This is a genomic window from Mycobacterium sp. 050272, assembly GCF_039023525.1.
Lineage (GTDB): Bacteria > Actinomycetota > Actinomycetes > Mycobacteriales > Mycobacteriaceae > Mycobacterium.
The window spans coordinates 1-55,463 of record NZ_JBCHKV010000016.1 but is presented as its reverse complement, the minus strand read 5'-3'; the positions used below and the strand labels follow the sequence as shown (position 1 = coordinate 55,463).

Annotated in this window: 58 protein-coding genes, 1 tRNA gene and 1 pseudogene (1 of these 60 running past the window's edge); 31 read left to right on the top strand and 29 right to left on the bottom strand. The window is 66.9% G+C overall.

Translation table 11 applies throughout. The features are described 5' to 3' along the window. Positions 1 to 705, bottom strand: the 5' portion of a protein-coding gene (gene cobC, locus AAHS21_RS24630; RefSeq protein ID WP_342930157.1) for an Rv2231c family pyridoxal phosphate-dependent protein CobC. The gene continues 363 nt to the left of window position 1, outside the view; only the first 705 of its 1,068 coding nucleotides appear in the window; its start codon is at positions 703 to 705; its stop codon lies beyond the left edge, outside the window. Between the two features lie 125 nt (positions 706 to 830). Between cobC and AAHS21_RS24625 the strand changes: the two genes are divergently transcribed. The 3 genes from AAHS21_RS24625 to AAHS21_RS24615 are packed head-to-tail and all read left to right on the top strand — an operon-like array spanning position 831 to position 2,768. Then, positions 831 to 1,460, top strand: coding sequence for an HAD-IA family hydrolase (locus AAHS21_RS24625; protein ID WP_342930252.1), 630 nt, complete (start codon positions 831 to 833; stop codon positions 1,458 to 1,460). Further along, on the top strand, positions 1,453 to 1,944 hold the full coding sequence (locus tag AAHS21_RS24620; RefSeq protein WP_342930156.1) for a low molecular weight protein-tyrosine-phosphatase: 492 nt from the start codon (positions 1,453 to 1,455) through the stop codon (positions 1,942 to 1,944). The genes AAHS21_RS24625 and AAHS21_RS24620 overlap by 8 nt, the downstream gene beginning before the upstream one ends. Further along, positions 1,944 to 2,768: an SURF1 family protein gene (locus AAHS21_RS24615; RefSeq protein ID WP_342930155.1), complete on the top strand. Its 825-nt coding sequence runs from the start codon at positions 1,944 to 1,946 to the stop codon at positions 2,766 to 2,768. The genes AAHS21_RS24620 and AAHS21_RS24615 overlap by 1 nt, the downstream gene beginning before the upstream one ends. Positions 2,769 to 2,842: 74 nt before the next feature. Here AAHS21_RS24615 and AAHS21_RS24610 read toward each other — a convergent pair whose 3' ends face one another. Then, positions 2,843 to 3,778, bottom strand: a complete 936-nt coding sequence (locus AAHS21_RS24610; protein ID WP_342930154.1) for a cobalamin biosynthesis protein — start codon at positions 3,776 to 3,778, stop codon at positions 2,843 to 2,845. 190 nt (positions 3,779 to 3,968) lie between these two features. Between AAHS21_RS24610 and AAHS21_RS24605 the strand changes: the two genes are divergently transcribed. Next, positions 3,969 to 4,781 carry an oxygenase MpaB family protein gene (locus AAHS21_RS24605; RefSeq protein WP_342930153.1) on the top strand — a complete coding sequence of 271 codons (813 nt, stop codon included), beginning with the start codon at positions 3,969 to 3,971 and terminating at the stop codon, positions 4,779 to 4,781. Between the two features lie 60 nt (positions 4,782 to 4,841). Continuing rightward, positions 4,842 to 5,237: a VOC family protein gene (locus tag AAHS21_RS24600; protein ID WP_342930152.1), complete on the top strand. Its 396-nt coding sequence runs from the start codon at positions 4,842 to 4,844 to the stop codon at positions 5,235 to 5,237. Positions 5,238 to 5,274: 37 nt separating this feature from the next. On the opposite strand, the gene AAHS21_RS24595 is transcribed toward AAHS21_RS24600, so the two are convergent. Beyond that, positions 5,275 to 6,387, bottom strand: a complete 1,113-nt coding sequence (locus AAHS21_RS24595; protein WP_342930151.1) for an epoxide hydrolase family protein — start codon at positions 6,385 to 6,387, stop codon at positions 5,275 to 5,277. Positions 6,388 to 6,492: 105 nt separating this feature from the next. On the opposite strand from AAHS21_RS24595, the gene AAHS21_RS24590 reads away from it, so the two are divergent. Next, a complete protein-coding gene (locus tag AAHS21_RS24590) occupies positions 6,493 to 7,233 on the top strand; it encodes a maleylpyruvate isomerase N-terminal domain-containing protein (protein ID WP_342930150.1) in 741 nt (246 codons plus the stop codon). Between the two features lie 7 nt (positions 7,234 to 7,240). Here AAHS21_RS24590 and AAHS21_RS24585 read toward each other — a convergent pair whose 3' ends face one another. The 4 genes from AAHS21_RS24585 to AAHS21_RS24570 all read right to left on the bottom strand — a co-directional run bounded on the left by AAHS21_RS24585 (position 7,241) and on the right by AAHS21_RS24570 (position 10,796). Further along, complete coding sequence (locus AAHS21_RS24585; RefSeq protein WP_342930149.1) at positions 7,241 to 8,113, bottom strand: DUF732 domain-containing protein; 873 nt, start codon at positions 8,111 to 8,113, stop codon at positions 7,241 to 7,243. Positions 8,114 to 8,571: 458 nt separating this feature from the next. Then, positions 8,572 to 8,817 carry a hypothetical protein gene (locus AAHS21_RS24580; RefSeq protein WP_342930148.1) on the bottom strand — a complete coding sequence of 82 codons (246 nt, stop codon included), beginning with the start codon at positions 8,815 to 8,817 and terminating at the stop codon, positions 8,572 to 8,574. Positions 8,818 to 8,907: 90 nt separating this feature from the next. Further along, positions 8,908 to 10,038, bottom strand: coding sequence for a glycosyltransferase (locus tag AAHS21_RS24575; protein ID WP_342930147.1), 1,131 nt, complete (start codon positions 10,036 to 10,038; stop codon positions 8,908 to 8,910). A gap of 53 nt (positions 10,039 to 10,091) precedes the next feature. After that, positions 10,092 to 10,796 (bottom strand): DUF2510 domain-containing protein, encoded by a 705-nt coding sequence (locus tag AAHS21_RS24570; RefSeq protein WP_342930146.1) that lies wholly within the window; start codon positions 10,794 to 10,796, stop codon positions 10,092 to 10,094. Between the two features lie 293 nt (positions 10,797 to 11,089). Here AAHS21_RS24570 and AAHS21_RS24565 point away from each other — a divergent pair, with 293 nt between their 5' ends. Continuing rightward, positions 11,090 to 11,485 carry a DUF6319 family protein gene (locus tag AAHS21_RS24565; RefSeq protein ID WP_342930251.1) on the top strand — a complete coding sequence of 132 codons (396 nt, stop codon included), beginning with the start codon at positions 11,090 to 11,092 and terminating at the stop codon, positions 11,483 to 11,485. Between the two features lie 84 nt (positions 11,486 to 11,569). Here the strand turns inward: AAHS21_RS24565 and AAHS21_RS24560 are convergent, their stop codons facing one another. From AAHS21_RS24560 to AAHS21_RS24535, 6 genes are all read right to left on the bottom strand, one after another. Next, positions 11,570 to 12,073 (bottom strand): CGNR zinc finger domain-containing protein, encoded by a 504-nt coding sequence (locus tag AAHS21_RS24560; RefSeq protein WP_342930250.1) that lies wholly within the window; start codon positions 12,071 to 12,073, stop codon positions 11,570 to 11,572. Between the two features lie 25 nt (positions 12,074 to 12,098). Continuing rightward, on the bottom strand, positions 12,099 to 13,160 hold the full coding sequence (locus AAHS21_RS24555; protein WP_342930145.1) for a 3-deoxy-7-phosphoheptulonate synthase: 1,062 nt from the start codon (positions 13,158 to 13,160) through the stop codon (positions 12,099 to 12,101). Between the two features lie 228 nt (positions 13,161 to 13,388). Beyond that, positions 13,389 to 13,463, bottom strand: a tRNA-Val gene (locus tag AAHS21_RS24550). 224 nt (positions 13,464 to 13,687) lie between these two features. After that, complete coding sequence (locus AAHS21_RS24545) at positions 13,688 to 14,149, bottom strand: peroxiredoxin (RefSeq protein ID WP_342930144.1); 462 nt, start codon at positions 14,147 to 14,149, stop codon at positions 13,688 to 13,690. After that, the gene (locus AAHS21_RS24540) at positions 14,149 to 14,571 is read right to left on the bottom strand and encodes a DUF3052 domain-containing protein (protein ID WP_096288759.1); all 423 of its coding nucleotides are present in this window, start codon (positions 14,569 to 14,571) and stop codon (positions 14,149 to 14,151) included. The genes AAHS21_RS24545 and AAHS21_RS24540 overlap by 1 nt, the downstream gene beginning before the upstream one ends. Positions 14,572 to 14,655: 84 nt before the next feature. After that, positions 14,656 to 15,246: a hypothetical protein gene (locus AAHS21_RS24535; RefSeq protein ID WP_342930143.1), complete on the bottom strand. Its 591-nt coding sequence runs from the start codon at positions 15,244 to 15,246 to the stop codon at positions 14,656 to 14,658. Positions 15,247 to 15,418: 172 nt separating this feature from the next. Here AAHS21_RS24535 and aceE point away from each other — a divergent pair, with 172 nt between their 5' ends. The 7 genes from aceE to AAHS21_RS24500 all read left to right on the top strand — a co-directional run bounded on the left by aceE (position 15,419) and on the right by AAHS21_RS24500 (position 25,268). Beyond that, positions 15,419 to 18,208, top strand: a complete 2,790-nt coding sequence (aceE, locus tag AAHS21_RS24530) for a pyruvate dehydrogenase (acetyl-transferring), homodimeric type (RefSeq protein ID WP_342930142.1) — start codon at positions 15,419 to 15,421, stop codon at positions 18,206 to 18,208. 247 nt (positions 18,209 to 18,455) lie between these two features. Further along, positions 18,456 to 19,781, top strand: coding sequence for a PucR family transcriptional regulator (locus AAHS21_RS24525; RefSeq protein WP_342930141.1), 1,326 nt, complete (start codon positions 18,456 to 18,458; stop codon positions 19,779 to 19,781). Positions 19,782 to 19,921: 140 nt separating this feature from the next. Continuing rightward, positions 19,922 to 20,842 (top strand): ACP S-malonyltransferase, encoded by a 921-nt coding sequence (locus tag AAHS21_RS24520; RefSeq protein ID WP_342930140.1) that lies wholly within the window; start codon positions 19,922 to 19,924, stop codon positions 20,840 to 20,842. An 81-nt stretch (positions 20,843 to 20,923) separates the two neighbouring features. Continuing rightward, positions 20,924 to 21,271, top strand: a complete 348-nt coding sequence (acpM, locus tag AAHS21_RS24515) for a meromycolate extension acyl carrier protein AcpM (RefSeq protein ID WP_096288769.1) — start codon at positions 20,924 to 20,926, stop codon at positions 21,269 to 21,271. Next, positions 21,268 to 22,518, top strand: coding sequence for a 3-oxoacyl-ACP synthase KasA (gene kasA, locus AAHS21_RS24510; protein WP_342930139.1), 1,251 nt, complete (start codon positions 21,268 to 21,270; stop codon positions 22,516 to 22,518). The genes acpM and kasA overlap by 4 nt, the downstream gene beginning before the upstream one ends. Before the next feature lie 26 nt (positions 22,519 to 22,544). Next, positions 22,545 to 23,798: a 3-oxoacyl-ACP synthase KasB gene (kasB, locus tag AAHS21_RS24505; RefSeq protein ID WP_342930138.1), complete on the top strand. Its 1,254-nt coding sequence runs from the start codon at positions 22,545 to 22,547 to the stop codon at positions 23,796 to 23,798. 48 nt (positions 23,799 to 23,846) lie between these two features. Next, positions 23,847 to 25,268 (top strand): acyl-CoA carboxylase subunit beta, encoded by a 1,422-nt coding sequence (locus AAHS21_RS24500; protein WP_342930137.1) that lies wholly within the window; start codon positions 23,847 to 23,849, stop codon positions 25,266 to 25,268. Positions 25,269 to 25,286: 18 nt separating this feature from the next. Here AAHS21_RS24500 and AAHS21_RS24495 read toward each other — a convergent pair whose 3' ends face one another. The 3 genes from AAHS21_RS24495 to AAHS21_RS24485 are packed head-to-tail and all read right to left on the bottom strand — an operon-like array spanning position 25,287 to position 29,001. Then, entirely contained in the window at positions 25,287 to 26,834 is a 1,548-nt protein-coding gene (locus AAHS21_RS24495) for an FAD-dependent monooxygenase (RefSeq protein ID WP_342930136.1), read from the bottom strand. A 35-nt stretch (positions 26,835 to 26,869) separates the two neighbouring features. Beyond that, positions 26,870 to 28,432 carry a glycerol-3-phosphate dehydrogenase/oxidase gene (locus AAHS21_RS24490; RefSeq protein WP_342930135.1) on the bottom strand — a complete coding sequence of 521 codons (1,563 nt, stop codon included), beginning with the start codon at positions 28,430 to 28,432 and terminating at the stop codon, positions 26,870 to 26,872. Beyond that, a complete protein-coding gene (locus AAHS21_RS24485; RefSeq protein WP_342930134.1) occupies positions 28,429 to 29,001 on the bottom strand; it encodes a TetR/AcrR family transcriptional regulator in 573 nt (190 codons plus the stop codon). Before AAHS21_RS24485 ends, AAHS21_RS24490 begins: the two co-directional genes overlap by 4 nt. A gap of 56 nt (positions 29,002 to 29,057) precedes the next feature. Between AAHS21_RS24485 and AAHS21_RS24480 the strand changes: the two genes are divergently transcribed. The 3 genes from AAHS21_RS24480 to AAHS21_RS24470 all read left to right on the top strand — a co-directional run bounded on the left by AAHS21_RS24480 (position 29,058) and on the right by AAHS21_RS24470 (position 32,144). Further along, the gene (locus AAHS21_RS24480) at positions 29,058 to 30,644 is read left to right on the top strand and encodes an FAD-binding oxidoreductase (protein WP_342930249.1); all 1,587 of its coding nucleotides are present in this window, start codon (positions 29,058 to 29,060) and stop codon (positions 30,642 to 30,644) included. Continuing rightward, positions 30,641 to 31,552, top strand: coding sequence for a diacylglycerol kinase (locus AAHS21_RS24475; protein ID WP_342930133.1), 912 nt, complete (start codon positions 30,641 to 30,643; stop codon positions 31,550 to 31,552). Before AAHS21_RS24480 ends, AAHS21_RS24475 begins: the two co-directional genes overlap by 4 nt. A gap of 67 nt (positions 31,553 to 31,619) precedes the next feature. Next, positions 31,620 to 32,144, top strand: a complete 525-nt coding sequence (locus tag AAHS21_RS24470; protein WP_342930132.1) for a hypothetical protein — start codon at positions 31,620 to 31,622, stop codon at positions 32,142 to 32,144. 48 nt (positions 32,145 to 32,192) lie between these two features. Here AAHS21_RS24470 and AAHS21_RS24465 read toward each other — a convergent pair whose 3' ends face one another. From AAHS21_RS24465 to AAHS21_RS24455, 3 genes are all read right to left on the bottom strand, one after another. Next, positions 32,193 to 32,705: a DUF3145 domain-containing protein gene (locus AAHS21_RS24465; protein ID WP_342930131.1), complete on the bottom strand. Its 513-nt coding sequence runs from the start codon at positions 32,703 to 32,705 to the stop codon at positions 32,193 to 32,195. A 127-nt stretch (positions 32,706 to 32,832) separates the two neighbouring features. Beyond that, complete coding sequence (locus AAHS21_RS24460; protein ID WP_342930130.1) at positions 32,833 to 33,654, bottom strand: serine hydrolase domain-containing protein; 822 nt, start codon at positions 33,652 to 33,654, stop codon at positions 32,833 to 32,835. Positions 33,655 to 33,667: 13 nt separating this feature from the next. Beyond that, positions 33,668 to 34,687 carry a class I SAM-dependent methyltransferase gene (locus AAHS21_RS24455; RefSeq protein ID WP_342930248.1) on the bottom strand — a complete coding sequence of 340 codons (1,020 nt, stop codon included), beginning with the start codon at positions 34,685 to 34,687 and terminating at the stop codon, positions 33,668 to 33,670. 178 nt (positions 34,688 to 34,865) lie between these two features. Between AAHS21_RS24455 and AAHS21_RS24450 the strand changes: the two genes are divergently transcribed. Both AAHS21_RS24450 and AAHS21_RS24445 read left to right on the top strand, forming a co-directional pair. Then, positions 34,866 to 35,951: an S-(hydroxymethyl)mycothiol dehydrogenase gene (locus tag AAHS21_RS24450; RefSeq protein WP_342930129.1), complete on the top strand. Its 1,086-nt coding sequence runs from the start codon at positions 34,866 to 34,868 to the stop codon at positions 35,949 to 35,951. Further along, positions 35,951 to 36,574, top strand: a complete 624-nt coding sequence (locus tag AAHS21_RS24445; protein ID WP_342930128.1) for an MBL fold metallo-hydrolase — start codon at positions 35,951 to 35,953, stop codon at positions 36,572 to 36,574. Before AAHS21_RS24450 ends, AAHS21_RS24445 begins: the two co-directional genes overlap by 1 nt. A 146-nt stretch (positions 36,575 to 36,720) precedes the next feature. Here AAHS21_RS24445 and AAHS21_RS24440 read toward each other — a convergent pair whose 3' ends face one another. Then, positions 36,721 to 37,464: an SHOCT domain-containing protein gene (locus AAHS21_RS24440; protein ID WP_342930127.1), complete on the bottom strand. Its 744-nt coding sequence runs from the start codon at positions 37,462 to 37,464 to the stop codon at positions 36,721 to 36,723. Between the two features lie 57 nt (positions 37,465 to 37,521). Between AAHS21_RS24440 and AAHS21_RS24435 the strand changes: the two genes are divergently transcribed. After that, positions 37,522 to 38,478 carry an SDR family oxidoreductase gene (locus AAHS21_RS24435; RefSeq protein WP_342930126.1) on the top strand — a complete coding sequence of 319 codons (957 nt, stop codon included), beginning with the start codon at positions 37,522 to 37,524 and terminating at the stop codon, positions 38,476 to 38,478. Between the two features lie 194 nt (positions 38,479 to 38,672). Continuing rightward, positions 38,673 to 39,098: a hypothetical protein gene (locus AAHS21_RS24430; RefSeq protein ID WP_342930125.1), complete on the top strand. Its 426-nt coding sequence runs from the start codon at positions 38,673 to 38,675 to the stop codon at positions 39,096 to 39,098. A gap of 8 nt (positions 39,099 to 39,106) precedes the next feature. On the opposite strand, the gene AAHS21_RS24425 is transcribed toward AAHS21_RS24430, so the two are convergent. Together AAHS21_RS24425 and AAHS21_RS24420 are read right to left on the bottom strand one after the other, a co-directional pair. Then, the gene (locus tag AAHS21_RS24425) at positions 39,107 to 40,942 is read right to left on the bottom strand and encodes an Hsp70 family protein (protein WP_342930124.1); all 1,836 of its coding nucleotides are present in this window, start codon (positions 40,940 to 40,942) and stop codon (positions 39,107 to 39,109) included. A gap of 134 nt (positions 40,943 to 41,076) precedes the next feature. Further along, positions 41,077 to 42,162 carry a dihydrodipicolinate reductase gene (locus AAHS21_RS24420; protein ID WP_342930123.1) on the bottom strand — a complete coding sequence of 362 codons (1,086 nt, stop codon included), beginning with the start codon at positions 42,160 to 42,162 and terminating at the stop codon, positions 41,077 to 41,079. A 92-nt stretch (positions 42,163 to 42,254) separates the two neighbouring features. Between AAHS21_RS24420 and AAHS21_RS24415 the strand changes: the two genes are divergently transcribed. The 4 genes from AAHS21_RS24415 (at position 42,255) to AAHS21_RS24400 (ending at position 45,852) form a co-directional block, all read left to right on the top strand. Then, entirely contained in the window at positions 42,255 to 43,457 is a 1,203-nt protein-coding gene (locus AAHS21_RS24415) for an MFS transporter (protein ID WP_342930122.1), read from the top strand. A 56-nt stretch (positions 43,458 to 43,513) separates the two neighbouring features. After that, positions 43,514 to 43,861, top strand: coding sequence for an MmpS family transport accessory protein (locus AAHS21_RS24410; protein WP_342930121.1), 348 nt, complete (start codon positions 43,514 to 43,516; stop codon positions 43,859 to 43,861). A gap of 63 nt (positions 43,862 to 43,924) precedes the next feature. Beyond that, on the top strand, positions 43,925 to 45,220 hold the full coding sequence (locus AAHS21_RS24405) for a cytochrome P450 (RefSeq protein ID WP_342930120.1): 1,296 nt from the start codon (positions 43,925 to 43,927) through the stop codon (positions 45,218 to 45,220). 71 nt (positions 45,221 to 45,291) lie between these two features. Beyond that, a complete protein-coding gene (locus tag AAHS21_RS24400; RefSeq protein ID WP_342930119.1) occupies positions 45,292 to 45,852 on the top strand; it encodes an ester cyclase in 561 nt (186 codons plus the stop codon). Here AAHS21_RS24400 and AAHS21_RS24395 read toward each other — a convergent pair. Then, entirely contained in the window at positions 45,849 to 46,574 is a 726-nt protein-coding gene (locus AAHS21_RS24395; protein WP_342930118.1) for a haloacid dehalogenase type II, read from the bottom strand. The genes AAHS21_RS24400 and AAHS21_RS24395 overlap by 4 nt on opposite strands. A gap of 161 nt (positions 46,575 to 46,735) precedes the next feature. Here AAHS21_RS24395 and AAHS21_RS24390 point away from each other — a divergent pair, with 161 nt between their 5' ends. From AAHS21_RS24390 to AAHS21_RS24380, 3 genes and pseudogenes are all read left to right on the top strand, one after another. Continuing rightward, entirely contained in the window at positions 46,736 to 47,047 is a 312-nt protein-coding gene (locus AAHS21_RS24390) for a DUF202 domain-containing protein (RefSeq protein WP_342930247.1), read from the top strand. Beyond that, a complete protein-coding gene (locus AAHS21_RS24385; RefSeq protein WP_342930117.1) occupies positions 47,044 to 47,370 on the top strand; it encodes a DUF202 domain-containing protein in 327 nt (108 codons plus the stop codon). The genes AAHS21_RS24390 and AAHS21_RS24385 overlap by 4 nt, the downstream gene beginning before the upstream one ends. Positions 47,371 to 47,552: 182 nt before the next feature. Then, positions 47,553 to 48,275 (top strand): annotated as a pseudogene (locus AAHS21_RS24380) (lysophospholipid acyltransferase family protein); the annotation flags it as partial. A gap of 30 nt (positions 48,276 to 48,305) precedes the next feature. Here AAHS21_RS24380 and AAHS21_RS24375 read toward each other — a convergent pair. Continuing rightward, positions 48,306 to 49,049 carry an Rv3717 family N-acetylmuramoyl-L-alanine amidase gene (locus tag AAHS21_RS24375; protein ID WP_342930246.1) on the bottom strand — a complete coding sequence of 248 codons (744 nt, stop codon included), beginning with the start codon at positions 49,047 to 49,049 and terminating at the stop codon, positions 48,306 to 48,308. A gap of 243 nt (positions 49,050 to 49,292) precedes the next feature. Between AAHS21_RS24375 and AAHS21_RS24370 the strand changes: the two genes are divergently transcribed. Together AAHS21_RS24370 and AAHS21_RS24365 are read left to right on the top strand one after the other, a co-directional pair. Continuing rightward, positions 49,293 to 50,057 carry a cutinase family protein gene (locus AAHS21_RS24370; protein WP_342930116.1) on the top strand — a complete coding sequence of 255 codons (765 nt, stop codon included), beginning with the start codon at positions 49,293 to 49,295 and terminating at the stop codon, positions 50,055 to 50,057. A 38-nt stretch (positions 50,058 to 50,095) separates the two neighbouring features. Further along, the gene (locus tag AAHS21_RS24365; RefSeq protein ID WP_342930115.1) at positions 50,096 to 51,265 is read left to right on the top strand and encodes an acyl-CoA dehydrogenase; all 1,170 of its coding nucleotides are present in this window, start codon (positions 50,096 to 50,098) and stop codon (positions 51,263 to 51,265) included. On the opposite strand, the gene AAHS21_RS24360 is transcribed toward AAHS21_RS24365, so the two are convergent. The 5 genes from AAHS21_RS24360 to AAHS21_RS24340 are packed head-to-tail and all read right to left on the bottom strand — an operon-like array spanning position 51,266 to position 54,795. Further along, positions 51,266 to 51,835 (bottom strand): TetR/AcrR family transcriptional regulator, encoded by a 570-nt coding sequence (locus AAHS21_RS24360; RefSeq protein ID WP_342930114.1) that lies wholly within the window; start codon positions 51,833 to 51,835, stop codon positions 51,266 to 51,268. A 51-nt stretch (positions 51,836 to 51,886) separates the two neighbouring features. After that, on the bottom strand, positions 51,887 to 52,435 hold the full coding sequence (locus AAHS21_RS24355; RefSeq protein WP_342930113.1) for a carboxymuconolactone decarboxylase family protein: 549 nt from the start codon (positions 52,433 to 52,435) through the stop codon (positions 51,887 to 51,889). Then, positions 52,432 to 52,941: a carboxymuconolactone decarboxylase family protein gene (locus AAHS21_RS24350; RefSeq protein WP_342930112.1), complete on the bottom strand. Its 510-nt coding sequence runs from the start codon at positions 52,939 to 52,941 to the stop codon at positions 52,432 to 52,434. Before AAHS21_RS24350 ends, AAHS21_RS24355 begins: the two co-directional genes overlap by 4 nt. A 4-nt stretch (positions 52,942 to 52,945) precedes the next feature. Next, positions 52,946 to 53,815 (bottom strand): dioxygenase, encoded by an 870-nt coding sequence (locus tag AAHS21_RS24345; protein ID WP_342930111.1) that lies wholly within the window; start codon positions 53,813 to 53,815, stop codon positions 52,946 to 52,948. Then, entirely contained in the window at positions 53,800 to 54,795 is a 996-nt protein-coding gene (locus AAHS21_RS24340) for a zinc-binding alcohol dehydrogenase family protein (RefSeq protein WP_342930110.1), read from the bottom strand. Before AAHS21_RS24340 ends, AAHS21_RS24345 begins: the two co-directional genes overlap by 16 nt. Before the next feature lie 422 nt (positions 54,796 to 55,217). Here AAHS21_RS24340 and AAHS21_RS24335 point away from each other — a divergent pair. Further along, positions 55,218 to 55,463 (top strand): LysR family transcriptional regulator (locus AAHS21_RS24335; RefSeq protein ID WP_342930109.1); only part of this gene is annotated, 246 nt, incomplete at its 3' end.

Genomic DNA, 55,463 nt, shown 5'->3' with positions numbered 1-55,463 from the left:
CGCACGCCGGGAGGTCAACCGCGCCAATACCTCTGGGGCGCCCAGCGCATAGCCCACCCGCAATCCGGCCAGCGCCCAGGTCTTGGTCAGACTGCGCAGCACCAGGACGTCGGCCAACGAGTCGGCGGCCAGCGACTCCGGCTCGCCGGGAATCGAATCCGCGAACGCCTCGTCGACCACCAGGATCCGCCCGGGCCGCCGCAGCGCCAGCAGCTGCTCGCGGCGGTGCAGCACGCCGGTCGGGTTGGTCGGATTGCCCACCACGACGAGATCGGCGTCCTCGGGCACGCCGTGAGCCTGAAAGGCTGCATCGAGGCCGAACGGCGGGTCCAGGACGACGTGGTGCACCGGCACACCGGCCGCGCTCAGCGCGACGGCCGGCTCGGTGAACGAGGGCGCGATCAGCGCCGCCCGGGCCGGCCGCAGGTTGGGCAACAGTGCGAACCCTTCGGCGGCCCCGGCCAGCGGCAGCACCTCGTCGCGGGCCCGGCCGTGCCGCCGCGCGACCGCGTCTTGTGCCCGGTGCAGGTCCTCGATGCCGGGGTAGCGTGCCAGGTGGGGCAGCCGCGCGGCCAGCCGCTCGATCAGCCAGTGCGGCGGCTGGGCATGCCTGACGTTGACGGCGAAATCGAGCATGCCCGGCGCGGCAGCCTGATCACCGTGATAGCGCGCCATCGCCAGCGGGCTCGGGTCCGGACTCGCCATCCGTGAAACACTAGTGCGCCGTCCTGGGAGCCCGGCAGCAACACCGTCACACCGCGACGCCGGCCATCGAGGACAATGGTGACGTGACACGCGCAGTTTCGGCCGATGGCCAGGTCCCGCAGTTGGTGATCTTCGATCTCGACGGCACCCTGACCGATTCCGCGGCGGGCATCGTCGCCAGCTTCACCCATGCCCTCGAGCACGTCGGCGCCCAGGTGCCCGAGGGTGACCTGGTGGCCCAGATCGTCGGGCCGCCGATGGACGAAACGTTCCAGCTGATGCTCGGCGAGGACGCCGACGCGGCGTTCACGGCGTTTCGGGCCGAGTACGGCGCCCGGGGCTGGTCGAACAACAGCCTGTTCGAGGGGATCGAGCCGCTGCTGGCCGATCTGCGCGCCGCCGGGGTGCGGTTGGCCGTTGCCACCTCGAAGCTGGAACCGACGGCACGCCGGGTCCTGGCCTACTTCGCGCTCGATCACCATTTCGAGGTCATCGCCGGCGCGTGCCCGGACGGTACCCGCCGCAGCAAGGAAGAGGTGCTGGCCCACGCGCTGGCCCAGCTGCAGCCGCTGCCCGAGCGCGTGCTGATGGTCGGTGATCGCAGCCACGACGTCGACGGGGCGGCCGCCCACGGCATCGACACGGTCGTCGTCGGCTGGGGCTATGGCAAGGCCGACTTCGCCGACGGCTACGCCGTGACCGGAGTTACCCACGCGGCGACGATCGCCGACCTGCGGAGGGCGCTGGGTGTCTGAGGCTTTGCACGTCACTTTCGTATGCAGCGGCAACATCTGCCGCTCGCCGATGGCCGAGAAGATGTTCGCCGATCAGCTGCGGCAGCGCGGTCTCGCCGATGCGGTGCGGGTGACCAGCGCGGGCACCGGAAACTGGCACGTCGGCAGTGGCGCCGACGTGCGGGCGGCCAAGGTGCTGCGGGCCCACGGCTACTCCACCGCTCACCGCGCCGCGCAGGTCGACGACGACCACCTGGGCGCTGACCTGGTGGTGGCGTTGGGCCGCAACCATCTTCGGATGCTGCAGCAACTCGGTGTCGACAACGACCGGATCAGGATGCTGCGCTCGTTCGACCCGCGATCGGGCGCCCATGCCCTCGACGTCGAGGATCCCTACTACGGCGACCATGCCGACTTCGAGGAGGTGTTGGCCGTCATCGAGGCCGCACTGCCCGGGCTGCACGACTGGGTCGACGAACAGCTAGCGCAAAACGGGCACGGTTGATGCGGCGTTTTCTCGCACGGTTGGCATTCCTGCTCCGGCCCGGCTGGATAGCGCTGATCCTGGTGGTCATCGCCTTCACCTACCTGTGCTTCATGGTGCTCGCGCCGTGGCAGCTGGGCAAGAACGCCCGCACGTCGCGCGAAAACCACCAGATCGAGAACTCGCTGAACACCGCACCGGTGCCCTTGAAAACCTTGTTGCCGCACCAGGATTCGTCGGCGCCGGCCGCACAATGGCGACGCGTGACCGCGACCGGGCATTACCTGCCCGACGTCGAGGTGCTGGCCCGGTTGCGGGCCGTCGAGGGGGATCAGGCCTTCGAGGTGCTGGTCCCGTTTGTCGTCGACGACGGGCCGACCGTGCTCGTCGACCGCGGTTACGTGCGTCCCGAGCCCGGCTCGCATGTCCCGCCGATCCCCCGCCCGCCGCAGGAGAAGGTGACCATCACGGCGCGACTGCGTGACTCCGAGCCCGCGGTTACCGACAAGGAGCCGTTCTCCAGAGACGGTGTGCAGCAGGTGTATTCGATCAACACCGACCAGGTCTCGGTGCTGACCAAGGTGCCGCTGGCCGGGTCGTATCTGCAACTGGTCGAAGACCAGCCGGGTGGTCTCGGCTTGATCGGCGTGCCGCACCTCGACGCCGGACCGTTCCTGTCCTACGGCATCCAGTGGATTTCGTTCGGCATTCTGGCCCCGATCGGGCTGGCCTATTTCGCCTACTCCGAAATCCGGATCCGGCGTCAGGAAAAACAGACAAAAGCGCCCGAAACCCCGATGAGCGTCGAGGAGAAACTCGCCGACCGCTATGGCCGCCGCCGGTAACAACACGTGCGATGACGGTTTCCACCGTGCACTGATGGTGGGAAATTGGCAATCTTCCCGCCCGCGGCGCACACTCAGCGCCGCCGATGCACACTCAAGGCCGCCACACCCGCTGCGGCCGCCAGCTGCACCGCTCGCGACAACGCGACCGCGCGGCGCAGATCGGCCGCGACGGGCTGACGCCCGTCGCCCAGGGTCGGGCGGATCTGCAACTCGTGGTGATACTGCGTGGGCCCGCCCAGCCGCACGCCCAGCGCGCCCGCGAAAGCCGCCTCGACCACGCCGGCGTTGGGACTGGGATGACGAACCGCGTCGCGGTGCCAGGCCGCGGCCGCGCCCAGCGGCGACCCGCCGACCAGCGGTGCGCACGCCACTACCAGCACCGCTGTTACCCGGGCGGCCACGTAGTTGGCTGCGTCGTCCAATCGTGCTGCGGCCCAACCGAATCGGATGTACCGGGGCGAGCGGTGGCCGATCATCGCGTCCAGGGTGTTGATCGCGCGGTACATCAGCACGCCGGGCACCCCGCCCACGCTCCCCCACAGCAGCGGCGCCACCTGCGCATCGGAGGTGTTCTCAGCGACGGACTCCAGCGCCGCGCGGGTCAGCCCCGAACCGTCCAGCCGGGACGGGTCACGCCCGCACAACGACGGCAGCAGGCGCCGCGCGGCCTCGACGTCGTTGCGATCGAGCAGCTGCGCCATGTCCAGGCCGGTGCGCGCCAACGACGTTCCGCCCAAGGCGACCCAGGTCGCGGTTGCGGTCGCGGCGACCGACCACAGCGGATTCCGATTTGCGGCGGTCCGCGCCACGGCCGTGCCGATCAGCCCCACCGCGCCGACCGCGAGGCCCACGTGCACTGCACCGGCGATCTTGGCGTCGCGATAGGTGAACCGCTCCAGCCTGGCGGCCGCGTCGCCGAATGCCGCGACGGGATGGCCCCTTTTCGGGTCGCTCAGCGCGAGGTCAACCAGGTAGCCGACCAGCACGCCGGCGATCCGGGTCCGCATCGCAACCACCTCGGCAGCGTCTCACATGCGCCGTGCGGGCGCGCCGCTAGGCGACCGACACGACGATCAGGACCGCGGCCACGACGGCGGTGCCGGCCAGCACCCACCACAGCAGTAACGACGTATCGAGGTCCATGAGTCCACAGATGCCCACTTCCGGCCGGAACTAACGTCTGGTCTACTCGGGTGCATGAAGCCCGTGACCCGGGTCGCCGACCTGCTCAACGCGGCCGCGCTGCTGCTGCCCGCCGCGAACGTGATCATGCAGTTGTCCTTGCCGGGTGTCGGCTACGGCGTGCTGGAAAGCCCGGTCGACAGCGGCAACGTCTACAAGCACCCGTTCAAGCGGGCCCGCACCACCGGCACCTATCTGGCGGTGGCGACCATCGGGACGGAGTCCGACCGAGCGCTGATCCGCGACGCCGTCGACGTCGTGCACCGCCAGGTCCGGTCCACGGCGGTCAGCCCGGTGTCCTACCACGCGTTCGACCCCAAGCTGCAGCTGTGGGTGGCCGCCTGCCTGTATCGCTACTTCGTCGATCAGCGCGAGTACCTCCATGGCCCACTGGACGAGGCCAGCGCCGAGGCGGTCTATCAGGACGCCAAGCGGTTGGGCACGACGTTGCAGGTGCCCGAGCGGATGTGGCCGCCGGACCTCGTCGCGTTCGACGAGTACTGGAAGCGTTCGCTCGACGAGCTGCGCATCGACCCGCCGGTGCGCGAGCACCTGCGCGGCGTGGCCGCCATGGCGTTTCTGCCGTGGCCGATGCGAATGCTGGCCGGTCCGCTCAACCTGTTCGCGACAACGGGGTTCCTGGCCCCGGAGTTCCGGGCGATGATGCAGCTGGACTGGTCGCAGCGTCAACAGCGCCGGTTCGAGTGGCTGCTGTCGGCCTTGCGGCTGGCCGATCGGTTCATCCCGCACCGCGCGTGGCTCTTCGGCTATCAGCTCTACCTGTGGGACATGCGATTTCGGGCGCGCCGCGGCTGGCGGATCGTCTAGCTGGCGACGCCGGCACGGCGACCAGATGGAAAGGTCGCGCTCGGCTCGTAAAGTCGAGTCATGACCTTCCCCGCCCTCAACCACGTCGCGGTCACGGTGCGTGACATCGGCGTCAGCGGCCCCTGGTATCGCGATCTACTCGGGACCGATCCCATGCTCGACGAGCACACCGACGCCGGATTCCGCCATCAGGTGTGGCTGCTGCCCAACGGCACGGTGTTCGGCATCCATCAACACGACCACGAGGCGCCCGAGGAGACGTTCAGCGAACATCGCGTCGGCCTGGACCATGTCGGGTTCGGCTGCGCCAACCGCGCCGAACTCGAAGAATGGGTCACCCGGCTCGACGAGCTCGGCATCGCCCACGGCGGCATCGTCGACGCGTCCTACGGCTCGGGCCTGAGTTTCCGCGACCCCGACGGCATCGCGCTGGAGTTCTTCGCCCTGCCTGGGTGACGCAGCGGGCCCGCGCCCGCCCTGGACGGTTGAGCGCCTAGCGGACCGTCGCGAAAAACGCGCGCACGTCCTCGACGAACAACTCGGGTTGCTCGAACGCCGCGAAGTGACCGCCGCGCGGCATGTCGGTCCAGTGCGTGATGTTGTAGTTCGGCTCGCACCAGCTGCGCTGCATCTTCAGCAACTCGCCCGGGAAAGCGGCGACGCCGGTGGGCAACTCGACTCGACTGCCCGCGCCGAAGTTGCGGAAGCTCTCCCAGTACATCCGCGCCGACGACGTGGCCGCGTTGTTGACCCAGTAGACCATCACGTTGTCGAGTAACTCGTCTCGGCTGATGACATTCTCCGGATGCCCGTCGCAATCGGCCCAGGCCCAGAACTTTTCGATGATCCAGGCCAACTGACCGACCGGTGAATCGGCCAGACCGTAGCCCAGCGTCTGGGGCCGGGTGGACTGCTGCTTGGAATAGCCGGTGCCCCACTCGCGGTGCTCAGCCATCGCGGCCAGCGCGGCCTTCTCCTGCTCGGTCGGGTTGTCCAGGTTGCCCGGACGGCCGATCGGCATGTTCAGGTGAATTGCGGTGCAGTGTCCCCGGTTTCGGCCGATCTGCGTGGTGACCGCCGCCCCCCAGTCGCCGCCCTGGGCGCCGTAGTTCTGATATCCCAGCCGGACCATCAGCTGTTCCCAGGCCTGTGCGGTCTTCTGCACGCCCCACCCGGTACGGGTGGGCTTACCGGAAAAGCCGTATCCGGGCAGCGACGGGCACACCACGTGGAAAGCGTCCTCGGCACGGCCGGACGCCGGATTCGTCAGCGGCTCAATCACCTTGTGGAACTCCACAATTGAGCCCGGCCAGCCGTGCGTGATCACCAGCGGGAAGGCGTCGGCGTGCGGGGATCGCTGGTGAATGAAATGAATGTCCAGCCCCTCGATATCGGTGACGAACTGATCGAAGCGGTTGAGCGCGGCCTCGCGCGACCGCCAGTCGTATTCGTTGGCCCAGTAGTCGGCAAGCTCGCGGGTGTAGGCCAGCGGAATGCCCTGACTCCAGTCGTCCACACACTCGGCTTCCGGCCATCGAGTGCGCGCCAGGCGCGACCGCAGATCCTCGAGTACGTCATCGGGAACGTCGATTCGAAACGGCTTCACGCACTCATAGTGCCGCCGGCGATGATCCCGGCGACAGCCGCCCCGCGGCCGTCGTCTCGCGCGAAGCCCTTACAGTTCTCTTAATATTTCTGTAGCGTGTCCGCCATGAGCGACGCGATCGCTACCGGCCCGCGGCGCCACCTGCGGTCCAGCACCGACGCCGCGGCGGCATACCGCACCGTGCAGGGCCGCGTCGATGCGTTGCTGCGGGGCCGCACCGACGTATGCGAGCGCGCCGTGCCGGCCTGTCCCGGGTGGTCCGTTCGCCAGACGGTGTGCCACCTGGCCGGTACCGCCCAGGACGTGGTCGCGGGCAACCTCGCCGGTGTGGGCACCGACGAATGGACCCAAGCCCAGCTCGACCGGCTGGCCGGCCACCGCCTCGACGAGGTGCTCGACCTGTGGGCGGCGGCCACCGAGACGGTCATCCAATTCGTGACCGGCAGCCCGAAACTCGTTGCTGCCCAAGCAGTTTTCGACGCCCTTACCCATGAACACGACATCCGGGGCGCGCTCGGCGAACCCGGTTCTCGGACAGCGGATCCGGCGTTCGCGGTGGCCGTCGGATTCCTGACGACGATGATCGACCGGACCATCCGGCGCAATGCGTATCCTTGCCTGCGGTTGACGACCCCGACCACGGGAACCACACAACTCGGCGACCCCGCCTCGGCGCCCGGCCAAATCGCGGTCGAACTCAGCGATTTCGAGGCGCTGCGCGTCTTCAGCGGCCGGCGCAGCCGCCGTCAGCTGGCGAATCTGCCCTGGGTTGGCGACCCCGCGGGGCTGCAGCCGATCTTCCACACGGTCGCGGTGCGGCCGCCCGCCGACGATCTCTGCGAGTGAGTCGGTCTCAAGGTGCGACCCTGATCAACCCCGGCTCCTTCGGTGGCGAAGTCGGCGGAGGCGGTGGCGCGGGCGGCGAGGGTGGCGGCAACTGTTGCGGAGCAGGCGGCGGCGGTTCCTGGGGCGGAGGCGGCGCCACTTGTTGCGGAGGAGGCGGCGGCTCCTGCGGCGCGGGCGGCAGCTGCTGCGGAGGCGCAGGCAACTGTTGCGGAGGCGGTGGCTCTTGTGGCGGAGGCGCAGGCAAACGTTGAGGTAACGGCTGCTGTGGTCGAGGCGGTGCCGCGATCGGCGGCGGTGGTGCCTGGAGGTGCGCCAAAGGCGGTGGTTCGGGAATCGTCGGCGGGTCCGGATCGGCGATCCCTGCGGGGCGAACAATTCCGATCAGCGAGACGGGCGCGCTGCCATGAATCTGAAAACCCGCCGGGCGAATGCCGTCGGCGGCCAGCCGGGTCGGCTCATTCCATCCCGCTTTGGGACGGGTGATGAGGACCGCGAGTTTGCTCTTGTCGTATGGGCAGTAGGCCCCGACTGCTGCAATGACGAAGCGCCCCTCGGTGCGTGTGAGGGGGCCGCGGGCGATCTGGCTCTGGGACGGATCATCGCTCACGGCATTGTCAACCAGAGTGTCCACCACGCGGTTCGCCGGCGTGCCGTTATCCAGTGCCTGACAAACCTTGTGAGCCGTCTCGACGAGGCTTGGCACGCCTGACACGGCGGGGACGCCTTCATCATCGAGAAGCGCCAGAAATTGGTCGTCGTTTGGGTCTGCCGCTGCTGCACCGCCGCGCACTATTGCAACGCCGCCGAGCAACGCGATGGCGGCAATCGGGATGCCGACATAGCTGGTGATGCCAGTGAATCTGGAGGTACCGGTCAACATGAGAGGGCTTCCATTCTGCAAGAGCCCGTCCCGACGGACTTCGGACAATCACCTAGGCCGCAGGTGCGATCGCCTACGGCTGTCGTCGTTGACGGGCGCCGGATCCGTCTCTCAGGAGACATCGGTAGTAGGCGTCGTCCGGCGAAGGCGCCGGTGCTCGGTACTCTGAGCGATGTGCCGCCAGGCAAACGGAGATGACGGGCGAAGTGAACTTCGTCCATCTCAATGCATCCCAGCAGCCGCAGGACGATGCGCCTGGCAATCGCACTGCCGCTGGCCAACGACATAGCAAGATCGTACCGCCGGCGCTCGGCGTTGGCTGACTGTAAGTACGAGCTGCGAACGATGTTTTGCGGATTATGAAACATCAACTGAACGAGCGTCTTTCGAGCGGCGGATCGGCTGGTTAGGGTGCAATAACACCGGCACAGCGCGACGATCCCGCCGACTGAGACCCATCACCACGCGTCGTCGAGAGCGTCGCGATCGTCGCCCGTCGCGCGCTCGGCGTCGGTCACCTGACGATCCGCTTCCTGAATCAGCTTGCGGACCTCGTTCATCAGCTCGCGCATGTCGGCGCGCAAGGCATCGACAGCGGCGTACAGATCGGCCTTGGTAGCCGGTTGATTCGCCGCCGAAAGCGGCCCGACGCCAGGTGCCGTGTGGGCCGCACTGGCGCTCTGAGAACCGGGTACCTCGCTCACGCTCCCAGACAATGCCATACCCAGGCAAGCAGCGACAACGGAACGCCGCGTTATCCGAACGGCTACCGCGCATTCACCCGTCGTCGCGGCCTAGCCGCCCCGTCCTGCATCGGCGGCGTCCTCAAGAAGATCGGCTGCCCTCGCAACGCTTTCGGCGGGTGCGGTCGTGGTGGCCGCTAGCTCGCGGGCCCGCGCAACGCAGTCCGGCGCGAGAACCGAGCGCAGCCCCGCGATCAGCAAATCCGACGTGGTGGAACGGAATTCGCGCCCGAAGCCGACGCCCAGCCTGGTGATTGCCGCAGCCCACACCGGTTGATCGTCGCTGGCTTGCCACAGGATCAACGCCGGAACGCCGGCGCGCATGGCGGTGGCCGTGGTTCCGGCGCCGCCATGGTGGACGACCGCTCTACAGGCCGGGAAAATCGCCGCGTGATTCACCACGTCCACGAACTTCACCTGGCCAGCAGGTGCACTGCCGGGCGGGCCGCCACCGATCAACGCCCGCTCCCCCAACTGCGCACAGGCCGCGGTGATCACGGCGACCGTCTCGGCGGGATCGGGCAGCGTGATGGCGCCGCCGAAGCCGAAGTAGATCGGCGGTGTTCCCGCGGCGATCCACGACAACACCTCGTCGTCGGCGCCCGTCGGCAACTGCAGCGTCAGTGCCCCGACGAAGGGCCGCCGCTTACCCTGTAGCGACCACTCGGCGGCCAGCCCGGGAAAGCAGAACTCCTCATATGCCTGGATTTCCAAGGGTTCTCGGGCGGCCGCGGCGACGTCCGGCAAGCCCAGATCGCGACGCTGGGCGTCGTGCGCCCGCTGCGTCAGCTCTCCCATCAGGCCGCCCGGGATCGCGGGGTCGCCCGGGAAGAAATGCAATGCCGCATGCGGGATTCCGTAGTATTCCGCGACGTTGGCGGCCACTCGTTGCTCGCCCTTGCCCGTCACCAGCAGGTCGGCCCCATTCGCCAGCGTCGCGAAGCCCGTGCTCCAGTCCGCCAGGATCTGCGTGACTCGCCGTACGACGTCGTCGACCCCGCCCAGCGGCGGCGGGTTGGTGCCGAACGTGACCGCGTCGAGGCCCGTCGACTCGACGAAGCCGAGCATCCAGGGCGGCACCGCCAGGCACACATCGTGACCCCGGCCGCGCAGCTCGCGAGCGAGCGCGGCGAACGGTTCGACATCGCCGCGAGTGCCGTAACCGGCCAGCACGAATTTCACGCACCCTCTCCCTCTGCACACCCTGCGCAACCCAGTTTTGCAGGGTGCGTCCGCTAGGGCTCGAATGCCGGAAGAACTGAACCGGAATCGCGAATCTCCCAGATGCTGATTTTGCTCACGCCATCAAAGTTGATCTTGTTCAACGTTGCTCGCGAATACGTGAGGTCGATAGCCACCTGAGTCGAGGTGTTGCCGTACGGGTCGGTCATGGGGAAGGTGCCCTGAACGTTCACCGCGGAGGCGTCGGGGTAGGTTGCCCGTGCGTATCTGAGAATGTCGATGGTGTCGCGGCGCGCACCGTCTTTGATCATCGTCTCGGTGTAATTGTCGCGAATCGCGAATCGGGCCTCGACGACGTCGCCATTCGGGCCGGGAGAAATGGTGTAGGTGACGCCGTCCGGCTTCTTGGGGCCGGTCGGGGTCGGTGGCATCGCCTCGGTCAGTGTCCCCGGTCCGACCGCGGCCGGACCACTCGGCGACGCCGACTGGCCGTCATTCCTATCGCCGAAGCTCCAACTTTTGCCGACGATGATCAGGACGACGAGCGCGGCCAGTGCCGCCAGCGCCAGGGCCGCCTTTCCGGACGTGTCTTTCTGCGGCGCCGTGGCAAGCGTCTTCGGCGGCTCGGTGGAAAACGCCCACTCGCTGGTCCAGTTGCGGCCGTCGAAGTAGCGCTGCAGCCCGTGGCCTACCCCGGCGGGATCCGGGTACCACCCCGGCGTGGATTTGGGCGGGGGCGGCGCATGTTCAGACGGCATCCTGGCACCTTCGTCGTGTGGGTGCCGTTGCGGCTGTCAACCGCACTGGCCGCTCAACACCGTGCTGGCCAGGTAAGCACCTGGAATAGGCAGCAGCGGTACGGGTTTGCATATTCCCCACACTGCCACCACCGGCCGCCGCGTGGGGCGGGCTGATCGGATGGTGCGTCGACATGCCACGCCGCTCGTGTTGGACTGTTCAGCGTCGAACGTGTGTTCTAATAGTCGCTCAGTCCAGCCCGTCCGACGCGGGCAACCTCAGAAGGGAGATCACAACGATGAGCGTCGACACCATGGCAGTCGAATCGTCTGTCGAGAACGCGTCGCCGTGGAGTACACCGGCACCCGAGACGGCAATCGCCGAAGCGCCCGCCGTCAACAAGCCCAACAAAGCGCCGACCAAGAGGGCGGCCGGGAAGAAGACGAAGACCCTCGAGCTGAGCCTGACTGTCACCGGCACTGCCGACGGTGAGTGGCACGCGGAGCTGAAGCAGGGCACCACTTACCTGGTCCGCAACCTCGCTGTTGCAGCGGCCGCCGTCTCGCGGGCGGCCAAGGAACTGCACGAGGACCTCGCAACTCCGATCGACGAGGTAATCGAGGAGGCACGGTCCCAGCAAGCCGCGAAGATCGCAGCCTTGGAGGCCGAACTGGAAGCCGCCCGCAAGGCCCTCGCCGAGCTGGCCTAACAGACCGCGTTCATTAAAGCGGAAGGCTGTACCAGTTACGATCGCCCGAGACTATATGCTGCACAAGGCATCTCGATCATTGGCTCAATTTCCGCTGCGGGTGCCCTGACTCGCCTTCTTGGGGACTGACGCTCGATAGCGGCGCACCTTTTCTCGGTTGCCGCATATCGCCATGGAGCACCATCGGCGACGGTGAGCTTTGGTGCGGTCGTAGAAGATGATTGTGCATCCCTCGCATTGGCGAACCAGTCGGCGGTCGGCGCGAGCGAATAGCCGAGCACATGCTTCAACGGGCGGAACGAGAAGCTGTGCGGGGTCCGTCCATCGGCGTTGGTCGCGCAGCGAGACGCCCTGGTCGTCGGCACACAGCCGGAAGTGGCGATCATCGGCCGCCAGTAGGACATTCAGTTCGTCGATCCACTCTTTGGGGATCGATGACGAGGCGTCAGTCATCCAAGCCTCAACGACCGCCCGCAGCCGGTCGCGGGTATCTCGGGCGGCAGCAGCCGCATCGCCGAGGTCGGCAGAGGCGAACAAGTCCCGGATCGTCGCGCAATCCTGATCGTCGATCAGTCCGGACCGCGCCAGCCAGTCGAGATCCCTTGTCTGCGAGCTAGGCCCGACGACCGGCCAGGCCTGCCAGCAGCGCCGCGGTGGTGGGAAAGTCCATGCACTGATCGGTCACGGATTTGCCGTAAACCAGTTCGCCGCGGTCGGATTGGGCACCAGCCACCAGAAAGCTCTCCAGCATCAGCCCCGCGATGCCGCGTTCGCCCGCGGCGATGCGCGCAGCCACCTCGGCCGCGAGTTCGGCCTGACGGATGTGGTCTTTGCCGGAGTTGGCGTGCGAACAATCGATCATGACCCGTTCGGATAGGCCCGCTTTGCGCAGTCGAGCAACCGTGGTGAACACCGAGGCGGCATCGCAATTCGGACCGCTTGAGCCGCCCCTGAGAATCACATGGCAGTCGGGATTGCCGGCGGTTTCGACAACGGCAACGCGGCCGAAGTCGTCGGCGCCGAAGAAACTATGCGATACCGCTGCCGCTTTCACCCCGTCGATCGCGGCTTGAATGTTGCCGTCGGTGCCGTTCTTGAATCCGACCGGCATCGACAAACCCGACGCCAACTGACGGTGGATCTGCGACTCCGTGGTTCGAGCGCCGATCGCGCCCCAGGCCACCGCGTCGGCGATGTACTGCGGGCTGGTGGGCTCCAAGAACTCACATCCCACCGGAAGGCCGAGCTCGACGATGTTCAGCAGCAACGACCGGGCAGTGCGTAACCCGCGTTCCACGTCGAAACTGCCGCCCATACCAGGATCGTTGATGAGGCCCTTCCATCCGACGGTGGTGCGCGGTTTCTCGAAGTACACACGCATCACGATTTTGAGCCGGTCGGAGTGCTCGGTGGCCAAAGGCGCGAGTCGCTGTGCGTAGTCGAGCGCGGCAACGGGGTCGTGCACCGAGCACGGCCCTACCACGACCAGCAATCGAACGTCGCGGCCGGCCAGAATGTCGGCGATTTCGTCGCGATCCTGTTGGACTGCCTCAGCTCGGGCAGGCTTCAACGGCAGTTCGGCGCGAATCACGTTGGGCGCCGGGAGTTCTCGAAGCGAGATGATTCGACGGTCCGAGGTACGGACGGTTGTCATGACAAGGTTGGTAATCGACATCGTGGGGTGCGCCTTCCTGTACGGCCCTCCGGACACGCCCCTGATTCCGATGCCCGGAGACGAAAAAAGCAGCGACCTTGTGGTCACTGCTGGGCTCCGGGTATCGGTCGTGTATTTACGTCAGCCAGACGCTCCATCCACGGCCCCACCCGGAGCCACGATAAAGCGCCAATACGCGCGTACGCCGATGTTCACGCCGCCGAACATACCACGGCGCTGGACTTTGACTGGTGGGCGCGGACGGTATCGAACCGCCGACCGCTGGTGTGTAAAACCAGAGCTCTACCACTGAGCTACGCGCCCTTGGAACCAAACGGACCCGCAGCAGGTTACCTGGCGCGGGCGCTGCCACCCAAACGTTGCGGCCGCGATGCAGTAGTCCCCCGGCGAAGCGGGCGAAATATGCAGTAGTCCCGTCCCGATGGGACCGTCGTCGTTTCGGCACACGATGGTTGGCAAACATGCTGGCCAGATGGTGTGACGAGAGCGCCGGCGGCGGCACCGGTGATCGGCGCGCCGGGAAACCGTCAGGCCCGCAACGCCTTCAGCGCATCGGTCCACAAACTTTGATCACGCGCCTCGCCGGGCTCTTTCATCTCGGCGAACCGGATGACCCCGGACCGGTCGACGACGAAGGTGCCGCGATTCGGGTAGCCGGCGTGGTCGTTGAACACCCCGTAGGCCTGGCTGACCTCGCCATGCGGCCAGAAGTCCGACAGCACCGGAAACGTAAACCCGCTTTGGGCGGCCCAAACCTTGTGCGTCGGAGGCGGCCCCACCGAGATGGCCAACACCACGCTGTCGTCGTTCTCGAATTCGGGCAGGCGATCACGCAGCAAGTCCAGCTCACCCTGACAGATCCCGGTGAACGCCAACGGGAAGAACACCAGCAGCACGTTCTTGTCGCCGCGATAGTCGCTCAGGGTGACGCGCTGCTGGTTCTGGTCGCGCAGCGTGAAATCGGGGGCTGTCGTCCCGACCGGCAGCATCAGCGCTTGTGCGCCCGCGACTTCGGCTGCACCAGCCGGCTGGCGCTCCAGTCCCCCAGGTTGACCGACGACGTCGGCATCAGGCCGGCGGTCGGAGCCGCTTCGGCGATCTCGGCGGGCAGCACGTGGCCGGGCTTGCCGGTCTTGGGCGTCAGCACCCAGATCACGCCGTCCTCGGCCAGCGGGCTGATGGCGTCCATCAGAGTGTCCACCAGGTCACCGTCGCCGTCTCGCCACCACAGCAGCACGACGTCGACCACCTCGTCGGTGTCCTCGTCGAGCAGCTCGGAACCGCAGGCCTCCTCGACCGCCGCGCGGATGTCGTCATCGGTGTCCTCGTCCCAACCGAACTCCTGGACAACCTGGTCTCGTTGGACGCCCAGCTTGCGAGCGTAGTTCGAGGCGTCATCCGCCGCGACCACCGTGGGACCTCCTAACAACACAACCTGCGCGCCATGCGATTGGGGATTATCGTCGCACAGCCAGAAGCTGGTTCACACTCCGCCTCAAAACGACGCCAGGCACAGTTTCAGCGCCTTGGTCTTGGTGTCGTTGAGTTGGTCGACTCGGCGGTTGAATTCACCGGTCCCCGCGTGGGTGCCGATCGCGTTGGCGACGCCGTGCGCGGCGTCGATATACGCGTTGAACGCGTCCTTCAGCTGGGCCGATAACGCATCGTTGAAATTGTTGCTCACCGTCGAAGCGCTGTTGTTGAGCGCGTCGATGGCCGGACCCTCGAACGGGCCGGTGCCGCGGCCCCCGTTGAACGCTCCGACGTAGGCGTTCACCTTGTCGATGGCTTCCTTGCTGGTGGTGGCCAACGAGTCGCACGAGCTGCGCACCGCCTTGGTGGTCAGCGATTGCTGCCGCTGGGACTCCCGGACGCTCGACGTCGCGATCGAGGCCGATACCGACGACGAGACCGACTGCCGGTAGGCCGGAGCGACCTTCGTGTCGGGTGTGGCCGTGCCGTTGGTGACGGTGGTACACCCCACGATGCCCATCAGCGCGGTGGCGATGCAGCCAAGCGCCAGCACGCCACGCTTGGGGAACTGTCCCCCGTGCATGCGAGGGACGACTTTCCATCCGGTGAGCACGGTTTCTGACGTTACCGGGTAGCGATTGCCGCTGCCGTCAACGCACCGCGGTTTCGTGTCGCCGGGTGATGTTCGCCGGCGATCCGATTGCGGCTACCCGCCCGAGGCGCCGGTACGGCACGATAGGGAGACGAACACCCGTGCAGGAAACCGCCGACAACAGGAGCGGAAGTTGACGACCGAGTTCGCGCGCCACGACCTGGCCAAAACCCCAAGCAACGGAAGCGAACCCGATCGCGTCCGGGTGATCCGAGACGGTGTCGCGTCGTATCTACCCGACATCGATCCGGAGGAAACGTCGGAGTGGCTGGAGTCCTTCGACGAGCTGCTGGAGCGCTCAGGTCCCGCGCGGGCCCGCTACCTGATGTTGCGATTGCTGGAACGTGCGGGCGAACAGCGGGTGTCGCTGCCGGCGCTGACGTCCACCGACTACGTCAACACCATCCCGACCGAACTGGAGCCGTGGTTCCCCGGCGACGAGGACGTCGAGCGCCGCTTCCGGGCCTGGATCCGCTGGAACGCCGCCATCATGGTGCACCGCGCCCAACGTCCGGGAATCGGCGTGGGCGGCCACATTTCCACCTACGCCTCGTCGGCGGCGCTGTACGAGGTCGGGTTCAACCACTTCTTCCGTGGCAAGCAGCATCCCGGCGGCGGCGACCAGGTGTTCATCCAGGGCCACGCGTCCCCGGGCATCTACGCCCGCGCGTTCCTGGAAGGCCGGCTGAGCGCCGACCGACTCGACGGATTCCGGCAGGAGCACAGCCATCCGGGCGGCGGGCTGCCGTCCTATCCACACCCGCGGCTGATGCCCGACTTCTGGGAGTTCCCGACGGTGTCGATGGGCCTGGGCCCGATGAACGCCATCTACCAGGCCCGCTTCAACCACTACCTGCACGACCGCGGCATCAAGGACACCTCGGATCAGCATGTGTGGGCGTTTCTCGGCGACGGCGAAATGGACGAACCAGAGAGCCGCGGCCTGATCCAGGTGGCCGCCAACGAGGCGCTGGACAACCTGACGTTCGTCATCAACTGCAACCTGCAGCGCCTCGACGGCCCGGTGCGCGGCAACGGCAAGATCATTCAGGAGCTGGAGTCGTTCTTCCGCGGCGCCGGCTGGAATGTCATCAAGGTGGTCTGGGGCCGCGAGTGGGACGCCTTGCTGCACGCCGACCGCGACGGCGCGCTGGTGAACCTGATGAACACCACTCCCGACGGCGACTACCAGACCTACAAGGCCAACGACGGCGCCTACGTTCGCGATCACTTCTTCGGCCGCGATCCGCGCACCAAGGCGCTCGTCGAATCGATGACCGATTCGGAGATCTGGAATCTCAAGCGCGGTGGCCACGACTACCGCAAGGTCTATGCGGCCTACCGCGCCGCCGTCGACCACAGGGGGCAGCCGACGGTGATCCTCGCCAAGACCATCAAGGGCTACTCACTGGGCGCGCACTTCCAGGGCCGTAACGCCACGCATCAGATGAAAAAGCTTGCGATAGAAGACCTTAAGTACTTCCGCGACGCCATTCGGATTCCGATCAGTGACGCGCAACTGGAAGAAGACCCCTACCTTCCGCCCTACTACCACCCCGGACCCGACGCCCCCGAGATCCGCTACATGCTGGACCGGCGTCGCCAGCTGGGCGGCTTCCTGCCCGAGCGCCCGACAAAAGCCAAGGCGCTCAAGCTACCGAGCCGCGACATCTACGCCCCGCTGAAAAAGGGCTCGGGTCACCAGGAAGTCGCCACCACGATGGCACTGGTGCGCACCTTCAAAGAAGTGATGCGGGACAAGGAAGTTGGCCCGCGCATCGTGCCGATCATTCCCGACGAGGCCCGCACGTTCGGGATGGACTCGTGGTTCCCATCACTGAAGATCTACAACCGCCTCGGCCAGCTTTACACGGCCGTGGACGCCGAATTGATGTTGGCGTACAAGGAAAGTGAAGTCGGCCAGATCCTGCACGAGGGCATCAACGAGGCCGGCTCGACGGCGTCGTTCACCGCGGCCGGCACGTCGTACGCGACGCACAACGAGCCGATGATCCCGCTGTACATCTTCTACTCGATGTTCGGGTTCCAGCGCACCGGCGACGGCCTGTGGGCCGCGGCCGACCAGATGGCACGCGGATTTGTGTTGGGGGCCACCGCCGGTCGCACCACTCTGACCGGTGAAGGTTTGCAGCACGCCGACGGTCACTCGCTGCTGTTGGCCGCCACCAACCCGGCGGTCGTCTCGTACGACCCAGCATTCGCCTACGAGATCGCCTACATCGTCGAGAGCGGGCTGGCCCGGATGTTCGGCCCCAACCCGGAGAACATCTACTTCTACATCACCATCTACAACGAGCCCTACGTCCAGCCGCCCGAGCCGCACAACTTCGATCCCGAGGGCGTGCTGCGCGGGATCTACCGCTACCAGGCGGCCGGCCAGCGGCGCACCAACACCGCGCAGATCCTGGCCTCCGGGGTCGCGATGCCGTCGGCGGTGAAGGCCGCCGAGATGCTGGCCGCCGAGTGGGACGTCGCCGCCGACGTGTGGTCGGTGACCAGTTGGGGTGAGCTCAACCGCGACGGGCTGGCGATCCAGCAGGCGCAGCTGCGTCATCCCGACAAGCCGGCCGGCGTCCCGTACATCACCAAAGCCCTCGAAGGCGCCACCGGGCCGGTGATCGCCGTCTCGGACTGGATGCGCGGGGTGCCCGAGCAGATTCGGCCGTGGGTGCCCGGCACCTACGTGACGCTGGGCACCGACGGGTTCGGCTTCTCCGACACCCGCCCGGCGGCGCGGCGCTACTTCAACACCGACGCCGAGTCGCAGGTGGTGGCGGTGCTCGAGGCGCTGGCCCGCGACGGCGAGATCGACCCGTCGGTGCCGCTCGCGGCGGCGCGCCAGTACAAGATCGACGACGTCCAGGCCGCGCCGAAGCAGACTTCCGACCCCGGCGTCGCCTGAGGGGCGTCGCCTAGCCCGGCACCCGCCTCCCCGCCCGCCGAGCGTCACGCTGGCGTGGCGTGCGGCGTCGACCACCACGCTGGCGTGACGCTGGACGACGCGGCCGCCGCCACTCCTGACCGCCGACTGTGCGCGCAGCCGCACACTCGGCACTCAATGTGCGCGCAGCCGCGCATTGAGCCAGTCAACCCAACCATCCGCCGCGCCTTTGGCGGAAAGTTCCATAAATTCGGCGTAGGTTTTAGGGGTGAATGACAACCCGTTCGCCGGCCCCTTCGCCAAGCATCCGAGGTCCCCTCTCGAGACCTTGGACTCCGTCCCGGACTCCGTGCTGCGACGGCTCAAGCAGTACTCCGGGCGGCTGGCCACCGAGGCGGTCACGGCCATGGGCGAGCGGTTGCCGTTCTTCGCCGAGCTGGAAGCGTCGCAGCGGGCCAGCGTGGCGCTGGTGGTGCAGACCGCCGTCGTGAACTTCGTCGAGTGGATGCAGGACCCACACAGCAACGTCAGCTACACCGCGCAGGCCTTCGAACTGGTGCCCCAGGAGCTCACCCGCCGGATCGCGTTGCGCCACAGCGTGGACATGGTGCGGGTGACCATGGAGTTCTTCGAGGAAGTCGTGCCGCTGCTGGCCCGCTCCGAGGAGCAACTGACCGCCCTCACGGTGGGCATTTTGAAGTACAGCCGCGACCTGGCGTTCAGCTTCGCCTCGGCCTATGCGGACGCGGCCGAGGCGCGGGGCAGCTGGGACAGCCGGATGGAGGCCAGCGTCGTCGACGCGGTGGTGCGCGGCGACACCGGCCCCGAGCTGCTGTCCCGCGCCGCCGCGCTGAACTGGGACACCACCGCGCCGGCGACGGTCGTGGTCGGCACCCCGGCCCCCAGCCGCGACAACACCAACGGCGAGTTCGCCAGCGAGCGGGCCAGCCAAATCGTCCGCGACACCGCCGCGAAGCACGGCCGCGCGGCCCTCACCGACGTGCACGGCACCTGGCTGGTGGCCATCGTGTCGGGCCAGTTGTCCCCGACGGACAAGTTTCTGGGCGATCTGTTGAGCGCATTCGCCGAGGGCCCGGTGGTCATCGGGCCCACCGCACCGATGCTGACCGCGGCCTATCACAGCGCCAGCGAGGCGATCTCCGGGATGAACGCCGCTCCCGGCTGGGCCGGTGCGCCACGGCCCGTGCACGCCCGCGAGCTGCTGCCGGAACGTGCCCTGATGGGAGACGCTTCGGCCATCGTCGCGTTGCACACCGACGTGATGGGACCCCTGGCCGACGCCGGGCCCACTCTTATCGAAACTCTTGACGCTTACTTAGATTGCGGCGGCGCGATTGAGGCCTGCGCACGCAAGTTGTTCGTTCATCCAAACACCGTGCGCTACCGGCTCAAGCGCATCACCGACTTCACCGGGCGTGATCCCACTCAGCCACGCGATGCGTACGTGTTGCGAGTGGCCGCGACGGTAGGCCAACTCAACTACCCCACCAACCCCTCTAGTGTTGGTAACAGCGGGATAACGGCGGTTCCGCTGCCGGTCAGGGGCGGTTCTGCGGCGCTATCCGTGCGATAGTGACCCAGGCAACAGATCGCGGCACGGTATCGAATATGTAGCTTGTCGAGCGGTTTTGTGGAGTATCTACAAAAACCTAAGACGAGGTTCATAATCTGTTACACCCGCCAAAACCGTTTCCACAGTGTTCTCTTAGACACGTGATTGCATTACTCGCGCCCGGACAGGGCTCGCAGACAGAGGGAATGCTCTCGCCATGGCTGGAATTGCCGGGGGCGACCGAGCAGATGACTCTGTGGTCGAAGGCCAGCGGCTTGGACCTGGTTCGACTGGGCACCACCGCATCCAACGAAGAGATCACCGACACGTCGGTGACTCAGCCACTGGTCGTCGCGGCCACCCTGCTCGCGCACCAGGAGCTGACCAAGCGCGGCGTGCTCGCCTCCCGAAGCGGCTCAGATGACTTCATCGTGGCCGGTCACTCGGTCGGCGAGATCGCGGCCTACGCGATCGCCGGTGTGATGGGCGCCGATGACGCCGTCGCCCTGGCCGCCACCCGTGGCGCCGAGATGGCCAAGGCGTGCGCCGCCGAGCCGACCGGCATGTCCGCGGTGCTGGGCGGGGACGAGACCGAGGTCCTGGCCCGCCTCGAGCAGCTGGACCTGTTCCCCGCGAACCGCAACGCCGCCGGCCAGATCGTCGCCGCCGGTCCGCTGACCGCGCTGGAAAAGCTGGCCGAAGACCCGCCGGCCAAGGCCCGGGTGCGCGCTCTCGGCGTGGCCGGAGCGTTCCACACCAAGTACATGGCGTCCGCTATGGAGGGCTACGCCGCCGCGGCGGCCGTCATCGCGACCGCCGAGCCCACTGCCACGCTGCTGTCCAACCGCGACGGAAAGCCGGTCACTTCGGCGGCGGTGGCGATGGAAACGCTGGTCGCTCAATTGATCCAGCCGGTGCGGTGGGACCTGTGCACCGCAACGCTGGCTGAGCACGATGTCAAAGCGATTGTGGAGTTCCCGCCCGCGGGCACCCTCGCCGGCATCGCCAAGCGTGAACTTCGGGGGGTAACGGTCCGTGCCGTCAAGTCGCCCGCAGACCTGGACGCGCTGGCTGACATCTGACAACAGCCGCGGCCAGGACAACCGCATAAAATCACATCAAACCGATTGCAACACAACACATTACGAAGGGAAGTAAAGGCTGTGGCCGTTTCGCAGGAAGAAATCATCGCCGGTATCGCCGAGATCATCGAAGAGGTCACCGGTATTGAGCCCTCTGAGGTCACCCCGGAGAAGTCTTTCGTCGACGACCTGGACATCGACTCGCTGTCGATGGTTGAGATCGCCGTGCAGACCGAGGACAAGTACGGCGTGAAGATCCCGGACGAGGACCTGGCCGGTCTGCGTACCGTCGGTGACGTCGTCTCCTACATCCAGAAGCTGGAAGAAGAGAACCCCGAGGCTGCCGAGGCGCTGCGCGCCAAGATCGTGTCGGAGAACCCCGAGGCGGCTGCCAACGTCCAGTCGAGGCTGGAAGCGGACAGCAAGTGACCAAGCCTTCCACTGCTAACGGCGGTTACCCCAATGTTGTGGTAACCGCTGTCGCGGCGACGACGTCGATCGCGCCGGACATCGAGAGCACGTGGAAGGGCTTGCTTGCAGGCGAAAGCGGCATCCGCGTCCTCGAAGACGAATTCGTCGACAAATGGGATCTGCCCGTCAAGATCGGTGGGCACCTCAAGGAGCCGATCGACAACCACATGGGACGGCTGGACATGCGCCGTATGTCGTATGTCCAGCGTCTGGCCAAATATCTCAGCGGCCAGCTGTGGGAGTCGGCCGGCAACCCGGAGCTCGATCCGGACCGGTTCAGCGTCGTGGTTGGCACCGGCCTGGGCGGCGCCGAGCGGATCGTCGAGAGCTATGACCTGATGAACGAGGGCGGCCCCCGCAAGGTGTCGCCGCTCGCCGTTCAGATGATCATGCCCAACGGCGCCGCTGCCGTCGTCGGTCTGGAGCTCGGCGCACGGGCCGGGGTGATCACCCCAGTGTCGGCGTGTTCCTCGGGCTCCGAGGCAATCGCGCACGCCTGGCGCCAGATCGTCATGGGTGACGCGGAAGTCGCCGTCTGCGGCGGTGTCGAGGGACCGATCGAGGCGCTGCCCATCGCGGCGTTCTCGATGATGCGGGCCATGTCGACTCGCAACGACGAGCCCGAGCGTGCGTCGCGGCCATTCGACAAGGACCGCGACGGCTTCGTGTTCGGTGAGGCCGGGGCCCTGATGCTCATCGAGACCGAAGAGCACGCCAAGGCCCGCGGCGCCAAGCCGCTGGCCCGGCTGATGGGTGCCGGTATCACCTCGGACGCTTTCCACATGGTGGCGCCCGCGGCGGACGGCGTGCGCGCCGGTCGCGCGATGACCCGGTCGCTGGAACTGGCGGGCGTGTCCCCTAAGGAAATCGACCACGTGAACGCACACGGGACGGCGACGCCGATCGGCGACACCGCAGAGGCCAATGCCATCCGGGTTGCCGGATGCGAGCAGGCCGCCGTGTATGCGCCGAAGTCGGCGCTGGGGCACTCTATCGGCGCAGTCGGGGCGCTCGAGTCGGTGCTGACAGTGCTGACCCTGCGGGATGGCGTCATCCCGCCGACCCTCAACTACGAAACCCCCGATCCCGAGATTTCGTTGGATGTCGTCGCGGGCGAACCTCGCACCGGCGATTTCCGTTACGCGATCAACAACTCATTCGGGTTCGGCGGCCACAACGTGGCCCTCGCCTTCGGGCGTTACTGAGCACGAGAGGAACGTTCGCCACTCCCATGACAGAGCTGGTTACGGGGAAAGCTTTCCCCAACGTGGTCGTCACCGGCATCGCCGCGACGACTGCCTTGGCGCCCGACGCGGCAGAAACCTGGAAGTTGTTGCTAGACGGCCAGAGTGGAATCCGCACCCTCACCGACCCGTTCGTTGAGGAGTACAACCTGCCCGTTCGCATCGGCGGGCATCTCGTGGAGGAGTTCGACAGCCAGCTCACGCGTATCGAGCTGCGTCGCACCGGCTATCTGCAGAGAATGTCGACGATCCTGGGCCGGCGGGTGTGGGAGAACGCCGGTTCGCCGGAAGTCGACACCAACCGGTTGGCGGTGTCGATCGGCACCGGCCTCGGCTCGTCCGAGGAATTGGTGTTCAGCTACGACGACATGCGCCAGCGTGGCATGAAAGCGGTCTCCCCGTTGGGCGTGCAGAAGTACATGCCCAACGGTGCGGCCGCGGCGGTCGGACTGGAACGGCAAGCCAAAGCCGGTGTGATGACGCCGGTTTCGGCGTGCGCATCCGGTAACGAGGGCATCGCCCGGGCCTGGCAGCAGATCGTGCTCGGCGAGGCCGACATCGCGATCTGCGGTGGCGTGGAGACCCAGATCGAGGCGGTGCCGATCGCGGCGTTCGCCGCGATGCGCGTCGTGATGTCGACCACCAACGACAACCCGGCCGGCGCGTGCCGCCCGTTCGACAAGGACCGCAACGGCTTCGTGTTCGGCGAGGCCGGCGCGCTGATGGTCATCGAGACCGAGGAGCACGCGAAGGCCCGCGGCGCCAACATCCTGGCCCGCATCATGGGAGCCAGCGTGACCTCGGACGGGTTCCACATGGTGGCACCGGATCCCAACGGGGAACGTGCCGCGCACGCGATGCAGCGGGCGATCCAGCTCGCGGGCATCACCCCTGCCGAAATCGACCACATCAACGCCCATGCCACCGGCACCCAGGTCGGAGACCTCGCCGAAAGCAAGGCCATCAACCGGGCCCTCGGCGGCAACCACCCCGCGATCTACGCGCCCAAGGCGGCGCTTGGTCACTCGGTGGGTGCGGTCGGTGCGTTGGAATCGATCTTGACGGTCCTCGCGTTGCGGGAGCAGGTAATCCCGCCGACACTGAATTTGGAAAACCTCGATCCAGAAATCGATTTGGACGTGGTGGCGGGTAAGCCGCGACCGGGCAACTACCGGTACGCGATCAACAACTCGTTCGGATTCGGCGGTCACAACGTGGCGATCACGTTTGGACGGTATTAGAACCCAGCGGTATTGGACCCCGAGCTCACCGGAAACAGGAGATCTGCGATGACACTCATGGCCCCCGAGGCGGTCGGCGAGTCGCTCGACCCCCGAGACCCGTTGCTGCGTCTGAGCAACTTCTTCGACGACGGCAGCGTCGAGCTGCTGCACGAGCGTGACCGCTCGGGTGTGCTCGCCGCGGCGGGCACCGTCAACGGCGTACGCACCATCGCGTTCTGCACCGACGGCACCGTGATGGGCGGGGCTATGGGCATCGAGGGATGCCAGCACATCGTCAACGCCTACGACACCGCCATCGAGGAGCAGAGCCCGATCGTCGGCATCTGGCACTCCGGCGGCGCCCGGCTGGCCGAGGGCGTCAAGGCGCTGCACGCGGTGGGCTTGGTGTTCGAGGCCATGATCCGGGCGTCGGGCTATATCCCGCAGATCTCGGTGGTCGTCGGCTTCGCCGCCGGCGGTGCCGCTTACGGGCCGGCACTGACCGATGTCATCGTGATGGCGCCGGAAAGTCGGGTGTTCGTCACCGGCCCCGACGTAGTCCGCAGTGTGACCGGCGAAAACGTGGACATGTGCTCGCTCGGAGGCCCCGAGACCCACCACAAGAAGTCCGGAGTGTGCCACATCGTCGCCGACGACGAGCTCGACGCCTACGCGCGCGGCCGTCGGCTGGTCGGATTGTTCTGCCAGCAAGGACATTTCGACCGCACCAAGGCTGAGGCCGGTGACACCGACATTCACGCACTGCTGCCCGAATCCGCGCGACGTGCCTACGACGTGCACCCGATCGTCACCGCGATCCTGGATGACGAGACGCCGTTCGACGAGTTCCAGGCCAACTGGGCGCCGTCGATGGTGGTCGGCCTAGGCCGGTTGTCGGGACGGACGGTCGGCGTGCTGGCCAACAACCCGCTGCGGCTGGGCGGTTGCCTGAATTCCGAAAGTGCCGAGAAGGCAGCGCGTTTCGTGCGCCTGTGCGACGCGTTCGGGATTCCGCTGATCGTGGTCGTCGACGTGCCCGGCTACCTGCCGGGCGTGGACCAGGAGTGGGGCGGCGTGGTGCGCCGCGGCGCGAAGCTGCTGCACGCGTTCGGCGAGGCCACCGTTCCCCGCGTCACGCTGGTCACCCGAAAGACGTACGGCGGGGCCTACATCGCGATGAACTCCCGCTCACTGAATGCCACTAAGGTGTTCGCGTGGCCGGATGCCGAGGTCGCGGTGATGGGTGCCAAGGCCGCGGTCGGGATTCTGCACAAGCGCAAGCTGGCCGCCGCGCCGGACCACGAGCGCGAAGCGCTGCACGACGAGCTGGCCGCCGAGCACGAGCGGATCGCCGGCGGCGTCGACAGCGCCATCGAGATCGGCGTGGTCGACGAGAAGATCGATCCGGCGCACACCCGCAGCAGGCTCTGCGAGGCGCTGGCCGAAGCGCCCGCACGCCGCGGTCGCCACAAGAACATCCCGCTGTAATTCCTCAGCGGTCGCGATTCACTCGCGACACAGTATCGCCGAAAGCGCTTGGCGTAGTTCGCCTTCCGGGTCGGCGGGCAGCTTCTCGGCGCGCCAGCCGACGAAGTCGTCCGGCCGAATGAGCAACGCGCCTTGCGGCGAGAGTCCGGTCGCCGCGGCCCACTCGTCGCCGTCGATGCGATGGCCGGCGATCGACGCCGAAGCCGCGGCGGCACACCATCGCTCGTCGCCGCTGAGCACGGCGAACTCGCCGCCGATCAGATCGAGCGTCGAGACCCCGTCGCGCACCCACACGTGTGGCACCCGGGTACCCGGCTGGCCGCGCAACTGCTCCACCAAGTGGTCATCAGAGGGATCGTCGGTAACGATCGCGCTCGAGCGGTAGCGGTAGCCCACCAGCAACGCGAACATCGAACACTCTTCGTCCGGCGGCAGCAGCGGCCGGTCATCCTCGAGCTGGAGCAAGGAAATCGTTGGGCCGGAAAGCGATTGGCGGGCGGCGAACAGCCCCACCGGATGCCGTTCGGTCTGGTAGGTGTCCAGCAGCGCCGGCCCGGCCGTCCCCCGCAGCGCCGCGGCCAGTTTCCAGGCCAGATTGTGTGCGCTCTGGATCGCGGTGTTGGCTCCCCCGGCTTTGAATGGCGGCATGGTGTGCGCCGCATCTCCGACGAGCAAGACTCGCCCACAAGCGAATTGGTTAGCCACCTGCTCGTACGGCTGCCACGCCACGATCTCGATGATGTCGATGTCCATCTGCTCGCCGATCGCTTGGGTGAGCATCTCGCGGCACCGCTGCGGCGTGAACTGACCTGCCGTTTCGCCCTTGTCGGGGAAATAGGTGGTGATGAACATCCCGAGGTCGTCGTCGGCGGCAATGAAGATGCCTTGTACCTCAGCATTTTTGACCTGCACGCCGCCGCCCTCGCCGATGTGTGCGACGAGCTTGCGCCAGGGTGCCCGGAAATACATGAAAACCACGAAGATCGGCAGCGCGCCGTAACCCGAGGTCGCGATGCCCAGCGCTGCGCGGACGGGGCTGTGCACTCCGTCTGCGCCGATGAGATAGTCGGCCCGCAGCGTTTGCGTCTCCTGCGAGTCCCGGTCGCGAATGACGGCGGTGACCCCGGTTTCGTCCGGTTCAAACGACAGCAGCTCGGTGCCGTAGCGAACCTCGCTGCCGCGGCGGCGTGTTGCCGCCAGCAGCATGGGCTCCGACCTGCTCTGCGGGCAGTACTGCACGGTCGGCTCGGGACTCAACGCGTCCAGGCCGGCGAACATCGCCCCGAAGTCGATCGCGGGCTCTTCCGTCGTGCTGTTGAGGGTCGGTTTGGTCACCACGACCGGTTGGTGTTCGCCGATCGCGTGCACCTCGTCGCTCAGGCCGAGGGAGCGAAGGATCTCCAGGCTGCGGAAGCTGAGATTGCGGGCTTTGGGATAGATGAACACCTCGCCGCGCTTTTCGACCAGCAGCGACCGCACACCGTGCTGGGCGAGCAGCGCGGACGTGGCCAGCCCGGCCGCACCGGCGCCGACGATCAATACCGGGACCCTTAATATGGCAGTCACTCCAAAATGGTAGCGCATGTCATATTCGAATCCAGCTAGCTTCCGGCGACCCCCGCGAGGAACTCCGCGGCCTCGGCCACTACCCGCTCGCGATCGCGGGGCACCAGGCCGATCCGGGTTCGGCGATCGAGGATGTCGTCGACGTCGAGCGCGCACTCGTGCGTGACGGCGTATTCGAGCTCCGCGCGGGTCACATCGATGCCCTCGACGACGGGCTCGATCGGGCGCGCGCAGGTGGCGGTCGCGACGACGGCCGGCGCCTCGGCGCCGTAGCGGGCGATCAGCGAGGCGGGCAGCCCGGCCGGCGAACCCGCGACCGGTCCGGGGTTGGATGGCGCCCCGATCAGCGGCAGACGGTGAGTCCGGCAGTTGGCCGCCGCCAGCTGCCGCAGGCTCACGGCGCGGTCCAGGACGTCCTGGGCCATGAAGCGGTACTCGGTCAGCTTGCCGCCGATCACGCTGATCACCCCGGCAGGCGACTCGACGACGGCGTGTTCGCGCGACACGTCGGCGGTGCGGCCTTCGAAACCTGCACTGCCCATGTCGATCAGCGGCCGCAGGCCGGCGTACGCCCCGATCACGTCGGCGGCCCGCAGCGCGGTACCCAAGGCCGTGTTGACCGTGTCCAGCAGGAATTCGACCTCGCCAGCAGACGGCTCGGGCACATCCGGAATCGGGCCCGGCGCGGCCTCGTCGGTGAGCCCGAGGTAGACGCGGCCCAATTGCTCGGGCATCGCGAACACGAAGCGGTTGAGCTCACCCGGAATCGGAATCGTCAGCGCCGCAGTCGGATTCCCGAAAGCGCTGGCGTCGAAGACCAGATGTGTGCCACGGCTGGGCCGCAGCCGCAGGGAGCCGTCGATGTCGGCCGCCCACACCCCGGCAGCGTTGATCACCGCGCGGGCGGACACGTCGAACGACTGGCCGGTGCGCTGGTCGGTCAGCCGCGCCGACGTACCGGTGGCCTGGGATGCCGCGACGTAGGTGAGGATCCGGGCGCCGTGCTGAGCCGCGGTCCGGGCTACCGCGGTGACCAGGCGCGCGTCGTCGATCAACTGCCCGTCATAGGCCAACAGTCCACCGTCCAGGCCGTCGCGACGCACCGTGGGCGCCATCTCCACCACCCGCCGGGCGGACACCCGGCGCGAGCGAGGCAGTGTCGACGACGGCGTTCCCGCCAGCGCACGCAACGCGTCGCCGGCCAGGAATCCCGCACGCACCAGCGCACGCTTCGGGCGGCTCATCGACGGCAGCAACGGAACCAATTGCGGCATCGCGTGCACAAGATGAGGGGCGTTGTGCGTCATCAGGATTCCGCGTTCGATGGCGCTGCGGCGAGCGATGCCCACATTGCCCGTCGCCAGGTAGCGCAGACCACCGTGGACCAGCTTCGAGCTCCAGCGGCTGGTACCGAATGCCAGATCGTGCTTCTCCACGAGCGCCACCCGCAGCCCGCGCGACGCCGCGTCCAGCGCGATCCCGGCGCCGGTGATCCCGCCGCCGATCACGAGCACGTCCAACGGCGCGCCGTCGGCCAGCGCGTTCAACTCGGCGGTACGACGGGCGGCAGTCAAACGCGCGCCGTTCGAATCGGTCATGAGGACAGGTATCCGTTCAGCGAGTGAGTGAGTTCGACGGTCAGCGCCTCGGCATCGAGAATCGGCCGCACGATCCGCTCGGACTGAATTGTCGACTGCGCGATCAGCAACACCATGGTGGCCATCTGCAGCGGATCGCCCGGGCGCACGCTGCCGTGGCGCTGGGCGACCCGCAACCGGTCGGCGAGCGCGCCGATCAGCATCTGCTGGCTTTCGCCGAGCCGTTCGGTGATATAGATCGGCGCCAGGTGCGAGTGCATCACCGACATGATCAGCTCGTCACGGCGCAGCAGATTGGCCACCGAAACAATCTGGCGCACAAGCGATTCGCGGTCCTCTCCCCGCAGCGGCGCCTCCTGCATCACGCCGGTGATCCGTTGGGTCAGCAGCGCGGCCACGATAGCGGGCGTGTCCGGCCAGCGTCGGTACACGGTCGGCCGGCTCACCCCCGCGCGCCGGGCGATCTCGGCGAGGGTCACCCGGTCCACCCCGAAATCGACCACACAGCTGGCGGCCGCCGCGAGGATCCGCTCGGCCACATCCAAACCTGCATTACTGATTGACAGCATGTGTAATACTGTAACGCATGACGCCTGATGCCGGGACCGAGCAGCTCCTTCCGCCGATGAAATGGAACGCGTGGGGAGATCCCGCCAGCGCCAAACCGCTCTCGGAAGGCATTCGGTCACTGCTGAAACAGGCTGTCGGCCTGGAAGATTCGACGGGCAACGAACTCACGCCCGACCAGGTGCAGCTGCGTCCGTCCGCGTTGGCGCAGGCCGACAAAGACGCGCTCGCCGGGATCGTCGGCGCCGAATACTGCCGCACCGGCGATCGCGACCGGCTGCTGCACGCCGGCGGCAAGTCCACCCTCGATCTGCTCAAGCGCGAAGCCGCGGCGCAAGACGCGCCCGACGCCATCCTGCTGCCCGGTGACCCCGACGGCGAAGACACCGTCCTGAAAATCCTGAACTACTGCTCCGAGCACGGCATCGCCGTGGTCCCGTTCGGCGGCGGCACCAGCGTGGTCGGCGGCCTCGACCCGATCCGGGGCGACTTCACCGCCGTGATCTCGCTCGACCTGCGTCGCTTCGACCAACTCCTCGAGCTCGACGAAGTGTCCGGCCAGGCCGTACTCGGCGCGGGCCTCACCGGTCCCGAGGCCGAGCGCCTGCTCCGGGCCCGCGGCTTCTCGCTGGGACACTTCCCGCAGAGCTTCCAATTCGCCACCATCGGCGGCTTCGCCGCGACCCGCTCCTCGGGTCAGGATTCGGCCGGCTACGGCCGCTTCAATGACATGGTGCGCGGGCTGCGGGTGATCACCCCGGCCGGAACGCTGGACCTGGGCCGCGGACCGGAGTCGGCGGCCGGCCCCGACCTGCGCCAGCTGCTGATCGGGTCGGAGGGCACCTTCGGCGTGATCACCCAGGTGCGGCTGCGGGTGCATCCGGTACCGGAAGCCGTCAGCTACGAGGCCTGGTCGTTCCCCGACTTCGCGACCGGAGCGGCCGCTTTGCGGGCGGTCACCCAAAACGCGACCGGCCCCACCGTGATTCGGCTTTCCGACGAGGCCGAGACCGGAGTCAACCTGGCCACCACCGAGTCGATCGGCGAGAACCAGGTCACCGGAGGCTGCCTGGGCATCACGGTCTTCGAGGGCACCACGGAACACGTCGAGAGCCGGCACGCCGAAACCCGCGAATTGCTCGCGGAAAAGGGCGGCACGTCGTTGGGTGAGGGTCCCGCGCAGGCCTGGGAGCGAGGCCGGTTCGGCGCGCCCTACCTGCGCGACTCGCTGCTCGCCGCGGGCGCACTGTGCGAGACGCTGGAGACCGCCACCGACTGGTCCAACATCCCAGTCCTCAAGGCCGCCGTCACCGAGGCACTGACCACCGCGTTGGCCGAAACCGGCACACCGGCGCTGGTGATGTGCCACATTTCGCACGTGTACCCCACCGGCGCATCGCTGTACTTCACCGTCGTGGCCGGGCAGCGAGGCAATCCGATCGAGCAGTGGCAGGCCGCGAAAAGGGCCGCGTCGGACGCGATCATCGCCGCCGGCGGCACCATCACCCATCACCATGCGGTCGGTGCCGATCACCGGCCCTGGATGCGCGACGAGGTGGGCGAGCTCGGCGTGCGGGTGTTGCGCGCGGTCAAGGCCACCCTGGATCCGGCGGGAATCCTCAATCCCGGCAAGCTGATTCCGTGATTCGCCGCGAGATCGCCAAGGTGACCGCGCTGACCAACCCCCTCTCGGGGCATGGCACCGCCGTGCACGTCGCCGAGGTCGCGATCGCGCGACTGCACGCCCGCGGTGTCGAGGTCAACGAGATCATCGGCGACGACGCCCAAGACGCCCGCCATTTGGCCGCCGCGGCGATCGAACGCGGCACCGACGCGCTGGTGGCCACCGGTGGCGACGGCGTCATCTCCAACGCGCTGCAAGTGTTGGCGGGCACCGACATTCCGCTGGGCATCATCCCGGCGGGCACCGGCAACGACCATGCGCGCGAATTCGGCATCCCCACAAGGGATCCCGAGGCCGCCGCGGACATCGTCGCGGACGGCTGGACCCAGACGATCGACCTGGGCCGCATCCGGGACGGCAACGGCCAAGACAAGTGGTTCGGCACGGTGGCGGCCGCCGGGTTCGATTCCCTGGTCACCGATCGCGCCAACCGGATGAGCTGGCCGCACGGGCGGCTGCGCTACTACGTCGCGATGCTCGCCGAGCTGACCCAACTGCGGATGTTGCCGTTCCGCCTGGTGCTCGACGGCACCGAGGAGATCGACACCCACATCACGCTGGCGGCGTTCGGCAATACCCGAAGCTACGGTGGCGGTCTGCTGATCTGCCCGGACGCGGACTACACCGACGGCCTGCTCGACATCACGATGGCGCACACCGCATCCCGCACGAAATTCGTCCGGCTCTTCCCCACCGTGTTGAAGGGAACCCACGTGCGACTCGACGAGGTCACCACGGCACGCGCCAAGACGATCCACGTCGAATGCCCCGGCATCAACGTCTACGCCGACGGCGACTACGCGTGCCCATTGCCCGCGGAACTGTCCGCGGTGCCCGGCGCGCTGCGGATCCTGCGCCCCAAGATGTAACAACTCGTGCGACAAACGCGACATCAGGGCATACCTGCGCCGCCGGAGCGCTGCCCTGGGAGGAACGATGTCGCGACATCGCACAACGGCGCTTGTCGCCCTGGCTCTGTCAGTGGGCGGCGCGCTGGCAACGGCCCCCACGACATTCGCGGCTGACCCGCTATGGAACGGGCAGTACATCCTGACGCTGTCCGCCAACGCGAAGGCCGGCACCAGCATCGCGGCCCGTCAACCCGAATACGCCCACCGGGCCAGCGTCTCGATCACCTCGAAATGCGCGGCGGGTGTCTGCACCGCTACGGTGAACGACCCGCCGCCGCCCAAGAACGAGTTCATGCCGCAGACAGTCGAATTCACCTGGAATGGATCGCAATGGGTACGCGAGATGACCTGGAAATGGGACTGCCTGTTGCCCGACGGCACTATCGAATACGACCCGGCGAAATCGATTACGGCCTACACCCCCGGGCCGAACGGAGTGCTCACCGGCGTCTTCCACACCGACATCACCAGCGGAGCGTGTCAGGGCAATGTCGATATGCCGGTGACCGCGGCGCCGGCGAACCCGCCGACCGTCCCGGCCACCGTGTGATGGTCGTGACCCGCGGCGCCCGGCTGCGCCGACCGTCCCGCCGGTTGTTTAGCCGACGCCCCGGTTGAGCCAGGTGACTTCGCCGGCATCGCCGCCGTCGCGGTAGACCTCGAGCGCGTCGTCCCACGCGGTGCCCAGCACCGAGTCCAGCTCGGCGGCCAGCGTGTCGGCGCCCTGCGCCATCATCGACCGCAGCCGCATCTCGCCGACCATGATGTCGCCGTTGGCGCTCATCGCCCCGCTCCACAAGCCCAGTTGCGGCGTGTGGCAGAAGCGGTGGCCGTCGACACCCGGGCTCGGGTCCTCGGTGACCTCGAACCGCAGCACTGACCAGGACCGCAGCGCGTTGGCCAACCGGGCACCGGTACCCACCGGACCGACCCAGTTGGTGACAGCACGCAGCTGTCCCGGCATCGCCGGCTGCGGTGTCCAGACCAGGTTGGCCTTGGACTGCAGGGTCGACGACAACGCCCACTCAACATGCGGGCATACCGCCGCGGGCGAGGCATGGATGTACACCACACCTGCCGTCACGTCGGCGAATTGATTCGACGCACGCATTTACCTGCTCCTTCGGTTCCACGAGGGACGTCTTCCCCAACGACCTGGCGGACCCGACAAGCAGATGTTTTGTTTCGTGCGTGTCTATTGTGCCCTGTGATACCCGTGTTGCGCTAGTGCTCGATGCCTATTTGATGTATTGCACGAGCACCGCGTCGGCGAGGGCCGGCCACAAGTCCAGCGCCCAGTCGCCGAAATCGCGGTTCGTGCATGCCACCAGGGCCAGCTCCGCGTCGGGATCTGCCCAGATGAAACCGCCTGCTTGGCCGAAATGGCCGTAGGTTCGCGCCGAATTGCGCGCCCCCGTCCAGTGCGGCGACTTGCCGTCCCGGATCTCGAAACCCAGGCCCCAGTCGTTGGGCCGCTGCACGCCGTAGCCGGGCAACACCCCGTCCAGGCCCGGGAACTGCACGGTCGTCGCCTCGGCGTGCATCTCGGCCGACACGGTCGACGGGCGCAACAGGTCGACGGCGAACGCCGCGAGGTCCGCGACCGTCGAGGTCGCCCCGTAGCCGGCTTCCGCCGCGCCGCCGTCCAGCCGGGTGGCGCGCATGTTCAGCGGCTCGCACACCGCCTCGATGAGGTAGCGGCCGAACTCGATGCCCGACTCGCGTTCCACGGTCTCGGCCAGCACGGCGAAGCCGTAGTTGGAGTACATGCGCCGAGTGCCCGGCTTGGCCAGCACCCGACCGTCCAGCATCGCCAGCCCCGACGCGTGCGCCAGCAGGTGCCGGACCGTCGACCCGGGCGGGCCCGCCGGCGTGTCCAGCTCGACGACGCCCTCCTCGATCGCGACCTGCACGGCGCGGGCCACCAGCGGCTTGGTGACCGACGCCAGCGTGAACACCCGCTCGGTGTCACCGTGCGTGGCCAGCACCCCGCCGGGTCCGATCACCGCGGCGGCGGCAGCCGACACCGGCCAGTCATCGAGCGCGTCGAGAGCAGCCATCAGATCGGGCGGGTCACTTCGTCGCGATGTAGTAGTTGTTGATCGGGTCGGAGTCGACCTCGAGCACCCGGACGTCGTCGAACCCGGCGTCGACGAGCATCGAGGTGGCCAGCTGCGCGCCCCAGGCCGTCCCGAGTCCGGCGCCGCCCAGCGCCAGCGACACCGTCATGCAGTGCATCAGCGAGACGGTATAGAGGTAGGTGCTCATTGGGACGTCGACGTTCTCCTCGAGTCGGCTGGATGCCTTGATGTCGGCCATCAAGAACACACCGCCGGGCCGCAGCGCGCGTTGAATGTTCTCCAGCACCCGGGCCGGCTGCGCCTGATCGTGGATCGCGTCGAAGACGGTGATCACGTCGTAGGCCTCCGTCTTGTCCAGATCGGCCAGGTTGTGGGCCTCGAAGCTCGCATTGGTCAGGCCGAGGCCGGCCGCCTCGGCGGTGCCCGTCGCGATGGCCTGCTCGGAGAAATCGATACCGGTGAACCGGCTCGCCGGAAACGCCTTCGCCATCACGTTGATCGCGTGACCGCTGCCGCACCCGAAATCGGCGACGTCGGCGCCGGAGCGCAGCCGGTCCGGCAGGCCGTCGACCAACGGCAGCACCACATCGACCAGCGCGTGGTCGAACACCGCCGCGCTCTGCTCGGCCATCAGCGCGTGGAACCGTGGAAACTCGCTATACGGCAGCCCCCCGCCGGCGTGGAAGCAGCCGATAATTTTCTGCTCGACTTCGCCGAGTTGCGGAAGAAACATGGCCACCACAGCCAAATTGTCCGGCCCGGCGGCACGGGTCAGCACCGCCGCGCGATGGGCCGGCAGCGTGTAAGTGGCGTCATCCGGGTCGTAGTCGACGACATGCCCGGTCGTCATGCCGCCCAACCACTCCCGCACGTAACGCTCGTTGAGGCCCGCGGCGTCCGCGATCTGCGTGCAGGTGGCCGGACCGAGTCCGGCCATCGTGTCCAGCAGCCCGGTCTGGTGTCCGATACTCAGCAGGATCGCAAGGCTCGCGCTGTCGATGGTCGAGACCATTCGTCCCGCGAAATCTTCGACAGTCTCCTGACTTTGGCGCTGGACGCCGTCCGAACTCTTGTCGAGTGTCGTCACGCTCTGCAGACGCTACACCCGGTTGTCGGTCCCTGGAACGGCGCTTGTCGATGGGTGGACACCGGGCTGCCGAGTGTATGGCCCTCACAGTAGGTTGTAGCCCATGAGTCAGACAGTGCGCGGAGTGATTTCACGCAAAAAGGGCCAACCCGTCGAATTGGTGGACATCGTCGTGCCGGACCCCGGCCCGGGCGAGGCCCTGGTCGACGTGATCGCCTGCGGGGTCTGCCATACCGACCTGACTTACCGGGAGGGCGGCATCAACGACGAGTACCCGTTCCTGCTCGGTCACGAGGCAGCGGGCACGGTCGAAGCCGTCGGGCCGGGGGTGACGTCGGTGGCGCCGGGCGACTTCGTGATCCTGAACTGGCGCGCGGTCTGCGGCCAGTGCCGCGCCTGCAAGCGCGGCAAGCCGCACCTGTGCTTCGACACGTTCAACGCCACCCAGAAGATGACGCTGACCGACGGCACCGAGCTGACGCCCGCGCTGGGCATTGGGGCGTTCGCCGACAAGACGCTGGTGGCCGCCGGCCAATGCACCAAGGTCAATCCCGAGGCCGACCCGGCAGTCGCCGGGCTGCTGGGTTGCGGCGTGATGGCCGGGATCGGCGCAGCGATCAACACCGGCGCAGTCAGCCGCGACGACACCGTGGCGGTGATCGGCTGCGGCGGTGTGGGCGACGCGGCGGTGGCCGGCGCGGCACTGGTCGGCGCGAAGAAGATCATCGCGGTCGACACCGATAACACGAAGCTGGACTGGGCCCGCACGTTCGGCGCCACCCACACCGTCAATGCCCGCGAATTCGACGTCGTCGACACCATCGCGGACCTCACCGACGGCTTCGGCGTCGACGTCATCATCGACGCGGTCGGTCGGCCCGAGACCTGGAAGCAGGCCTTCTACGCCCGCGACCTGGCCGGAACCGTGGTGTTGGTCGGCGTGCCGACGCCGGACATGAAGCTGGAGATGCCGCTGGTCGACTTCTTCTCCCGCGGCGGATCGTTGAAGTCCTCGTGGTACGGCGACTGCCTGCCCGAACGCGACTTCCCCACCCTGATCGACCTGTATCTGCAGGGCCGGCTCCCCCTCGAGAAGTTTGTCTCCGAACGAATTGGGCTAGACGGCATCGAGGAGGCGTTCGAGAAGATGCACGACGGCAAGGTATTGCGTTCGGTGGTGATGCTCTGATGGTTCAAATCGACCGCGTGGTGACCCACGGTACCTTCGAACTCGACGGTGGCAGTTGGGAAGTCGACAACAACATCTGGGTCATCGGCGACAACTCCAATGTCGTGGTGTTCGACGCGGCCCACGACGCGGCGCCCATCGTCGAAGCCGTCGGCGGACGTCACGTGGTGGCGGTCGTGTGCACCCACGGCCACAACGACCACGTCACGGTGGCGCCCGAACTCGGCAAGACACTGGACGCCCCGGTGCTGCTGCACCCCGCCGACGAAGTGCTGTGGCGAATGACCCACCCGGACAGCGACTTTCGCGCCGTGTCCGACGGGGAGAAGTTGAAGATCGACGGCACCGAACTGACTGCGATACACACGCCCGGACACTCCCCCGGATCGGTCTGCTGGTACGTGCACGACCTCGGTGTGGTGTTCAGCGGCGACACCCTGTTCTCCGGTGGCCCCGGCGCGACGGGCCGCTCGTACTCCGACTTCCCGACCATCCTGAAGTCGATCTCCGAGCGTTTGGGGACGTTGCCGGGCGAGACCGTCGTGCACACCGGCCACGGCGACAGCACCATCATCGGCGACGAGATCGTGCACTACGAGGAGTGGGTGGCCCGGGGTCATTAGGCCCAGTCACACCCACAGCCCGGGAGTTGGCGAGGCACGTTGTGCCCGCCTCTGAGCGACAACGTTCGTCTTGATACTCAGCCGCGACCGGCGCGTTCCCACCTCCCCCAGTTTGTCGCTCAGAGGCGGGCAAAAGGCCGCATACCTCAGTGCCCTTCGAGGATCCGCCGCTTCTCGGCCTGGAACTCCTCTTCGGTCAACGCCCCGGAATCCCGCAGCGCCGCAAGCGTTTTGAGGCGCTCAACACGGACACCCTCGTCGGTGGGTTCGTATGCCGTGGTGGGTGACTGGTGGGGGGTCGCCACTGAGACCCCCGGCAGGGGCTGCCCCGCCACGACGGCCGCCGCCGCCTTGCGTCGGGTGCTGCGCAGCCAACGGCCCGCCACAATCGAAGCGGTCAGGCCCACCACGAACATGCCGACGAACAGCCAGATCAAAAATCCGTAGGAGCTTGAGTGGCCGAAGGCGAGTCGCGGTGCGATGAATCCGTTGACCTGGCCGTCCGTCGTGATGTTGTAGGTGCCGTCGGCCGGAATCTGCGCCACCCACACCCGCACGTGCGCGTCGTTGTTGACTGAGGTTGTGCTGCCGATGTTTTCCGTCATCGTCGGCTGCGCGACGCCGTCGGGCGGCGATATCGTGATGCCCAGCGGCGGCACCGGCAGCCCGCTGTCAGGGCTGCCGATCACGATGGTGTGCAGGCTAACGGTGACCTCACCCTTCGGCAGATGCAGGCTGCCCGAACCGGGGACCGGAACCTCGCCGTACGCGTTGTAATCGTCGAGAAAAAACACGTTGAGCACGATGGCGACCACGATGCCGGCCAGCGACATGATCGTGACGACGACGGCTGAGACAAAAGAAATCTTGGCGGGCAGTCTGCTCCACATCCCCGGAGTGTGTCACCGCTAGTGACCAGTGGCCAGCGAAAGAGCACACTGATACCCATGTCGAACGATCTTGTCGCCACCGTGCCGGATCTCACCGGGAAGCTCGTCGTCATCACCGGCGCCAACAGCGGTCTGGGCTTCGGGTTGGCCAGACGGCTGTCGGCGGCCGGCGCCGACGTGATCATGGCCATCCGCAACCGGGCCAAGGGTGAGGCCGCGATCGAAGAGATCCGCCACAGCGTGCCCGACGCGAAGCTGACCATCAAATCCCTCGACCTGTCGTCGCTGGCGTCGGTCGCCGCGCTGGGTGAACAACTCAACGCCGAGGGCCGTCCAATCGACATTCTGATCAACAACGCCGGGGTGATGACGCCCCCGGAGCGCGACACCACCGCCGACGGCTTCGAATTGCAGTTCGGCAGTAACCATCTCGGGCACTTCGCGCTGACCGGGCAGGTGCTGCCGCTGTTGCGCGCCGCGCAGCGTGCCCGCGTCGTCTCCCTGAGCAGCCTCGCGGCCAGCCAAAGCGGCAAGATCCACTTCGACGATCTGCAGTTCGAAAAGTCCTATGCGCCGATGTCGGCCTACGGCCAGTCGAAGATCGCGGTGTTGATGTTCGCCCGCGAACTGGACAAGCGCAGTCGCGCCGGCGGCTGGGGCATCGTCTCCAACGCCGCACACCCCGGCCTGACCAAGACCAACCTGCAAATCAGCGGACCCTCCTACGGTCGTGAAAAGCCGGCGCTGATGGAACGCTTGTACAGGGCGTCATGGCGCTTCACCCCGTTCCTGTGGCAGGAAATCGACGACGGGATCCTGCCCGCTCTGTACGCGGCGGCCACGCCGCAGGCCGAGGGCGGCGAGTTCTACGGACCCCGCGGCTTCATGGAGATGGCCGGCGGTGGCGTGAAAGTAGCCAAAACGCCCGCGCGGGCCCGCAACGACGACGACTGCCGGCGACTCTGGGAGATTTCCGAGGAACTCACAAAAGTCACCTATCCGACGACCAACTAGCAACTCCCGCAGAGCTTTTCGCGGCGGGCACCGGTTACCTTCGTCAAATGCACGCCGGAGCATACGCCCCCAGAGCCTCACCGCACCTCCTCATGACCGCTGGTCACGCAGAAAAGATCGCGGTAACGAGAGTTTCGACACAGCTCGGCTACGGGTAACCGAACCGGACTGCGACTCAACAAGGGGGTATTCAAATGAGCGTGCAGGACGAAAGAACAGCTGGTGAAGAGGACGACCAGCAGGTGAGCGCTGAGTCCGCCGAAAGCGACCGACCCGAAGGCGTCAAGGGCGACCAGCACCCGCAAGAGAAGCCGGAGCCCGACGAGGACGATAAGAAGGCTGCCGCCGAGATGATGGTGGCCTACGAGGACCGGCCGACGCTGGTACTGCCGGGATCCGGTGGGGCGGTCTCGGGCACCGCGGTCAACGATTGGCTGGACGAGGACGGCAATCCGAAGACCACCGACGGCCCGGCCAACAAGGATTCGGACGGCGACGGCTCGGACGACAAGGCCCGGCAAGAGCAAGTCGAAAAAGACAAGGCCTTGAACGAAGAGCTCCGGAAACTCGCCGCCGAGGAAAACAAGGGCGAAAAGCGGCCCGCGACCGGCGGCAAATAGTCAAGTAGTTACGGACCGCCAAATCCGGGAATTGGCAAGCCCAGTCCGGGAATTCGCGGGATGGGCGGAATCGCCGGGATCGCCGGGACCCGGGGTGCGGGCGCCGGTATCGCAGGTATGGGCGGCGGCGCGGGAGCCTCAACAGGAGGTGGCGGCGGTGCCGCCGGGACGGGCGTGTCGACCGCCGCGGGCGGGTCCACGGCCGCAGGGGCCGGAGCATCCGCGGGAGCGGGAGCGTCGGCCGTTGGCGGCGCCGCCGCCGGCTGGGGTGCGGCCTGACCCGTCATCGGCGCCTGGCTCGGCGGCGCGGGTTGCGGAGCAGCGCCCTTGGCAGACGGCACGGTAGCCGGAGTCGTCTTCACGCCCGGGTTCGGCGTGGTGGCGGGTTTGTCGTCGGACAGCCCGATCGCCAACGCGATGCCGACCAGCAGAACCGCCACTGCCGTACCGATGACGACCATGCCCGGCACCCGCGACCAGGGAACGACCGAGGCCTTTTTCTCCCGGCGTGGCTGCCCGGGCTGTTCGAAGTTCAACGCCGGTCGCGCCGACGTATACCCCGACCCGCCAACATGATTCGGAATCTGCCCGGCCGCAGCGGGGGCGGCCGGCATCATCCGCGACTCGTCGCCGGCCTCCGACCACGCCAGCGCGGGCATCAGCCTCGACACCGGCTCCGGGGCATCGGTGAGCACGAACGGTCGCTCCTCGACCGCGACCGGTGCGGCTGGTGCGGCCGCCACGGCTGCCGCGGTCGCGCGGGATACCGACGGGGTCAGCAATGTCGCGCTGGTCTCGGCCGGCCCACGCGTCGCACGCAACGCCGCACCGATGGCCGGGGCCAGGTGCGGTCGCGGCGTCGTCACCACCGGCACCCTCAGATGGCCCGAAAGCATCGTGGTGACCGCCGGGATGTTAGCGCCGCCGCCGACCGACACCACCGCGACCAGATCACGAATCCCGTTGCGCGCCAATGTTTCATCCAGCACCGCAACGAAATTGGTCAGAGAGGTACGGATCGCGTCGTCGAGTTCGTTGCGGGTGAGCCGGATTTCGCCGGGTATGCCCGGCAGTCCCTCGGCCAGGGTCGCGACCGTGCTCGACGACAGTTGTTCCTTGGCCATGCGGCATCCGGTGCGCAGCCGGCTCAGCGGCCCGATCGCCGAGGTGCCGGACGGATCGAAGGAATCGGCGCTGGGCAGGTTGGCCAACACGGTCGTCAACAGCGCCTGATCGATCAGGTCACCGGAGAAGTCGAGGTGCCGCACGGTCGGGGCGATCGGCTGATAGTCGCCGGCGGCGTCCATCAGCGTGATGCTGCTGCCGCTGCCGCCGAAGTCGCATACCGCCACCGTGCCGCGGGCCGGGATGCCGGGGTTGGCCCGCACCGCGAACAGCGTCGCGGCGGCATCCGGGATCAACGTCAGCGGCCGCTCGCGGTTCGCCCATTCGGGCACCCGGGTCAGCGCCGAACCCAGCGCGTCGACGGCGTTCGATCCCCAGTGCGCGGGGTGGGTCACCGCGACGTTGTCCGGAAGTTCGGCGCCATTGGTTGCGGCGTAGGCCAGGGCACGCAACCCGTCGGCGGTCAAGACCTCGCTGCGGTGCACGGAGCCGTCGGCCGCCACGATGCCGATCGGGTCGCCGACGCGATCGACGAAGTCGGTGATCACCAGCCCCGGCTGGTCCAGCCGCGGATTCTCACCGGGGACCCCGATCTCGGGCAGCCGCTCGCGGAACAGCGTCATGACAGGCTTGCGCGTGATGGCCTGGTCGGCGGTGACCGCGGCGAAGTTGGTGGCGCCAATCGAGAGCCCCAGCGCGGGCGTAGCTCCGTCTGACATGGTCCCAATCCCCGTTATCGAGCGGTATGCCCCCGCATCCGCCTACCCCGATTTTGACGGTTATACCTATAGCCAATCTCTGCGTTAGCTATGCGTGAGCTGTATAACGTCTCGGGCTCAGTCTAAAGCCCTGGTCACCGTATGTTGCCGGTTCCCGCGATAAGCGGAAGATCCAGCGGCGTGACCCAGCCGGGCCGCAGATCATTGACCGCCGGCACCGCATTCAACGCCCGCAGCCCGGTCGCCAGACACCCGGCCGCGGCGGCGTCCCGCCCGGAGCCGTCGGTGAACCGGAACGCGGTCTCCTGGAAGATGCTCGGGGTTCCTTCGATGTCCACGCGGTAGACGTCGTTGTCGTGACCGGTCGGCCAGTCAGGGGCGGCGTCGAGTCCGATGCGGTTGACGTGCTCGAGCTGGATGCGGGTCTCGCCCTGGTAGACGCCGTTGATCGTGAACCGGACGGCGGCGACGTGCCCGGGCTTGATGACGCCCCGCGCGGAGTTACGTTCGGTCGGTGTCACCCACTTGTCCCAGGTGGTGGTGATCTCGTCGAGCATGATCCCGGCGGCGTGCGCGATCATCGGGACGGTCGCGCCCCAGGCGAAGATCAGCATGTCGCGGTCTTCGAGCATCGGCTTGAATTCGGGCTCGCGGCCGATGCCCATCTCGAACTCGTAGTCGCCCTCGTAGTTGGTGTAGTCGAGCAGCTCGGATGCCCGCACCTTGCGGATCTCCGATGTCAGACCCATCAGCGTCATCGGGAACAGGTCGTTGGCGAATCCGGGGTCGATACCGGTGGTGAAGCAGGACGACTCACCCAGCTCACAGGCCTCGGTGATGGGCTCGATCCAGTTCGGCGGGTTCAGGTGCATCGTCGGCCACACCCAGGGCGTCATGGCCGTCGAACACACGTCGATGCCGGCGCGCAGGAAGCTGGTGATCAGCTTGATGTTCTCTTTGGCGTGCATCGCCGTCGGGCCGTAGTGCACCAACGCGTCGGGCTTCAGTGCGATCAGCGCGTCCATGTCGTCGGTGGCCAAAACGCCCACCTTCTCCGACATCCCGCAGATCTCGCCGACGTCGCGGCCGACCTTGTCCGGATTGCTGACGCCGACGCCGACCAACTCAAACAGCGGGTGCTTGACGATCTCGGGGATCACCATCCTGCCCACGAAGCCGGTACCGAACACCACCACGCGCTTTGAGCTGCTTATCGACATACCCAACCTTCCGGTCACCTGGCCCCCGGTTCACATTAAGTGGGCGACAGCTGTGGCACCTAACATCTGACTGTGCGAACAGGGATGCCGCGATGAGTCGCACCGACGCCGTTGTTAGTAGGGGCCCGGTCTGGCTCACCCGGAATGTGTGGGTGCTCTCGCTGGTGTCACTGCTGCAAGACGCCGCGAGCGAATTGCTTTACCCGCTGCTGCCGATCTACTTGACGACCGTGTTGGGTGCGCCACCGTCGGTGGTCGGGGCGGTGGAAGGCGCCGCGGAGGGCGCCGCGTCGATCACCAAGCTGGTCTCGGGCCCACTCGGCGACCGCTTTTCCCGCCGGCCGCTGATCGCGACCGGATACGGGATGGCCGCGCTCGGCAAGGTCTTCGTCGCCGTCGCCAGCGCGTGGCCCGGCGTGTTGCTCGGACGGGTTGTCGACCGATTGGGCAAGGGACTGCGCGGTGCGCCACGCGATGCATTGCTGATCGACGGAATCGATGCGGCCCAGCGTGGCCGGGTGTTCGGGTTCCACCGCGCGTGGGACACGCTCGGCGCGGTCATCGGGCCGTTGCTCGGGCTGGCCGGATACGAACTGTTCGGACACCGGATCGGTCCGGTCCTGTATCTGGCGGTGATCCCCGCCGTGCTCAGCGTGCTGGTGATCGCCTGGGTCCGGGAACGACCGCGAGACGTGCGGCCAGTTACCGGTGTTCGGGTGTTCGCCGAGACCCGGTTGCTGCCCCGCCGGTACTGGGCGGTGATTTCCTTCCTGGTGGTGTTCAGCCTCGTCAACTTCCCCGACGCGCTACTTCTGTTGCGGCTCAAGGAGATCGGCTTCTCGGTGGTCGATGTCATCTTGGCCTACGTTGGCTACAACCTGGTCTACGCGGTGGCCAGCTTCCCGGCCGGGTGGCTGGCGGACCGTTTCGGTCGTCCGGTCGTCTACGCTGCCGGTCTGGTGTTCTTCGCGATCGGGTATATCGGTCTGGGCCTCACCACGGACGCGGCGACCGCCTCGGCCCTGATCGTCGCGTACGGGCTGTTCACTGCCTGCTATGACGGCGTCGCCAAGGCCTGGATATCGACGCTCGTTGGGGAAGCCCTGCAATCGAGCGCGCAAGGCGTATTTCAGGGGCTCAGCGGGTGCGCGGTGCTGGCGGCCGGACTGTGGGCCGGCTTCTTGTGGGGCGCCGACGGTCGGCTGCCGTTGCTGATCTCGGGTGGGGTCGGGGCGGCGTGCGCTGTTGTTCTGCTGGGCGCCCTGGCCGTTCGCCGCATCGGGCCGCCTTCCTGACGGCGTCTGACGCCAACCGCTTCCCTACCGTCGCCGGTGGTGACACGATGCAATTCATGAGAACGCACCTCGCCGCACCGTCGATGCTGCTGGCCATCGGTTTCGGGTTCGCAAATGCCTGCGGCGTCGCGCACGCCATTCCGCAGATGCCCCAGGTCCGTTACGAGGTCAATGGCCCGGCGGTCGCCCAGTTCATCTACTACCAAACCGACACCGGGCAGTTGCACCAGGTGAACGCGCCGCTGCCCTGGTCGACGGAGTTCACCGGGTTCGGCGGGCAGGTGTTCACGATCAGCGCGCAGGGCCCGGGTCCCATCTCCTGCAAGATTTTGATGGACGGCAACGTGGTCAGCGCCGCGACGGCGACGACGGGCGTTCCGGCGAGAACCGTCTGCACGCACTGATCCGGGTCTAGGCTCCGCAGTGTCAGCTCTTGATACCCCTTTCAACGGCGAAGGGAAGGCCACGTGAGCCTCGAGACCGGTATTGCGTCGCGACCGAATGGGACACCCCCGCCCGAACTACCGCTTGCCGATGTCCAACTCGAGTCGCTCGATTTCTGGGTGCGCAACGACGACCTGCGCGACGCGGCGTTCGCCACCTTGCGCCGGGAGGCCCCGATCTCGTTTTGGTCGCCGATTCAGTACGAGGGATTCGAGACCGGCAATGGATATTGGGCGCTGACCAGGCTCGACGATGTCCACTTCGCCAGCCGTCATCCCGACATCTTCAGCTCGGCCAGCGGCATCACGATCAACGACCAGACACCGGAATTGGCCGAGTATTTCGGCTCGATGATCGTGATGGACGATCCGCGACACCAGCGGCTGCGCTCGATCGTCAGCCGGGCGTTCACGCCGAAAGTCGTTGCCCGCATTGAGGCTTCGGTGAAGGCGCGGGCCCACCGTTTGGTCACCTCACTGACCGCCAACCATCCCGACGGCCAGGCCGACCTCGTCACCGAACTGGCGGGGCCACTGCCGTTGCAGGTCATCTGCGACATGATGGGCATCCCGGAAGAAGACCATCAGCGAATCTTCCACTGGACCAACGTGATTCTCGGGTTCGGCGACCCCGATCTGACATTGGACTTCGAAGAGTTCATGCAGGTGTCGATGGACATCGGCGCCTATGCGACCGCGATGGCCGACGACCGCCGCTCCAACCACCACGACGACCTGACCACGGCTCTGGTGGAAGCCGAGGTCGACGGTGACCGGCTTACCTCCCAGGAGATCGCGTCGTTCTTCATCCTGCTGGTGGTGGCGGGCAACGAAACCACCCGCAATGCGATCAGCCATGGCGTGCTGGCCTTGTCGAGCTTCCCCGAGCAACGGGAGAAGTGGTGGTCCGACTTCGAGGCCCTGACGCCCACCGCGGTCGAGGAGATCGTGCGGTGGGCCTCCCCGGTGATCTACATGCGCCGCACCCTGACCCGCGATTTCGAGTTGAGCGGCGTCAAGATGGCCGAAGGCGACAAGGTTGCGCTGTACTACAACTCGGCCAATCGCGACGAGTCCCGGTTCGACAATCCGTGGGCTTTCGATGTCGGGCGCAACCCCAATCCGCATCTGGGCTTCGGCGGCGGCGGCGCACATTTCTGCTTGGGCGCCAACCTGGCTCGTCGCGAGATCCGGGTCGTCTTCGACGAGCTGCGTCGCGAAATTCCCGACATCACCGTGACCGGCAAGCCGGCCCGGTTGCTGTCCCAATTCATTCACGGGATCAAGACTCTGCCGGTGTCCTGGACTACCCCGGGCTAGGGCTCCGGAGCCCCGCCGGAAGCCACAGCGCGCGCGATATCAGCAGCACCGCCCGGGATTACGCTGGCCGGATGACAGCCCCCGCGTTTCCCTCCCCCGAAGTGCTGGCCGCGCGCCAGAAACTCGTGCTCGACCACTTCCACGACGAGGTCCGCCAGGACTGGGACGACGTGCTGGCGACCTTCCCGCACCCCCACTACGAGCTGATCCCGCAGATGGTCGTCCACGACGGAAACGACGCGGTGCGTGGCTACTACAACTACACGCGCACCGCGTTCCCCGATCAGGACCACGAAATCATCGCGCTGCGGCACAGTGCCGATGCGGTGATCGTCGAGTTCTGGTTGATGGGCACCCATCGTGGTTTCCTCGGCAAGGTGCCGCCCACCGGCAGCCGCTTCCGGGTTCGCATGAACGCGTACTTCGTCTTCGACGACACCGAAACGCTTGTCTGCGAACGCATTTACTTCGACACGTTGACGATGGTCAAACAGCTCCTCGGCGGGCTGGACATGAAGAAGCCGGCGAACTGGCTACTGGCCGCACGCGTGGTGCGCGGCCTGTTGTCGATGTCTTCGGAGAAGCCGGACCCGGCGCTGACCAATACCGTGCCGCCGGCGTTCACCCGCTAGGACGGCCACCAGACGCCCAGCTGATCGGCGAGGTCGAGGAAGTCCGAGGCGTTGATGTCGAACTCGTCCGAATACTGCACGTCGGGATCGCCATCGACGCCGAACTCCAGCGGACGCGCGATGAACGCCGTGTGAAAGCCGAGTCCGGCCGCCGCGCGGAGGTCGTATTTATGGCTGGCCACCATCATGATCTCGGCGGGTTCCAGGCCCAGGTAGGTCGCGGCCATCCGGTAAATCGCCGGGTCCGGCTTGAAAACCCCCGCCATCTCGGCGGCGAAGATCGCGTCCCAGGGCAATCGTGCGCGCTTGGAGATATTGATGACGGCGGACACGTCGGCGTTCGACAGCGTCGCCAAGGTGAAGTCGCTCTTCAGCCAGGACAGCCCGGGTGCGACATCCGGCCAGGGCTCGAGTCGTTGCCAGGCCAGGGTGAGATCCTCGCGCTCGGCATCGGTGAAGCCGTCGATACCGCACTCGTCCAGCAGGGTGTCCAGCGCCGCGCGGTATACCGAGTGCACCGAAACCCATCCACTCTGGCGGCTGCGCGCGGCCTCGAGCGTGGCGAAGTAGCCGGCCCGCCAACGCCGGACCAGGTCGGGCCAATCGAGCTCCGGGCACCGTCCCGCGCTGATTCGTTGCGCCTCGTCGCACACGGTCGAATGAAAATCCGTCGCGGTGCCCTGCACGTCGAACAACAACGCCTTTACCACAAGCTTCATCATGCAACGGCTCGGCAGAAGGCGCGGTGGCCGGCCGCGCGGTTAGTTAAAATCATGGGTAACGAAAAGCTTGTTCCCCAATGTGCTGCGAGGTAGCCGTGTCCGACGAGGTCATCACCGAGCGCCACCCCGACAGCACGCAAGAGCCCGACTACCGGTTCACCATGGCCAACGAGCGCACCTTTTTGTCCTGGCAGCGCACCGCGCTGGGGCTGCTCGCGGCGGCGGTCGCCCTGGTGCAGCTCGTTCCGGAGATGACGGTGCCGGGTGCCCGCCGGCTGCTCGGCCTCGGCCTGGTGGTGCTCGCGATCCTCACGAGCGGGATGGGGCTGTTGCGCTGGCAGCAGGCCGATCATGCGATGCGCCGCGGCGACCCCCTGCCTCGTCATCCCTCGCCGGCTTACCTCGCGGTCGGGCTCAGCCTGGTCGGAGTCGTCGCGCTCGGGTTGGTCGTGCTCAAGGTCGTCTCGGGTTGACGGCGGCGCACGGCAATCCGGCCCGCGGGCTACAGGCCGAACGCACGACGCTCGCCTGGTCCCGGACATCGTTCGCGTTCCTGGCCAACGGCGTGTTGCTGGCCATCAAAGAAATCCACGGCGCACGGGGTTGGCTGCCGTTGATCCCGGCGGGTGTGGCTCTGCTTGCGGCGATGTGTACCTATCTGATCGCGTTCCGGCGCCAGGCGATCCTGCAGCGCCGACCGCTCCCGGCCGACATCAGCCCTCGTCGCGCCGTGTACGTCATCGGAATCGCCACGCTGCTGCTCATCGTCATGGCCACGGCCGCCCAGCTGGTGTAAGCGGTGTCCCCACCCTTTGCGTTCACCATGACCAAACGTGCTGTTTACCATAACTTTTCGCTGCACAGAGCTGCGGATGCGGCGTGGCTGAATACCTCCTTACAATCGGCGTGCCGCGTGGATCCAAATAAATGTATCGGGAGGCTTGAATGACGCCAGAAGGTTTGCCGGAGACGCCGCGCGGCGTCCGTCTTCGCAGGCAGGCAAACCTGGTCGCCGGCTTCGGCCTGGCCCTGCCGGTCGGCGCGGGCGCCCTGGGCGTTGGCTTGCTGAGCCGCAACCGTCGGCGCGGGCTGAACTTCTTCCGGTCCACCTGGCCCCAGATATTGCTCGCCACCAACGGCATTCGCTACCGCGTGATCGGCACCGAGAATTTGACGGCGCAGCGCCCGGCTGTCTTCCTCTACAACCACCGCAACGGAGTCGACCCGTTCATCGCCGCCGCACTGCTGCGCAACGACTGGATCAAAATCGCGAAGAAGGAACTCGCCAGCGACCCGATCATCGGCACGCTGCTCAAGTTGAACGACGGCGTCTTCCTCGACCGCGACGACCCCGCCGCCGCGGTGGAGACCCTGCACGAAGTCGAGGAACGCGCCAAGGACGGCCTGTCCATCCTGATCGCCCCGGAAGGCACCTCGCGCGACACCATGACCGGGGTGGGGCCGTTCAAGAAGGGGGCGTTCCGGATCGCGATGGCCGCGGGCATTCCGATCGTGCCGATCGTGATCCGCAACGCCGAAATCATCGCCGCCAAGAACTCGCTCAAGATTACCCCGGGCACAGTCGATGTCGCCGTGCTGCCGCCGATCCCGGTCGACGAGTGGACGCTGGAGACGTTGCCGGATCGCATTGCCGAGGTGCGTCAGCTCTATTTGGACACGCTCGCCGATTGGCCGACGGAAGTCCCCAAAGAAGCTGTCCCAGGCTGAGTTTCAGCGGCCGCTCAGAAACGCGACGATCCCCTGCGTGACGGCCGCGGCGTACTTCGCCCGCCCGTCCGCGCTTTCCATCAGCGCCGCTTCGTCCGGGTTTTTCATGTTGCCCAGTTCGACGAGCACCGCCGGGTACTGGGCCAGGTTCAGCCCGGCCAGGTCGGCGCGCCCATAGAGGCCATCCGATCCAGCGTAGGTAGATGGGTGAAAGCCCGCTTGCACCAGCGCGTCTCGCATCGTGTGGGCCAGTTGCACCGCCGGGCCGGCCTGGACGTCGTTGAGCGGCGGGGCCGAGTAGTTGACGTGAAATCCGCTGCCGGAGGCGGGACCGCCGTCGGCGTGGATGCTCACGATCGCATTGGGGTGCATCGCGTTCGCCTGCGCGGCGCGCTGGTCGACACACGGGCCCACGGAGCTGTCGTTGTCGCGGGACAGCGCGGTATTCACCCCGAGTTGCCGCAGCGCGTCATTGATCAGGCCGACGACGGCCCAATTGAACGCATGCTCCGGATAACCGCCGTTCGTCGCGGTGCCCGACGTTTGACACGCTTTGGTGCCGCCGCGGCCATTCGGAACTTGCTCATTGATCGAAGCGTCGTTCACGGCGTTGTGGCCCGCGTCGAGGAAGACCGATGAGCCGGCCAGCCCGGCTGAGGCGCGCGGGGCAACGAGCGTTGTCACACCGAGCATTGCCGGGGCCACACCGGCAACTTTCAAGACATCGCGTCTAGAAACGGATTTCAGCCGGGCGAGCCCTCGATGCGCAGGCGGATCGCTCACCGCGCGATGGTAACAATCCGCTGTATCCTCAAGATCAAGCCGATTGATTTGTAAAGGCACGACATCGGGACCGGCCAGCAGTCCTTCGGTATTGACCGGGGATATCAGGCCGTATAGACCACTACCGAACTTCTGCGTGTCGCTTTTGTGGTCCTTGGCAACGGTGGTGAACTGGTCTTGGAACTCAAAGGTTTGGGATGGGCACCGATGGGCACTTATTTCGGCATGATTGCCGGTCACATCATTCGATTCATCAAACCCACCGCGATAGCGGCCGTGGGTCTTGGTAGCAGTTTCCTTGTCTCCCCTACTCCGTCGGCACTGGCCGAGCCGTGTCCCGACGCCCAAGTGGTGTTCGCGCGCGGCACGGGCGAACCGGAAGGCATCGGCCCGACCGGGCAGGCCTTCGTCGATAGTCTGCGCGCGCGTGAAGCCGGAAAGTCCGTCGACGTCTACGCCGTCAACTACCCTGCCAGCAACGAGTGGCAGACCGGCCTTGACGGAATCAGGGATGCCGGCGCTCATGTCGTGTCGATGGCGAGCAGTTGCCCGAAGACCAAGATGGTGCTCAGTGGATTCTCGCAGGGCGCGGCCGTGATGGGCTTTGTCACCTCGGCGCAGGTGCCCGACGGTGTCGACCCGGCAACCGTGCCCAAGCCCCTGGCACCCGAAATCGCCGACCACGTCGCGGCGGTGGTGCTCTTCGGCACGCCCAACACGCGGGCAATGAACTTCCTGGGCCAGCCGCCTCTGGTCATCGGCCCGATCTACCAGGCCAAGACGCTCAAGGTCTGTGCGACCGATGACCCGGTGTGCTCGGACGGCATGAACTTCGCCGCCCACGACACCTACGCCGACGGCGGCGCCTACATCGACAAGGGTGTGTCCTTCGCCGCCAGCCGACTCGACGACACCGCCAGCGGGCCAGCCATCGTGGTGCACGCGCCGACCGGTACCGGGTTCGGCAACTGACCGCCTGAACATACTAAAAAGTATGTTACGGTGACCGCATGTCTGCGGTGGCCGGCCGCCCGGTGCACGGAATCACCGACGAATTCGTCGCGCGGTTAGCGGCGCGCGCCGAGGAGGCCGAGCAGCTGCGCCGGCTGCCCTCGGCAACGGTCAGCGAGTTCAGGCACACAGAGTTGTTCCGGCTGCTGCTCCCGGCCCGGTTCGGTGGTATCCAGGCATCGTTTCCCGAAGTGCTGGAACCGATTCGGCTGATGGCACACGGCTGCGCGTCGAGCGCGTGGACGCTGGGGTTCTACGCGCTGCATAACTGGATGCTGTCGCTGTTCGACCCGCGGCTTCAGGAGGAAGTGTTCGCCTCGGGCCCGGTGCTGGCACCGGCTCCGTTGGCCCCGACCGGGCGTGGCACTCCGGTCGACGGCGGCGTGCGACTGACCGGCCGATGGTCATGGGCGACGGGTGCGATGGACGCCGATTGGGTGATCGTGGGTGCGCTGATCGAGCGCGACGACGGCATCGTCGCGGCGCTCGTGGTGCTGCCCGCCGACCAGGTCGAGGTCGACGACGTGTGGCACACCGCGGGCATGCGCGCGACCGGCTCCCACGATCTGATCGCGACCGACGTGTTCGTCCCCGAACACCGCATCGCCAGCGTGGCCGACATCTATGGCGGCACAGCCCCGGGCGCGCACGCGCACGGGGCGGCTACCTACCGGTGGCCGCTGGTGCCCGCGCTCGCCTTGGTGGCGTCGATGCCCGTGCTCGGCACCGCCGAACGGGTGACCGAGCTGTTCGCCGAACGGCTGAGCGGCCGCGTGCTGGCGTATAGCGGTGTGGCGCAAAAGGATCAGCCTGCCGCGCAGATCAGGCTCGGCGATGCGACCGCGCGGCTGCGCGCGCTGCGGGCGCTGGTGGCCGAGACTGCCGCGACCATCGACGAGCTCGTGGTCAGCGGTGCACGCGTGCGTCGGTCGGTGCGGGCGAATGCCCGGCTGGCCGCGGCGTACACCGTGCACGAGTGCCGGGCGATCATCGCCGATCTGCTGGAGGCCGCCGGCGCGAGCGCTCACTTCTTGTCCAGCCCGTTGCAGCGCGCCAAGCGCGACGTGGACATTGCCGCGGGCCATGTCGTATTCGACTACGACGTGAGCCGGGAGTTGGCCGGGGCGTTGGCGATTGGCGCCACGATCTCGCCGATCGCGATGGTGTGACTACTTCGCGTCGGCCAGCATCAGATCCAGGAAGCGTTCGTGCTGAGCCAGCTTCTGCGCCTGGCCGGGCGAGGCGGTGAGGTGCAGCAGTCCGATGCCCGCCGCGAAGGTCAGCTCGGCGCGCAGCTTGGCGTCCTCGTGACTGAATCCGCATTCGCCATAGGCCTTTGTGACGGCGCGAAGCAGGCGACGATCGGCGTCGCGAATGTTCGCGGCGGCGGTCTGATCGGTGCGGGCCCACTCCCGCATCGCGCGTTCGAGCATCCAGTGTTGCGGCCTGACCAAGGAAATCATCAAGGCGGACAAGCGTTCCCGGGGCGGCAGCGTGTCGATCTCGGCCAAGATTTGCCGATCCTCCTCGCGGAACGCATTCCACGAGTCGACGAGTGCGCCGCGGTAGCCGTCCATGTCCTCGAAGTGCCAGTAGAAGCTCCCGCGGGTGGCGCCGACTTGTTGGCACAGGCGTTCGATCTTGAGGGCTCGCGCTCCCTCCTCGGCGAGCAAGGTGTAGCCGGCCTGCAACCAGTCGTCGGCTGACAGGCGCGTCGACGGGGGCTTGCGCGCGGCCACGTCGTGCAACGTTACGGGCAAAATGGGCCGCATCGTTAGACTTGTGAAAAATTAGTCATCGATGGGCAGCGCAGGCAGCCGCGCGGTGTCGTCGAGGTCGACGTCGAGCGCATTGAGCATCAGCGCGAGGCCCGCGTACCTGCTGATAATCATCAGCACTTCCACGGTGGCCTCCGGTCCCAGGGCCTTCTGCACGCTTTCGAAAAGCGATGCCTGCACGGCGCGCGTACTGACAAGTTCGGTTGTCAGCCGTAAGACCGCGAGCTCGGTCCCCTCGAAATAGCCCGTTTCCCAATTGGACTCGGTGGTGACCGCATTGATCTCGTCGGCGCTGACGCCGCCGTCGCGCGCGACGTCCCGGTGTTGGCCGAGTTCGTAGGCGCAGTCCATCAGGTAGGCGGTACGCAGCGTCACCAATTCGCGCAGCCGCCGCGACAATACCGGACTCGTCAGGCCACCACGGCCGGCCATCATCCAGCCGGTGTACACGTTCTCGGCATTGGCCATCGTTCGGTAGACGTTGAGATTGCCGCGCTCCAAAGTCAATTCGCGCGCTTGCGCGTTCATGTCTTCGGGCCGCAGGTACGGGATTCGCGTCATTCGATCTCCAAGTCAACCGCGTTGAGCACCAGCGCCAGCCCGTAATAGCAGCCGACGAGGGTGAGCAATTCGGTCAGCGCCGCGTCGCCGAACACGGCCTGGGCCGCGGCGAAGGACTCGTCGCGCAGGTGGTGGGTGGTGCACAACTCGGTGACGACGTCGAGCGCCGTGCGCTCGTCGGCGCTGAAGCCGGCGTCGTCGAGGTCGCCGGTGGCCAGCGCCTCGAGCTGGTGCTCGGTCAGCCCGGCGGCGCGGCCCAGCGGCAGATGCTGGGCGAGTTCGTAGGCGCAGCGCTGCAGGTTGGCCACACGCAGGACGATCACCTCGCGCATGCGTGCGCTGAAGGTCGGACTGGCGTACAGCTCGTCCATCTGTTGTGTCCATCCGGGAAATACGTTGGGCGCGTTGGCGAGTAGCCGGAAGACATTGAGGTTGCCGCGACGGGCCGCCCACTCGCGGGTTGACTCGGGCTGCTGGTCGAGGTCGGCTAACGGGAGACGTGTCATGGTTTCACTGTGCCGCGAGGGTGAACGTCCAGTCCAGGGTGACGAAAGGTTCGTCGACTTTCGTTCCGTCCGGCGCGACGCCGGGTTCGTGACGCACGAAGTCGGCCTTCAGCGACTCCTGCGCCGAGAACACGGCATCGCAATCGATGTAGGGGTCGTCTTTGAGGAAGAGCTGCGTGATCAGCGGCTGGTAGCCGTCGGCGTGAAACCAGAAGTGCACGTGTTGGGGTCGCATCACGGATCGATTGGCGGCCCGCAGGATTTCCCCGCACGGGCCGTCGGTGGGCACCGGGTAGTAGCGCGGCGTGATCGAGCGATACCAGAATTTGCCGTCGTGATCCGTGGTCAGCAGCGCGCGCATGGCGAACTCGCCGTGCAACGGCTCGGTCATCTGCACGTCGTAGAACCCGGTGCCGTCGCTGTGCCAGGTGTCCACCTGCGCGCCGGCGATCGGCCTGCCCTGTTCGTCGACGACCCGGCCGGTCATGAACATCGGTGTGCCCGCAACACCATTGGCGATGTCGGCGCCATTGGGCGCGGTCGGACGGTCTTTGACATAGAACGGGCCCAGTAGCGCCGAGTCGGTGGACGATCCGCCGGTCTGCTCGTTGATCTTGTCCAACAGCATCGACAGACCGAGGATGTCGGACAGCAGCACCACCTCCTGGCGGGTGGGGCTGGAGATCTTGCCCAGCCGTTCGATGAAGTCCATCGCGGTAAACCACTCGTCGCCGGTCAGCCGCACCTCGCGGGCGAAGTCGTGCAGATGCTGGACCAGGCTTCGGAAAACTTGGCGGAAGCGTTCGTCGGTGGCGGTGTCGAAGCTCTTCAACACTTCGTCGGTGATGGTTTGTTCGGTCAAATCCGTTGCCATTGTGGTTGCCTCTCTTGGGGATTGATCACGACGCGGCCCGGGGTGTGGCTGGCGACCGCGTTGTAGGCTGCTGTGCTTTCGTCGAGGGAGTAGCGGGCGGTGATCGGCAGTGGGCGCAACTCGCCGGATTCGAAGTAGGGCCGTAGCTCTTGCAGAATGCGCGCGCAGTCGACGACGCTGAGTTTGCCACTGTCGACGCCGAGGATACGGGTTTCGTTGCGGTACAACGCTCTTAGGTCGATGTCGACTGTTGGCGAGCCGACGGCGCTGATGACCACCAGCCGGCCGCGGTGCGCGAGCGAGGCCAGCGCGGCTTGTGTGGTGATGCCGCCGACCGCGTCGTAGACGACGTCGACACCCTTGCCGTTGGTGAGTCGTTTGATTTCGGCGGCGACGTCGGTGTCGAGGGCGGCGAACTCGTCGATGACTGTGGCGGCGGGGGTTTGCGGGTCGGGTTTGCGACGGCCCACGCCAATCACCCGGGCGCCGAGGGAGTGCGCGATCTGCGCGACGGCACCGCCGACTCCCCCGGATACGCCGAAGATCGCGATCGTTTCGCCGGCTCGCAGCTGGGCCGTCTCGACGGTGCCGGACCAGGCGGTGACGAAGTTGACCCCAACGGCGGCGGCCTCGTCGAAGCTCAGCTTTTCCGGCTTGCGCGCCAGCGCTTCGATGGGCACCGTGATGAACTCGGCGTGTGAGCCGTCGCGGGTGAACCCGACGTCCCCGCCGGTGCCCCAGACTTCGGCACCCTCCCATTCGGGCGGGCCGGCGACGACCTCCCCGGCGAAGTCGCGTCCCGGCGTGCGCGGCAGCACCGTCCAGTCCATCAGGCCGGCAACGTTTTTCACATCGGAGGGGTTGATCGAGGCGGCCTCGACGCGGATCACCGCTTCCTGCTTTGTTGCTTTCGGGGCAGGCAGCTCGGCGACATGCAGGACGGTGGGGTCACCGAAAGTGTCGAAGCGCAACGCTCGCATGGGCTGTCCCTCCGTTGAGGTGATGTCACTTTAGCTGTCGAGTTGGGTTGCCGTACCGGGCTCGTCAGCTGCGGGTCCGGCCGGGAATGGGCCCCTTGCCCTGACCGCCGCGCGGCTCACGGTTAGCCGGGCGTCGGGTGGGGGCATTCGCGTTGTCGCGCGACGCGGGGCGTCGGTGCGGATCCCAGTGCGGCTGCGTTGAGGGCGCCTGCTGCTCAATGGCAACGCGGTCGCTTTCCAGTACGCCGGAGCGGGCGGACGCCGGTACGGGGTGCACATCAGCGACAAGACGACCAGCCGCGCCAGGTTCTTTCGAGTCATCATGTCCTCCCATCAACTGGTTTCAGAGAACACCCGATGACTCATCGTGTCCAACGCTGAAAATCGATCAAGATAATCGCTGTTCGCGATAGATTGCCGGGATGGAGTTGCGACAACTGGAGTACTTCGTTGCGGTGGCGGCGGAGCTGAACTTCTCCCGGGCGGCGCAGCGGATCCATGTCGTGCAGTCGGCGCTGTCAGCGTCGGTGGCCAGGCTGGAAAAGGAACTCGGTGTCGAGTTGTTCGACCGGTCCATTGGTAGTCAGGGGCGCGGTGGCTGCAGAGCAGACCCGTTTCCCCATCCCCCTTTCAATCCGTGCGTGCGGTTTTCCCGCACACGGCTTACC

Coding starts and splice junctions, on each gene's coding strand:
- AAHS21_RS24615 (WP_342930155.1), top strand. CDS start 1,944: ATGCGGCGTTTTCTCGCACGGTTGGCATTCCTGCTCCGGCCCGGCTGG.
- AAHS21_RS24610 (WP_342930154.1), bottom strand. CDS start 3,778: ATGCGGACCCGGATCGCCGGCGTGCTGGTCGGCTACCTGGTTGACCTC.
- AAHS21_RS24605 (WP_342930153.1), top strand. CDS start 3,969: ATGAAGCCCGTGACCCGGGTCGCCGACCTGCTCAACGCGGCCGCGCTG.
- AAHS21_RS24600 (WP_342930152.1), top strand. CDS start 4,842: ATGACCTTCCCCGCCCTCAACCACGTCGCGGTCACGGTGCGTGACATC.
- AAHS21_RS24590 (WP_342930150.1), top strand. CDS start 6,493: ATGAGCGACGCGATCGCTACCGGCCCGCGGCGCCACCTGCGGTCCAGC.
- AAHS21_RS24585 (WP_342930149.1), bottom strand. CDS start 8,113: ATGTTGACCGGTACCTCCAGATTCACTGGCATCACCAGCTATGTCGGC.
- AAHS21_RS24570 (WP_342930146.1), bottom strand. CDS start 10,796: ATGCCGTCTGAACATGCGCCGCCCCCGCCCAAATCCACGCCGGGGTGG.
- AAHS21_RS24565 (WP_342930251.1), top strand. CDS start 11,090: ATGGCAGTCGAATCGTCTGTCGAGAACGCGTCGCCGTGGAGTACACCG.
- AAHS21_RS24555 (WP_342930145.1), bottom strand. CDS start 13,160: ATGTCGATTACCAACCTTGTCATGACAACCGTCCGTACCTCGGACCGT.
- AAHS21_RS24545 (WP_342930144.1), bottom strand. CDS start 14,149: ATGCTGCCGGTCGGGACGACAGCCCCCGATTTCACGCTGCGCGACCAG.
- kasB (WP_342930138.1), top strand. CDS start 22,545: ATGACAGAGCTGGTTACGGGGAAAGCTTTCCCCAACGTGGTCGTCACC.
- AAHS21_RS24500 (WP_342930137.1), top strand. CDS start 23,847: ATGACACTCATGGCCCCCGAGGCGGTCGGCGAGTCGCTCGACCCCCGA.
- AAHS21_RS24490 (WP_342930135.1), bottom strand. CDS start 28,432: ATGACCGATTCGAACGGCGCGCGTTTGACTGCCGCCCGTCGTACCGCC.
- AAHS21_RS24485 (WP_342930134.1), bottom strand. CDS start 29,001: ATGCTGTCAATCAGTAATGCAGGTTTGGATGTGGCCGAGCGGATCCTC.
- AAHS21_RS24480 (WP_342930249.1), top strand. CDS start 29,058: ATGAAATGGAACGCGTGGGGAGATCCCGCCAGCGCCAAACCGCTCTCG.
- AAHS21_RS24470 (WP_342930132.1), top strand. CDS start 31,620: ATGTCGCGACATCGCACAACGGCGCTTGTCGCCCTGGCTCTGTCAGTG.
- AAHS21_RS24465 (WP_342930131.1), bottom strand. CDS start 32,705: ATGCGTGCGTCGAATCAATTCGCCGACGTGACGGCAGGTGTGGTGTAC.
- AAHS21_RS24460 (WP_342930130.1), bottom strand. CDS start 33,654: ATGGCTGCTCTCGACGCGCTCGATGACTGGCCGGTGTCGGCTGCCGCC.
- AAHS21_RS24455 (WP_342930248.1), bottom strand. CDS start 34,687: ATGGTCTCGACCATCGACAGCGCGAGCCTTGCGATCCTGCTGAGTATC.
- AAHS21_RS24450 (WP_342930129.1), top strand. CDS start 34,866: ATGAGTCAGACAGTGCGCGGAGTGATTTCACGCAAAAAGGGCCAACCC.
- AAHS21_RS24445 (WP_342930128.1), top strand. CDS start 35,951: ATGGTTCAAATCGACCGCGTGGTGACCCACGGTACCTTCGAACTCGAC.
- AAHS21_RS24440 (WP_342930127.1), bottom strand. CDS start 37,464: ATGTGGAGCAGACTGCCCGCCAAGATTTCTTTTGTCTCAGCCGTCGTC.
- AAHS21_RS24435 (WP_342930126.1), top strand. CDS start 37,522: ATGTCGAACGATCTTGTCGCCACCGTGCCGGATCTCACCGGGAAGCTC.
- AAHS21_RS24430 (WP_342930125.1), top strand. CDS start 38,673: ATGAGCGTGCAGGACGAAAGAACAGCTGGTGAAGAGGACGACCAGCAG.
- AAHS21_RS24425 (WP_342930124.1), bottom strand. CDS start 40,942: ATGTCAGACGGAGCTACGCCCGCGCTGGGGCTCTCGATTGGCGCCACC.
- AAHS21_RS24420 (WP_342930123.1), bottom strand. CDS start 42,162: ATGTCGATAAGCAGCTCAAAGCGCGTGGTGGTGTTCGGTACCGGCTTC.
- AAHS21_RS24415 (WP_342930122.1), top strand. CDS start 42,255: ATGAGTCGCACCGACGCCGTTGTTAGTAGGGGCCCGGTCTGGCTCACC.
- AAHS21_RS24410 (WP_342930121.1), top strand. CDS start 43,514: ATGAGAACGCACCTCGCCGCACCGTCGATGCTGCTGGCCATCGGTTTC.
- AAHS21_RS24400 (WP_342930119.1), top strand. CDS start 45,292: ATGACAGCCCCCGCGTTTCCCTCCCCCGAAGTGCTGGCCGCGCGCCAG.
- AAHS21_RS24395 (WP_342930118.1), bottom strand. CDS start 46,574: ATGATGAAGCTTGTGGTAAAGGCGTTGTTGTTCGACGTGCAGGGCACC.
- AAHS21_RS24390 (WP_342930247.1), top strand. CDS start 46,736: ATGGCCAACGAGCGCACCTTTTTGTCCTGGCAGCGCACCGCGCTGGGG.
- AAHS21_RS24370 (WP_342930116.1), top strand. CDS start 49,293: ATGGGCACTTATTTCGGCATGATTGCCGGTCACATCATTCGATTCATC.
- AAHS21_RS24365 (WP_342930115.1), top strand. CDS start 50,096: ATGTCTGCGGTGGCCGGCCGCCCGGTGCACGGAATCACCGACGAATTC.
- AAHS21_RS24355 (WP_342930113.1), bottom strand. CDS start 52,435: ATGACGCGAATCCCGTACCTGCGGCCCGAAGACATGAACGCGCAAGCG.
- AAHS21_RS24350 (WP_342930112.1), bottom strand. CDS start 52,941: ATGACACGTCTCCCGTTAGCCGACCTCGACCAGCAGCCCGAGTCAACC.
- AAHS21_RS24345 (WP_342930111.1), bottom strand. CDS start 53,815: ATGGCAACGGATTTGACCGAACAAACCATCACCGACGAAGTGTTGAAG.
- AAHS21_RS24340 (WP_342930110.1), bottom strand. CDS start 54,795: ATGCGAGCGTTGCGCTTCGACACTTTCGGTGACCCCACCGTCCTGCAT.